We start from the raw sequence: 51,766 nt of genomic DNA, 5'->3' as shown, positions 1-51,766 counted from the left end.
GGTACGGTTTGCGGCTATTTTCTTGATTAATTTGGAAAAAACACGGTTTCAACGGATACCATACTTGGTTCCATTGGGTTCCTGGACGGACTCTACATAGACAATGGCACTGCCCTTCTCGCCTTCTTCAATATGCATGCCTTCCTGATCCTGCAATTGCTCCATGGCCCGCTCACTGCCTTTGCCGGGAAAAACCCGCCAGTACCAGGGGCCATGGAAAAAAGGCGATTCTTCCGGTGACAGCATGCGCTTGTTGGCCCGGCGAATGCTGGTGATCACCCAGCGCTCATCTTCGCGAACCAAATGAAAGCGCGCTTGGTAGGCGATCATCGTTTGATCTTTGCCGATCAGCGCATCGGCCGTCACATTTACCCCGTTGGAACTTGGTTGCTCATCAACAACGACGCCGCGCAGCAAACTTTCGCCTTCATATTTACTTTCCATCTGATCACGAAAGTCCTCATAGTTGCCGTACTTGTCGCGCGTCTTTTGGGCCACCACCAAATAAGCCAGTCCCCAATCTTCGACGGCCCAAGCTTGGTAATAAGTATGAACCACTTCCCGGGGACCGAGTTCCCGGTCAAAGAGGCGATACATTAAGGCGATGCGCGCCTTTTCATCGAGCGGCGCCGGTCGCTCCAGCGTTTTCCAGTAGGCTGTAACTTGCTCATACACTTCTTCGTCTTCAATAAAGCGCAGCTTCGACAGCAGGGGATCAAAAAGCGCAAAGGCCTCCTGATAGGTCAGATCAACCGTATAATCTTCCAACCCGCTGAGCAAGATCCGGCCTTGGCCAAAAGGTGCTTCACCGACCCAGTCCAACTGCGATTCTTCAGGATTGGCTTCGACATAATGACACAAAATGGCGCGGGTACCTGTGCGTCGCCCTTCCCAGACCAGGACCAGCGATAGGACGCCTTGCAGTCGAAAAGGTGCTGCTTTGGCGACAAAGCGATTCATCGGGATGATATTCACGCTGGGCCTCCCTTTCTTGCCTCGACGGCTTCATCGCCGAGGCGGTGGAGCAATTCCGCTTCGTCGACGACAGGAATGCCCAACTCGCGCGCTTTATCCAGTTTCGATCCGGCCGCTTCCCCGGCGACGACCCAACTGGTTTTTTTGCTGACCGACGAAGCGACCTTGGCGCCTTGTTGCTCCAGCAAGCGCTGCGCTTCCCGCCGCTCTAAGGTCGGCAAGGTACCGGTGATCACGACGGTTTGTCCGGCCAAGGGCATCGCAGCAGCGGCTTCCATCACAGCCGGCCCGGCCATCAGCACACCGGCGGCGCGCAAACGGTCAATCAACTGCCGGTTCGCTTCGTTGGCCATGTAGGCCGTCAAGGACGCGGCCATCGTCGGACCAATTTCCTCAATCGCACAAAGTTCCTCCGCACTGGCGGCCATTAACGCATCAATGGAAGCAAAGCGGCGCGCCAATGTCTTTGCCGCCGTTTGACCGATGTGGCGAATACCTAAGGCAAAAAGCAGCGGTGCCAGGCCGCGCTGTTTGCTTTGCTCGATGGCTTTGATCAGCTTCGCCGCCGAACGCTTACCCATGCGCTCCAGTGGTTCCAGTTGTGCCGCCGTCAGGTGATAAAGATCGGCAACGGTATGGGCCAGTCCGGCTTGCCATAACGATTGCACCACCGCCGGTCCCAGGCCTTCAATATCCATGGCGTCACGGGAAGCAAAATGTGCCAATCGTTCTTTGGCTTGGGCCGGGCAATCGGCTGCGGTGCAGCGCCAGGCTGCTTCCGTTTCCAGTCGCGCCAGGACACCACCGCATTCCGGACAGGCAGCGGCCATCACAAAAGGCTTCTCCGCACCGGTGCGCTGTTCGGTACAAACACGCACCACTTCGGGAATGATATCGCCGGCTTTTTGAATCACTACGGCATCGCCGATGCGAATATCTTTTTCGCGAATCATATCTTCATTGTGCAGCGTCGCCCGGCTCACCGTCGTACCGGCGACACGAACCGGTTCCAACTCCGCTGTCGGTGTGATGACGCCGGTACGACCAACACGCAAGCGAATATCTACAACTCGGGTAATCGCTTGCTCCGGCGGGAACTTAAAGGCCGTAGCGTAACGGGGAAACTTGGACGTCATACCCAGTTGCTCATAGGCGGTCAACTCATTGACTTTGATCACCATGCCGTCGATTTCAAAGGGCAGATCATGGCGGTGTTCCGTCCAGTATTGGCAAGCGGTGATGACCTCTTCGATATTGGCACAGTAACGCCGTTCCCGGTTCACCGGCAAGCCCCAAGCTTCCATCGTCTCCAGCGCCGCCGTTTGCGTCAAGATGGGCCGGTCTTCCCCTTCCATGGACAGAATGTTATATAAGTACACTTGCAACGGGCGCTGCGCCGCCACTTTCGGATCCAGTTGGCGTAGCGAACCGGCCGCCGCATTGCGGGGATTAGCAAAGGTAGCTTCGCCTTTTTCGTCCCGTTCTTCGTTCAGCCGCTGAAAGGCTTCCTTCGGTAAAAAGGCTTCACCGCGCACTTCCAGATAATGGGGCAAGGTTGCTTGATCTCCCCGCAAGCGTAAGGGCAGCATGCGAATCGTCTTGAGATTCTCGGTGATCTCTTCGCCGGTTACTCCGTCGCCACGGGTAGCGCCGCGCTGAAAAATTCCGTTCTCATAATGCAAAACTACGGTCAGGCCGTCTATCTTCGGTTCCACCACATAGCTCACGGCGTGGCCTAATTTTTCTTGAATTCGCCGGTCAAAATCCCGCAGATCGCCTTCGGAAAAGGCATTGGCCAACGACAGCAACGGTGTCCGGTGGGTCAGAGGCCGAAACTCACTGCGCGCCTGGCCACCGACGCGCTGGGTCGGTGAATCGGCCGTCAAGAGTGCAGGATAGCGTGCTTCCAACTCCATCAGCGTCTGAAGCAGCCGGTCATAGTCGGCGTCGCTGACCTTGGGCTGATCAAGTACATAATAGTCATATTCGTATTGTCGTAACTGCCGGCGCAAGGCCTCCACGTTAGCGGCCACACCGTCAGGCACCGGCAACGCTCCTGTCTCCTGCTCGGCCGGCGCTTCTTTGTCCTTGATCATGGCTTGATCTCACCTCATTGTCCGCCGCTGATTTTTTTCACCGGTGCAAATTTCACCAGTAACTTCTTGATTCCCTGCCCCGTAAAGGCCACATTAATCTCTTGGTCATCACCGTGACCGTTGACTTTGACGACGACACCGACGCCGAATTTACCGTGCTGCACTTTATCACCAACGCGATAGCCCTCAGAGCCATCGGACGGCTCCGCTGTTGCTGTGGCTTGGCGCGTCGTCAGCAACGGATCGCCGGTCGTTCTGGCGCCCGGAGTTGCTACGGCCGGCTTGGCTATTGCGACCGGCTTGGCCGTTGCCGCCGTTCCCAGTCCGATACCGGTTCCCGAACCGGACCGGCTACCCAACCCTACCCCGGTTGCCGGTTCCGCCGGCTTGAAGCTTCCGGTAGAACCGGCCACTGCCGCAACTGCTGCGGTGCCGGAATAAGCCGAACGCTGTCCCCAACTGCTGCCTCCCCAGCGCGATGGCCGTGCTGGCGATACATCTTCCAAGAGCTCCGCCGGAATCTCCTCAAAAAAACAAGACGCACGATAACTCACAGTATTACCGAAGATTTGCCGGCATAATGCACGGGTCAGATAAAGCTCTTCCCGAGCTCGCGTTATCGCCACATAGCAAAGACGGCGCTCTTCTTCCATCAACTTTTCTTCATGGATCGAACGGCTGCTGGGAAAGAGATTGTCCTCCATGCCGGTAAGAAAGACGACGGGAAACTCCAAGCCTTTGGATGAATGCATCGTCATCAAGACCACGGCATCATCTTCTTCGGCATAATTATCGGTATCGGCGATCAAGGAAACACCGGACAAAAATTCTTCCAGCGTTTTTTCCTCGGAGCGCTGGTCAAATTCTTGGGTCACCGAGAAAAATTCCTTGACGTTTTCGATCCGGCTTTTCGCTTCTTCGGTTTTTTCCAGTTCCAACTCCCGGAGATAGCCGGTCATGTCGAGCATACGCTGGACGATCTGCGTGACCAACAAGTTCGGTGCCTGCGCACGCAAATCGCTGATCAACCGGTCAAAAGCTTGAATCAGTTTGACGGCCCGGCTTAATCCCGGCACTTCTGCCACCCGGCGCAAGGCTTCACTGGCTGTCCAATCTTGAGATGCCGCATAATCAAAGAGTTTCTGGACACTTGTATCGCCGATCCCCCGCTTGGGTACATTGATGATGCGCCGCAAGCTGACACCGTCAGCGGGATTGGAAATCAACCGTAAGTAGGCGATGATATCTTTAATTTCTTTGCGTTCATAAAAGCCCCGGCCGCCAAAGATGCGGTAGGGAATGCCGGAACGCATCAACTGATCTTCCAGTGCCCGGGACTGGGCGTTGGTGCGGTAAAGCAGCGCCATGTCGTTATAGCGGCGCCCTTGGCCCACCAGTTCTTCGATGCGCTGGGCAATATAGTAGGCTTCATCTTTTTCCGACTCGCCTACATAAGTGCGGATCAACGTGCCCGAAGGATTTTCGGTCCAAAGCTGCTTTTCTTTACGGCCGCGATTATGGCGAACGACACTGTTGGCGGCCGTGAGAATATGCGACGTAGAGCGGTAATTTTGTTCCAATTTCAGTGTCGTTGCTTCCGGATAGTCCTTTTCGAAATCAAGAATATTTTGGATGTCCGCGCCGCGCCAGCCATACACACTTTGATCATCGTCACCGACCACGCAAAGATTGCGGAATTTCTCGGCCAGCAGCTTGACCCAGATATACTGGGCATGGTTCGTATCTTGGTATTCATCGATATGAATATATTGAAATTTATTTTGATAATACTGGAGAACATCCGCATGCTGACGGAATAAGGTGACCGTTTGCATCAACAGATCATCAAAGTCCATGGCCATGTTGGCCCGGAGCTTGCGCTGGTAAAGATGATAAACTTTGGCCGCTGTTTGCTCACCGAAGTCATAGGCTCGCCGCTCATAGGCCGGGGGATCAAGCAGTTGGTTTTTGGCGTTGCTGATCTGAGCACGCACGGCTTGGGGCGCAAAGCGCTTTTCATCGATCTGCAATTCCTTCATGCAGTCTTTGATCAAGCGCAGTTGATCGTCACTGTCATAGATGACAAATTCCCGTCCATAACCGATTTTATCGCCATCTCGACGCAAAATCCGCACACAGGCCGCATGAAAGGTCGATACCCAGATATGGCGCGCGGCCGGGCCGATGATGCCGTCAAGGCGCTCTTGCATCTCCTTGGCGGCTTTGTTCGTAAAGGTGATGGCCAGGATGTTATAGGGGGAGACATGGGCCTGCTCGATCAAGCGGGCGATGCGATGGGTCAAAACACGGGTCTTACCGGAACCGGCACCGGCAAGTATCAAAAGAGGGCCATCCTGATGAAGAACGGCCTCACGTTGAACGGGATTGAGAGAGTCCAAAAGTTGAGTGCCCAATAAGTTCGCTCCTTCCGGTGATGCTGCTAGGCATGGCTCTACCATTTTACCACATCCGGGGAAAAAGGGGCTACCGTCATGGCCGGAGCACGGTTGTTTTACGAAAAAACGGGTAACCTACATGCGAGGAGAGACAAGCAACAGGGAGGTGGACCAGATTGAAACATAATCCAGTGCTCTCTGCGTTCGAGCGCGTCCAAGCGATGAACAGCCTCAAAGGCTACCAGCGCCTTTTGCGGGAAGAGATGAGCAAACCCGATCCCAGCTTTGATGTCGTCAAGTACTATCGCCAGCGGCTTGATCGTTGCCAGCAGATCCTGCACGGCCGGTGATAAAGCGGCGAAAAGCTCCGCGTCACCAGGTGATGCGGAGCTTTTTCCTTGCGTTCAGTAAACGTATTGACTTATCGATTTAATCGCGCATCAGCTTTTCGACCATGTCTCGATCCAGCGTGGTATCCACCTTGTTCGGGTTAACCCGCGCTCCGCCGACTTGCGTGATTTCGCCATCTTCACGGGGTTTTGACATCACCTGATCCTTAGCCGGTTGATCCGCTTTGTTACCAGCCATGCTGTTAACCTCCTGTAACTTCATTTCGTTTGGTCGCTTGGTAACAGCAAAGTTCGTATTGATGATCACCGATTAGTCACTGGTAAGGAATCGATCTACCTTATCTTCATCAAGGATCGCGTCGACACGGTGGGGATTGACTTGATCTGCGCCTACTTGCGTCAGATCACCGCTATCGTCGGTGCTCATGTTACCGCCGCTGCTGAGATTGATCATATTGTTTGCCCCTTGATCCGGATTTTTGAAAGTCATGACCTTCACCTCCGGGGCTAGTATGGCAGAGATAGGTGCCGGCTATACGAAACGATCGTTGATAAGCCCTATTCACTGAGCAAACGCAGTTCTTCGATAATCCCATCAAATTTCATCGATCGCGATGCTTTGACGAGCACCACATCGTTTTTATTGATGACGGAGGGTAACACTTTTTTCATGGCTTCCAGTTCGGGGAAATACAGAACCGTACAAGGAGGATTTGCTTCCACCGCTCCTTGCGCGATCGATTTGGCCATCGGACCGGCGCAAATCAGTAAATCCACATGATGGTCAGCCACATGGCGTCCTACTTCCTCATGGAGCTTCAGCGATTCCTCGCCGAGTTCCTTCATATCGCCGAGGATGCACACCTTTCTTCCGACCAAATCATCCAGTGCATCGATGGCCGCTTTCATTGACGTCGGATTGGCATTATAACAATCATCGATGATGGTCATATACTCCGTTTCAATCACATTAAAACGGTTATTGGCCGGTGTAAATCCCTCAATGCCTTTTTTGATCCGCAACGGCGTTAATTCGAACCGGTAACCGACGGCGAAAGCCGACAGCGCATTGGTAATCATTTGTCGCCCAAAGGAGGGAATCGTTATATTGGCCTTACCGCCGGCAAAGCAAATGTCACAATTAATCCCTTTGACGCCCATATTGACAATGTTATCTGCGTAAAAGTCGTTGGTATGCTCAAAGCCGTAGTAATAGGGTGTGATGGCGTTCGCTGTTTGTATCGATCGCAACAGTGGATCATCGCCGTTGAGGAAGATGGCACCTTCTTCGGCCATGTGCTCAAAAATCTCCGATTTTGCCTGCAACACGCCTTCCGGGTTGCCTAACTTCTCCAAATGGGAAAAACCGATATTGGTGATCACGCACACATCGGGGCGTACGATTCGACTGAGGTTGCGCATTTCACCAAAGTCGCTGACGCCCATTTCGATGACCGCCACCTCATGGTGATCACGCAAGCGGAAGAGCGTGAGCGGCACACCGATTTCGTTATTATAATTTCCTTGCGTTTTTAAGACTTGATACTTTTCTGACAGAACGGAAGCGATCATCTCTTTGGTGGTTGTCTTGCCGACACTGCCGGTGATACCGACCACCTTGATATCAAACAAACCGCGATAATAGGACGCCAGATCTTTTAATGCCTGAAAGCAATCGTTGACGCGGATATAGGGATGGGACGCACCGGGAATCTCTTTTTCGGACAAGCAACAAAGCGCCTTTTTCTCAATGGCCGAAGCAATAAAATTATGGCCGTCAAAGATTTTCCCTTTGATGGGGATAAACAAAAAACCTGCTTCTACATTACGACTGTCAATCGTCACGCCGGTGATGGTGGCCTGGCGCAGTTGCTCATCACCATGGTAAGTACCGCCGCAAGCGGCAGCCACTTGGTCAAGGGTCATGGGTTTCATCGTATCAGGTTGACGATTTTTCATGTCTTTACGTTGATATTGAATCGTCCCGTCGTGGCGCTGACGGTGGTCTTCTTTATCTTGATAAAGCAAAAAAGCTTCCTCAATGATCTGTTCACATAAATCTTCATGAGAGATGCCAATGGCTGCCGCTTCTTGGGGCAATAAGCTCGTCGGTGTCATGCCGGGCAGCGTGTTGGCTTCTAAGCAGTAGATGGCGTTATGTTCATCCAACAGAAAATCAATGCGTGCATAAGTATCGAGGCGCAATACATGATAGACTCTCAAGGCCGCCTCTTGCATGCGCCCGGTAATCACCGGATCCAGATCGGCCGGGCAGAATTCATCGGCTTTGCCTTTTTGATATTTATTCGCATAATCATAGAAACCGTCTTTCGGTACAATCTCAATCACCGGCAAACACTTACCGCCCAAGATACCGACGGAGAATTCGCGGCCCTTAATATATTGTTCAACGAGCACTTCTTTTTCGCCGACAAAAGCCAATTCCATGGCTTTGAGATATTCTTCGCGGTTATGCACGATGGAAACACCGATACTGGATCCGCCGGAACAAGGTTTGACCACACAAGGATAGGCCATCTCATCGTTGATGTAGTCATTAACCGTATGGGTAGCGGTAAACAGTTTCCCTGCCGGTGTGGTGATTTGATTGGCATAAAAAAGTTGCTTCGCCAGGCCTTTGTTCATAGCCAAGGCGCTGCCAAGATAACGGCTGCCGGTGTATTTGATCCCAAAAAGATCGAAACAGGCTTGCAATTTGCCGTTTTCTCCGTTGTCACCATGCAACGCCATGAAAACGATATCGGCCATTTTGCATATTTCAATCACATTTTTACCGATAAAACCATCGTCGTGATCGTTGCGCATTGATTTGATTTTTTCAATATCCGGCGCAAACTCCTTAATGCTGCTGGCTTCGGCATCAAAATCGTAATCAACTTCAAAAATCCGCGAGATGTCACTGTTCTCATTTTCATAACCAAAGAATACATCTATTAAAAGCGCTTTGTGGCCTTTTTTCCGTAAGGATTTGCAGACCATAACGCCCGTAGCGATCGATACATCGCGTTCCGAGCTCAAACCGCCTGCCAACACAACAATATTCATTCCTTTTCCTCCCTAAGAGTTCCAAACACAGCCGCTTTTTGCCTATCGGGCTGGCCGTTGTGTGCGAAAAAAGTTTGTTTCATAAGTATGTAATGAGCCTAGGTTATATTATAGCGTCCCATCGGCGAAATGATACCCTTTCTTTCACCAACCTCCACGGCGCCGAGAAAACAAAAAAGCCGTCAGCTTCTTGCTAACGGCATCTCGGCAAGTCACTTGTAGCAACCTTGAAGTCAGCGGTCCATCGACACTTGATTTCTTCCGCTTTTTTTGGCGTGATAGAGCGCTTGATCGGCTCGGGTAATCAATGACTCGGGCCGCTCTTCTCCGCCCGGAATCGTACATGCTACACCCACACTGACCGTCACATGGTCCTCAATCAATGACCCCCGGTGCGGCAATTGCTGTTCCCGTACGGCTTGACAAATGCACCGGCCGATATGTTCTGCGCCCTCCGCATCGGTATTCGGTAAGATGACGGAAAATTCCTCACCACCGTAACGGCAAGCCAGATCAGTGCTTCGCTTGATCTCCCTACGTAAGGTAGCGGCGATCGCTTTTAGGCACTCATCACCGGCCAGGTGGCCATAGGCATCGTTATAGTTTTTAAAAAAATCAATATCAACCATAACCAGCGCCAGGGACGTTTGCTCCCGTTTGGCCCGCAACCATTCGGAGGTAAGATATTCGTCAAAGCGCCGGCGGTTGGCGATCTCTGTTAACCCGTCAAGCATGGAAAGATCGTTAAGCCGCTTAACCGCTTCCTCGAGCTGCTGCGTAATCAAAACCAACTCTCTCTCCCGTTTTTTACGAGCGTCCATCTCCTTTTTTAAGAGCAAGGAAGAACGGATGCGCGCCAGCAGTTCTCTCGTTTTGATCGGCTTCACAATGTAGTCAACAGCACCAGCCGAGAAAGCATCATCAAGCAGCGTTGTATCGGTCACCGAAGTGATCATGATCACTGGGATATCACAGGTAAACTCATTGTTCTTTAGCTCTTTTGTGGCATCAATGCCGTTTTGACCGGGCAAGACCAAATCCATTAAAATCAAATCGGTACTTTGGGCATGGTGAGGAGCAAAAAGAAAATCCAAGGCGGCCTCGGCTGTTTCCATACCGACCACGTCGTACCCTTCACTACATAAGGTGATATGAAGAAATGAACGAACCATTGACGAATCGTCAACGATCAGAATGGTCATCGGTGCTCCCCCTTATTCCGCCGGGCTTTTGACCAATTGCTCTATCGCATCGAGGAGTATCTTTTTCTTCAGCGGTTTTGTGATGTGGCGATTACAACCGGCATCTAAACTGCGCTGAACATCTTCCGAAAGGGCATTCGCCGTAATCGCAATAATCGGCACCGGTGAACGATCATGGTCACGTTCCCATTGGCGAATCGCTGCCGTAGCGCTGTAGCCATCCATAATCGGCATTTGCATGTCCATCAACACAAGATCATATCTATTTTGTTCATATTTTTCGACAGCTTCCAAACCGTCTTCGGCAAAGTCCACCTTGTAGTGATCACCGGCCAAATACGCTTTCAGCAAAATCCGGTTGTTTTCCGCATCCTCAACAGCTAAAACCGCCAGCGGTGCTGTTGATCCCGACGGCGGAAACTGCCTCTCCGGCACCGGCTCAACCACATCCGTCGGTACTTGCGGCACCCCAAGCGGCAAGAGCAGCATAAATGAAAACGTGCTGCCGACGTCAGGTTGACTGGCAACGGTGATATCGCCACCCATCATCCGCACCAGGTGGCGGGCAATCGGCAAACCTAAACCGGTACCGCCAAAGCGGCGCGTCGTCGAAGAGTCCGCTTGGGTAAAGCGTTCAAAGATCTTATCTTGACTGTTGATGTCAATGCCGATGCCTGTATCTTGCACAAGAAAGTTCAATTTCACTGCTTGATCTTCCTGCACAGTTTCATCGGAAACTTTGACAATTTTCAATGAAACCCAACCTCGCTGGGTAAATTTCACCGCATTGCCTACGAGATTGACCAGCACTTGGTGGAGTCGTTCGCCGTCACCGCTTAGATGAACCGGTACATCATCGGGGATATGGATACGCAGATCGATTTTTTTCTGCAAAGCACGTACCTTGACGATCGTTTCCACCCGGTCGACTAATTCCCTTAGATGGAAATAGCGATTTTCCAACTCCATAAAGCCGCTTTCGATCTTGGAAAGATCAAGAATATCATTGATCAAGACAAGCAATGTTTCACCGGCCGCGCGACCGATACGCAAGTATTCTCGCTGCTCCGGCGGCAAATCACTTTCCCAAAGCAAGTCATTCATGCCTAAAATCGCATTCATCGGTGTACGAATCTCATGGCTCATGCTGGTCAAGAACTCTGATTTCGCCTGCGACGCCGCCAACGCTTGATCGCGAGCCGCCCGCAATTCCGCTTCAAAACGCTTCAACGGGCTGATGTCAATGACCGTACCGATCAGCGCATCTTGGCCTTGATAAAAGGTCGTCGAACCATACACTTCGACATCAATACTTTTTCCCTGCTTGGTCGTCGCTTGAATCTGAAAATGGGTCATCACCGGTGTTCGCTCGAGCAATTCAAGCATCTGACCATAATGGGGGTGAGCCCGATCCACAAGATCGGTAAAATTCTTTTGACCGATCAAGTCCTGCGGCGTGTATCCAAAGATTCGCGCAAAGCTACTGTTAATGTAGGCAAATCGCTGATCTTGAATAATATAAACACCCACTTGCGATTCTTCCACAAGGCTGCGATATTTGGCCTGCGCTTCAAAGAGTTGATTGTTCCGGTCTTGCAACAGACGGAAATTATCAACAATCCGTTCACTCATGGAATTAAAAAGCGAGACTAGCTCTAAAATCTCCGCCGGTGAGGATCGAAACTGTTCCACATCAATAAATTGCGCATAATTACTTTTGCGAATTTCTTGGGCCATCTCAATTAAATGCATGATCGGTTGGCGGATTTTGCGGCTGATAGAAATCATCGTCAATGCGGACAGGCTGAGCAAAATCGTTGTGGCCGCCAGAATATCGGTCAGCGAGTTATAAAACGGAGCAAAGGCTTCGCTTTGATCAATGGACCCGACGAGCATCCAACGCCGCCGCGGGATCAGTTGATAGACACCAAGTACCGGACGACCGCGATAATCGTTGTACATGACCATCGCATTGCCGGTGCGCAGCGCTTGCTGAAAAGCCGACTCATTAATCGTGGGCTGTAAATCACTTTTGTTTGTTAACCGCGAATTGTTGATAATCTTGCCGTTAATATCGACCAGAAAGGCTTCTCCAGTGTCGCCCAAGTCAAAGTTGTCGATCATCCGGTAGATGTTTTCCAGATCGACACTGGCGGCAATCACCCCATGAAAGGCACCATCGTTCCCCGTGATCGGTGCCGCCACGGCGATGATCGGTTTTTGCTCACTGCGCGAAGTCAGCATTCCCGAGATGAAACTATGCCCTTGCCGCGCTGCTTGAAAATACTCGCGATCGCCCACATAGGCACGAATACTGCTGGGCGGGCTTAAACGTGCATCATATCGCACTTGACCGGAAGGGGCAACCACAAAGAACGTTGAAAAATAGGGATTAGCGGACATCACATCTTTAAGCGCCCGCGTTATTTCATCTTCATTGCCGGTACGCCAGACAGGCAACATGGCGATCATTTCCGTGGCTGTTTTTCGTTCTTGAAACCAGTTTTCAATATACATTTGTTGCAATTGAAGGGCTTTGCTTAATTGCTGATACTTCTCTTGCTTAACGTACGTGTAATTGACCGATAAAAAAATCGCCAGCAAGAGCAGTATCGTCCCCAAGGTCAGCGCAATTCCCCGCTGAACAAGTTGAGAGAATAAGCTTTTGCCCATACTATCACAACCTTACCGCAACAATTCCATGAATTGCATCATTCGGTCGCTTGAAACAACGCACTGCTTCCGGCTTCCTTGAGGCTCTGTAACTCCATCACCACTGCATAGTACAAGATTTCTAATTGATCAATCATGTCCGGCAAATCATCCGTTTGCCCTGCTTGGATCTGGCTTTCAATGTTTTTACATAGCTTCGCGGCTTGATACGCGCCAATCATACCATGATCATTTTTCATCTTGTGAACTAAAGTCGCAATACTGTCATAGTTTTCATCAGCCAAATATTGTTTCAAACGTGCGATATTTTCCGGTGTTTCCTTGGTATACAAGCTCACCACACTGTCTAAAACACCCCATGCCGTTTCTTCATCAATACCATCAAGGATTTCCAAGATCATCGAAACATTGAGCATCGCATATTTTTTCATACGTTACGTCCTTTCACATTCGTTCAAAAGGAAATATCGCTAATGTACTTCACCATAACTAATAGGTTCTATATTTCTTTTTACGTGCTTACTTTTCCTTCTTCACCTATATCAACCCTAGACGAAAATCGACAATTTTACCCGTTGTAGCGCAGTTTTATTTTGTCCATAACCACCAAATAAGCCAAAAACCTTTGACCCCATTCAAAGGCGGGGGCAAAGGTTTTGGCGAGACTTAGTTCGACAAGGATAAGGAACCACGCTTTTCCAAACGATTCAGATCATGAGCCTGCATCTGGCTGAGCGACAGTGTGTACAAGGTATCACCAATATAAAGGGCACGCTGCACATAGCTGTCCCCATTCATGCCCATTGAGGGGTTGCCCATCTTCAGCATTTCCTGGTCATCCAGATGGGTGATGCGCCCACGCAGGCGGAATCCGGCGTCGCGATCGAGTTGATACACATAAAGCCCCTGGTAAGCAAATTCTCCATAAGCGGGCCAAGGCGAAGGTTCCTCTTGCTTGGTCGCCGGCAGTTGGTACAACGCTACCGGCAAGGCCAATAAACGACGCTCCCGATCAAACAACAGCGCTTTGGGATTGCGCAAGAGTTCCGAATCCGTACCGCGATCGCCGATCTTTTCAACGAACTTTTCCACGGGATGGGTCACGTCCGTCACGTCGAACAGGGCAATCTTCAGCCCCTGGTAAAAAGCACGCGTTTGCTCCGCACGAAAGGGATCATTTTCCACAGCCATTTCGATCGTATCTTTGCCAAAACCAATGATGTGGTTTTCATCATAAGGATGGAGATAGTCGCTGTATCCGGGAATCTTTAAGGCACCAAGGATTTTGGGCTGAGTGGGTTCTTGCAAATCAATCACAAACAGGGGATCCACTTTCTTGAACGTCACCATATAGGCACGGTGTCCCATGAAGCGTACGGAGTAAATTTGTTCACCCGGCGCAATGCCTTCGATCTTACCTTGAACCTTCAAGTCCCGATCGAGAACGTAGAGATTGTTGCTGGATGACGGTTCACCTCTGCCCCAATGGTTCCCTTGCGTCGTGGCGATACGCAAATGATCGCCCTGTTCATCCATGGAATACTGGTTGAGAATACGACCGGGTACTTCCCCCGTCTGGCCGCCAAAGTTCGCCGCACCTTGGGCCAAGTTGAAGCGATAAAGTCGGGTTTTTTCCGGATAGGTCAGGCCTCCCCAGAAGGGCGGCATGGCGATGCGCGGCGCCAGATCATAGACCGGTTTGGTATAGCCCGTCACGGCTACATACAGATGCTGCGGCGAAGCGTAGATATTTTCACCGGAGCCCAGATAGGCTTGCACCTGCGCTTTTTCCTGCAGGGCATTCAGCTTCAGACCGGCCACGATCAAATAGTTCGGGGTGCGAAAATCAGGAAAATACCGAATGTCACCGGGCAGGATGGTCTGCACCGCATCGGCTGTTGCCGTATCGCGATATTGCGGATACAGCGCAGGATCTTCTTTTTCCGGAAGGCCAAAGCCCAGATAACGATTGGCCACCAGATAAAGATCATCACCAACACGACGGGATGACACATAATCACCGGTCAGGGAAAATTCACGGACAACCTGCGGGCGACTGCGGTCACCGATATCATAGACGATGGTTTTCACGGTGCGCTGCCATGCCGGCATGATCGGGTGAAGTTTTTCGGATGCACGATCTTCATAAGGTACGGGATCGTAATCGGGTTCAAGGTTCTCTTGTTGACCGATCACAACCAAGCAGTTGCCGTTGATATAAATCTCCTGCGGACGCATCGCTCGTTCGTCATAGGTAAGCTGAGCCGTCACCACCATGGCGTCAGACGGTGCAGCCTTGAGGATCAACAGCCGCTGGCGATTGACTTGATAAATGTACTGCCCGTCAGTCTTGACGATATCGGCTTCATCGACACCGGCCACTTGGATATTCGTCGTTGAATAAGCCGATGATGGAGCGACTTCGGCTGCCGGAGCCATGACCGGCATATCCGCTTTTTGAGCGATCGCCATCTTCGGCATGGACCCACGAATGAGCCCTGCGTCTTCCATCACCGCTTCCTGCTCCGCTTGGGCCCGTTCCAAAATGGCACGCAGGGCCGTGTAATTGCCCACCACCGGCAGCGAAGTGTTGGTTGTCGCCGCCAGGGCCGGTGCAATCGTCATCATGGCAGGAACGCCGGTCACAGCCAGAGCCATGGCACCGATGATGGCGATTCCGGCAAGCAGCAGTGATACGGCCAGGCTGTAGCGCCCTGGCTTGGCCAACCAACGGGGCACCGAGGACGAAGGCTGATCGGTCCGCTTCATCCAACTCACTCCTTTAGTCGAGTTCGTTGATCTTTACTTTTTTAATATAGATATCTTCCGCCGGCTTGCTGGCTTCACCGTTGCTACCGGTCAACACCGGCGTATCGGAGATGGTTTGAATCGCTTCCATGCCTTCCATCACTTGACCGAATACGGTGTAGTTGGGATTTTCATTAAGGTACGTCACTTGCTCACCGTTACCGATAAAAAACTGGCTGCCGTTGGTATTGGGGCCGCTGTTCGCCATGGCCACGACGCCGGGCGCATAAGGGATTTTCGCCGGTAACTCATCTTTAAACTTGTAGCCCGGGCCTCCCATACCGTTGCCCAGGGGATCACCGGTTTGAATCATAAAGTCTTTGATGATCCGATGAAAACGTACACCGTCATAAAATCCTTCCCGCGCTAAAAATACAAAGTTATTGACCGTTTGCGGTGCATCGGCGGCCAGCAATTGAATTTTAAACGTTCCGCGGTTGGTCTCCACTTCGGCTACATATTTCTTTTTCGCGTCAATCTTCATCACTGGCGCACTTTTATACTGGCCGTTTCGTGAAGCGATCTTGGCCGGATCGGGGCCTTTGGTGCTGATTCGGATCGTAAACGGTGTTTGGCGCCAGAGCACATCAGCACCCAGCGTTTGGCTGACAAAGGCCAGTGGCACCATCGTGCGATCGTTTTGAATCACCGGCGCCGTTGGCATGGTGACAGCCTGTCCGTTTAGATAGGCTGTTTTTTCATTGATCGTCAGGGTGATTCTTTGACCTTGATGCCGAATCGTTACTTTTTGCTCTTCTCCGTTCCATTCCACCTGAGCACCCAGATGCTGGCTGATAAAGAAAAGCGGAACCATGGTACGATTATCTTCATTAATGTAAGGTTTGGCTTGTTCGAATTGAACCGGTGCACCATCGACCAATAATTCAATCGAATCGGCCGGAGCAGCGGAGGCGACGGTGATCCCGCCGGTCAAGACCCCGAGGGCCAAACATAATGGGATAACTCGTTTCATCATTGCAGCTTCTCCTTTACTTCGTCGTTTGTTACCATAATCGCATAGGTTTGCTTTTCTTTCAAGACTCCATCTTGACGGTAATCGACTACATAGCCATTAATGTAACAAAAGAGCAACTCATCGTTTCAATCACTACATAAAAACAGCCGATGCCGGGCAGGAAGAGCGAAGGATATCGCCGAAAAAGAATAAAGAAGCAAACACGATTATGGATTTAGACAGACAAGGAGGTTTGTTTTGTGAAGCTTCAAGTAAAAATGTTGTCTCTTATTCTCGTACCTGTTATCTTGATCTTTTCGGTGATGACCGCTTATACAAGCATTACGTTCTACCGTTTTGATGTAGAGGATGCTACCCGCCTGGCAATCGCCGATGGTCAAGCGCTGTCCAGCCAAGCCCAGGCCTATCTGGAAATACGTCTCAACAACGCACGGACCTTAGCTGCTGTTATGGAAGGCATGCGTAAGGACGAAGCCACAGTGAATCGCAATACGGCCAATGAATTGCTCAAAGCCATGCTTGAAGATAACGAAGACATACTCGGCGTGTGGTGCGCCTTTGAACCCAATGCCCTTGATGGAAAAGATCGCAATTACATCAACCGCCCGGGCCATGACAGCAGCGGACGTTTTATTCCGCATTGGAACCGCGTAAACGGCACGATTCAAGTCGAACCGCTCCAAGGCTATACCACACCGGGTGAAGGCGATTACTACTTACTCCCCTTCAAAAATGAAAAAGCCACCATCGTAGAGCCCTACGAGGCCACGATCGGTGGACGCAAAATCCTGATAACGACGGTTGCTTTCCCGATTCATCATGAAGGAAAGGCCATCGGTGCCGTCGGTATCGACATCGCCGTCGATCAACTGCAAAAACTCGTTACAGCAACGGATACCCTGAAAAACGGCTATGGCCGTTTACTTACCAACCAAGGTATCGTCGTTGCCCATCCTCAGCCGGAACTGGTTGGCAAAAGGGCCGATGAATTTGCAAACAGCAACGGTCCCGATATCCTATCGGTCATCCGTAACGGCAACCCCTTTGCTTACACCACATACTCGGCAGAACTGGGTGAAGACATCTTCATGAGTTACGTGCCGGTACCGCTTGGCGATACGGGAACACCTTGGTCTGTGGCGATTACGGTTCCGCAAAAAGAAATCATTGCAGCAACCAACGCGATGGTGTTTAAGCTCGTTTTGATCGCTCTTCTCGGTGTGGTCATCATTGCCGTCTTGGTCTTTTTCTCGGTTCGCACAATCGCCCGGCCGATCATCGACGTTACTCATGTGCTTGACCAGCTCAGCCACTATGATTTTTCCGAAGGTACAACCAACTTAAACTCCCGTCGCAACGACGAACTCGGTACGATGGCCGAGTCACTGTCCCACATGCGAACCAATGTGGTTAACTTGTTTAAAGAACTGCGCAATGCAGCTCAAAAAGTGACCGATTCGGCGCAGAACATGGGCGAAACAAGTCAGCAATCGGCACAAGCCGCTGATGAAATTGCCCGCACCATCGAAGAGATTGCCACCGGTGCCAGTGAGCAAGCCCGCAACACCGAAGAAGGCGCGGGGAAAATCAATCGTATGGGCGAAATCATCGACCAAGATCAGCAACGGCGTCAACATTTGTACAGCGCCGTGGAAACGGTCGTGAAGCTCAAAGACGAAGGCAACCGCATCTTGCAAGACCTTGTGGAAAAAACCAATGCCAGTCAGAAATCAGCGCAAGCGATCTATGAGGTCGTCGTTCATGTCGATCAAAGCGCCGAAAAAATCGGCACGGCCAGTGAAATGATCAAAAGCATCGCCGGCCAAACGAATCTCCTCGCACTCAATGCAGCCATTGAAGCAGCACGGGCCGGTGAGGCCGGACGAGGCTTTACGATCGTCGCCACGGAAATCCGGAAACTGGCCGAAGCATCCAGTACCTTTACAGAAGAAATCGGCGAAATCGTACAGGACCTGATCACCAAAACGTCGAACGCCGTAGAAACGATGAATCATCTTTCACGCCTTGTCAGCGATCAAGCCCACAGTGTGGAGCTAACACGCTCAAAATTTGCAGGCATCTCCGGGGCCATCGAGCAAACTAACGCTGTCATTGAAGCGCTCAACCGCTCCGGTGAAGCGATGGAACAGAAAAAGCAAGAGATCATCCATGTCATCGAAAATCTATCGGCCATCGCCGAACAAAATGCCGCATGTACGGAAGAAGCTTCCGCCTCCGTGGAAGAACAAACGGCCGGGCTCAACGAAATCGCTAACGCCAGCATGGCGCTGGCCAACCTTGCCGCCGAAATGCAGCGAGAAATCGCCAAATTTAAATTCTAAAAGCAACAAAAAAAGCCCCTCATTGGCTCGTCCAATAGGGGCTTTTACTTGTCAGGAATATGTTTTTTTACGATTTGCAAACGTCCCGTTTGGTTTCTACCCTGGAGTGTCTGCTTTGGGCCAAAAACTAGCACCATACATACTGATTGCCGCGGCATGAACAACCCCCACCATTTGATTCCAAATTGGCTAACCAACGAACTGTTGACAACAATTCATCGAACCGCCGAAAATTCGCCTGCGATTCGTCCATCAAGGCAATGACGGCATCAATAAACATGTCATCAATCTTTTCTTCCTTGAAGCATACTACACACTTTTCCAACCAATCTTTGCATTCTTCACTTTGGAAGAAACTAACCCCTCCACGGGCGGCCATAGCAGATCTGCGCAACATATCCCCTTCTGCCGAAAGTTCACGAAACATATTGTATTCCACCTCCTTATGGCTACACTTTTCCTGCTTAAATTATAGCACGGCAATAGAGGAAATCAACTATGTATTAACAGTAAATGTTTTTATTTTTTACTCCCGCCACCGGTCAGACCGCTAGCACCGGCATTGAAGGGGCATCATGAAAACGCTACAATAGGACCAACGCCAGCGCGCGAAACAGAGGTAACAGGAGGCATCACATGGCTTTCCGGGAAAAATATCAAAGATTACAACGGCTGCTGCAGACGATGGGCACTGTGTTGATCGCCTATTCCGGCGGCGTGGACAGCACCTTTTTATTGAAAGTTGCGCGAGACACACTGGGTGATCAAGCGATCGGTGTATTGGGGATATCCGGTACAGTGACGCCTGCGCAAGTTGACGAAGCCCGTCGGCTGGCTGCTAGCATGGATGCAACCTTTCTCACCGTTACTACCGATGAGTTCAGCCGCGAAGAATTTGTTAGCAATCCCAGCGACCGTTGCTATCACTGCAAAACAGCCCTCTTCGAACGGCTCTGGGAAATCGCTCGCGAAAAAAACATTCCCTATATTCTCGATGGTAACAACGCCGATGATCAAGGAGATTATCGACCCGGCATGGAAGCAGCGCGGCACATGCACGTGCGTAGTCCCCTGTTGGAAGCCGGTCTCACCAAACAAGAAATTCGTATCCTCTCCCAAGAACTTGAATTACCCACTTGGAACCGCCCTTCCTCCCCCTGTCTCTCCTCCCGCCTCCCTTACGGGATTCGTATCACCTCCGAGCGCCTCAACCAAATCGCTCAAGCTGAAGCCTATTTGAAAGAATTAGGTTTTGCGCAGGTGCGTGCCCGTTACCACAACGATATTGTGCGGATTGAAGTCGATCCTCAGCAGATGACCGCACTTGTGGCCCTAGCGACCGAGGTCGTTCAATTCATGAAAAGCATCGGCTTTATCTATGTTACCCTGGACCTGGCCGGATTTCGCTCGGGCAGCCTGAACGAATCGCTGAGTCTTCAAAGCGCACACAAATAAGCTGTATGAGAGGTGCTTTCATTGCATACGCAAAAAGAATCGTTACAACACAAATTCAATGCTTGTGCTCAGGAATACGACGGGCAACGGCAACAGTTAATCCCGTGCTTTGATGATTTCTATTCCATTGCTGTGGCTTTGGCCAATACGAAAAAACCAGCACCGAAAATTCTCGATATCGGTGCCGGCACCGGATTGCTCTCCGCCTTTTTACTGGAAGTCTACCCGGACGCCGAGTTGACGCTGATTGATATCGCCGAAAACATGCTCGATATCGCCAAAAAACGCTTTCAAGGCCGGCCCAATATCACTTATATCGCTGCTGACTATACACAATACTCCTTTCCGGAAAAGTACGATGTGGCCATTTCCTCCTTGTCGATCCATCACTTAACCGGTCCGGAGAAACAAAAGCTTTATCAACAAATTTACGATACAATTAGTGACAACGGTCTTTTTATCAATGCGGACCAAGTGCAGGGCGCTACACCTTGGTTAGAAACAACCTATATGAGCGATTGGCGCGCGAAAGTTGAAGCCAGCGGTTTGTCGGCAGCAGAGATCCACGCTGCCTACGAACGGCAAAAGCTGGATAAAATGTCTCCCTTAGACGATCAACTAACCTGGCTGCGTCAAGCCGGTTTTCGAGATGTCGACTGCATGTACAAATACTATAATTTCGTCGTCTTATTCGGACGTAAACAGTAACTACGAAATCGGAGTGAAATCATTGTTATTCACAACCGTTGACAGTCCTGAGTTCCTCACATCCCTTTGCAGTGTCAACAATGAGCCCATCGGCAGCCTCACTCCGCTGGACCTCTTGCAACGGCTTCGAACGATTCAACAGACACCGGGTCAAGCTGTTCATCACCTGGATCCATGGTTTATGGGACTCTACGAGGAAATTTTTATTAAACCCAATCGGCTCGTTCACACCGACCTGTACCGCCGGGCCAACCGCTTTCCCTTGCCGGAGCCCTGCAGCACCGAACACATCAGTGTATGGCGTACGAACATGGATCAACTCGGTTTAGGCTACCGTATTCCCTCTGGCTTTTACGCCCTCATTCGTCCGGCCACCGTCACCGCTATCGTTGCGGCATGGCCCCAAAGCCAGGGAACTTTGTATGACTTTCTCCATTTACACCTTACGACCTTCCTCCCGTGGCAATGCAGCGACGGCGATGTGGCCACACCGATTGCCGCCACCTTCCTGCACCTGGCCCGGGCAGGGTATCTCGAACTGACATGCTGTCCTGATCTACCTTCACCGGCTTATTTTCAACATCAATTTAATTGGATCGTAAAGAAGCAATGATGATAACGGATTCACCACCCAACAATTGTGCAGCCTCTTCTGCAGACCTTGGTTATGAAGCCATTCACCAATGGTTATCCCAGGGCGCACCCAGAAGTGAAGACCTGGCGGGATTACGGCAAGGCATTGCCTACTTCATTATGAGTCTTGTCCCGATGAATATGTTTTGTGCACCTTCACATGCACGGACCCACAGCGTCTTACAACGAAAAGCAAATTTTGATGGCTTGCCGATCCCGATTCAGCTTGAAGGCATCGATACTGATCCAGGCATCTGCGTCCCGCGAAGCATCGGTTCCTCAGCCTTTGATTTCTACCAATACACCCAAGCAACGGGCAAAGCCAAAGCCTCCCTCTACCATCGCTTGCTTCGCCATCCTGCCGGTGTAGCCTTGATCTTGCAAGGGGAACTACTTCACCAAACATGGCAGGATCAGTTGGCAAGACACCTGAACTGCACACTGCCTGAATTGGCCTGGCATTGGCGAACAGCCACCATGTTCGAATCCCCGGAGCAAGCAGTCCTTCGCCCTCATTGGTCTAGGGAGCAACAGGGCGCGATCAATGACTTTTTTGATGATTGGTTCCCCAACAGCGAAAAGGGTATCCTGCGTGGAGCAATACCTGACCTGCAGCCGGATCAGGTTGCACCGCAAGGCTGCTTTAGCCCGGCGAATCACTACCACGGGCTGAATTCCCTGGATTCCCTGGACTTCATGTTGCAGTTGGATAGCCAAAGGATACCACAAGAGTTTATCTGGAATGGCGAACCCCTTACTCAGGCCATCGAAAATTGGCAGCAGGCGCTGGCTCCGGTATGGTCGGCGATTCAACAAAAGCATGTGGACCTCCGTTGTACGATGGAATCGATCCGCTGCACCCTAACCGAGAATGCACAACAAGGTAATTATTCCGAAGCTTTTCCCTGGCATCGCTGGTTACAAGAATACGAATCATTAATGCCCCCGATTCCGCCTTGCTGTACCTCCTTGGCCGATACGACTGATCAACTTACCTTGTACAGTACAAGATTCCATCAACTCCATGCTAATTACAGCATCCTCGCCCATGTGCAGGATTGGCTGACCTCGCCCGCATTTGCCGAGGAGCATCGATTGGTAATCCTATCGGCATTGCTCGCCCGGGCCATCATCAGTGATTACCGGGAAGATCCGTTGCAGCGGTTGCGTCAAAACCTATGTAAAGCCCAAAGCCTGACCTTAAAATCAACATTTGCTTCTTGGCAACAGTGGGCACGGCATCTACAACAGGACTGGCAAAAAACCTATACAACTGCCAAAGAGCATCTTGGTGAAATACTGCCTTGGTGGATTCGCTACTGCCGGCAAGCGATACTGCTCAAACGACTTTCGCTCCCCTTAACGCCACCTTTGCCCGACCTTGATTATGAGGCATTGGAAAAAGACTTGTCTCAATTCCCGCAGCACTTATCCCGTTTTGCCAGCACCTGGGGTGCACAACTGAGGCACATCGATGCCAAGGGGACCCTCCCCTTGGCTCGCTTGTCGCCCGCGTCGGGGTTATCAGCAGAAATCATTTCCTTTATTACAGCCGTGCTCAATCAACAGGCAACCTTGCTTGATGTAAGCCCGGAACTACTAGTCGAAATTAAAGAAAAAGTTCCGGAGCTCAGCCAATTCCTTTTTATCCGGGCCGTGCCGTCTAAATAATTCAACGTTCCGGGCATGGCACAGTCATGGCACTGGAAACGGTCATCTGGAAAACAAGTTGCCTTAGGAGGTGGTCGCCGCATCGCAGCATATTGGGAATATCAGTTGTAGGAGAATCGTTCGATTTTATCGGAGGTGTTAACTGTGGAACATGGTCTTGAACGTATGGAAAAAACGCTCAGCGACCTGATCCGCGTCATGGAAGACACCACTTCGATCATGGAGGATTTGGAGAAGGATCTGATCACCGCCCAAGAAGTAATGGCCAACCGCTTTGCCGATTGGCAGCAAGAAACAGCCCGCTTGGAACGAGAAGGTCGGACTCGGCGTCCCCGCTTTATGCTCTGGAGCAAACGTTTATCTGCTAAGAGCTTTTCTGCATAACATCATCAATTCCTAGAAGACTTAGTTGCCTTTCGTGCAACAGGTAGTGAACCGCATCTATAGGCTTGATCGACAAAGCCCCTGAAATCCCACGCTGGGACTTCAGGGGCTTACGTTTTCCTTGATCAATTACCATTTCCTTGATCAATCATTCATATGTCGGAATCAATCATTCATCTGTCGGAGTTTTTCCGGAGATACTTGTCCATCGTTGAAGATCTGGTGCAGCGTCTTCTCCACAAAACGCAGTTGCTCACGGGCGTCCTTCCGCAACGCTGCGACTTCAGCCTCGGCTGTCGCTTTGATCAACCGCGCTTTTTCCTTGGCAGCTTTTTCAATATCAGCGGCCGTTAATTCAGCACGAATCAAGGCTGCTTTGATATACTCCTCTTTCCACTGATACGTGCCCAACTCGCGTTGCAAAAGGGCTCGCTGATGATATAACTCACGGTAAAGTTGGGCTACCAGCGTAAGTACTTCTTGGACTTGCCCCGGTTCATAGCCATGAAAGGTTCGCTTTAATCGCTTTACATCAAGAATAGCATCTAATTCTTCCGGCTTCAAAAAATGCTCTACCTCCTTGTCGAAAACTGGCACGGACCGTCTTTGATCGTGCAAAGCGGCAGGAGCAAGCATGACGCATCGGTGGTACGGAAAACCAAACATTAATGTGGGAACAACGTAACATCGTAATCTACTCGTAGAGCATAGTTTATTTCTTTTTTAAGACTTTTTTTCCTGCTGTATAATTGTTAATTCGAGTATTGGAAGTAAAAACAGGTTTCCAGTCACGGTTACTTGATTATGTATAGAACCTCGCTATGCACCTTAGATCAACCGCGGGAGCTGAGCGGGGTTTGTTTATTTTGATCGCTCTATTTTATCTACCTTACCAACGATTTTTATGATACAATCCTTACAAATTTAATTATCATGGCTAACCCAATTTTTTTCCATCAATTTCAAATCATCAATTCACGCCCCATCTTATAATTTATATTAATATCAACGATTCACCTGAAATACTTATTTTTCCACGCACCTTATTTCTAGCTTATCACTTGACATCTCCCTCATTTTTCCTATATGCTCTATCTGAAACTTTTTATTCTTCGCCTTTTTCGCCTATCTTCCATCCCATTTGTTCTTTTCTTTTCTTTTTTCCTCCGCTTCTCTCCCTGGCGAATCGGAAACACCGGCCTATCGCTTCCTTATATGTCAATAATCCTTATAACGAGGTGTTTCGACCATGAGTCTCTCGGAAACCCCGACCGAATTTAATCAAGCGATACAACCGACACCTACCGTTGAACCTTCACTAGCTGAAAAACTTGACCGCCTTAAGTCCTTCCGGCCCAATCAAATTCCCTATGCCGGATTATGGGCGGCGCTGATCGTGATCACTATCGTCGCTACTCTCAGTGCTTACTTCTATCAACAAAGCACTTTTGGTGATCGATTGCTCACGGCCGAACAAGTGAATTATCTCGCCGAGCATAACAGGTATGATAAAGAACTGAATTTAATTTTCCAGCGCAAAGATGAGATCGGCAGTGCCATCGATCAATTGGCTCCCATCGCCCAAGAATGCTTGCAAGCGTGTGACAAGTACCTGGCCCTGATGGACAGCGAATATGTTCCCCCTGAGTTTGCCGAGTATCATCGAGTCCAACGGGAAAGCATTAACTACCAGCGACGTTCCATGGAAAGTTTATTGCGCTACTTTGAGACCGGCTATCCATCGTCCGTAGAAATCTCCAATCAATATACCGAGTATGCCAACTCATCGGGCTTCTCAGCGTACCTTAAGTTAGAAGAAGCCTTTCGACAAAACGGTTTTAAGTATGAAAAGCAAGCAGACGGTCAATTGTTTTACTGGCATAATAACAAACGCTTGAATAAATTGTTTTACTGGAATAATAATAAACCGATTCCCATCTAAAAAAGAGGCCATCCCCGTGGTTAACGCCATGGGGATGGCCTCTTTTATGATCTCCTCATCGATGGGAGACCTTCGATTTGCATCAGAATCGCCTGCGCCTGCTTATAATCGAAGTTGTCGATACTTTGCTTTAATTCATGTAAAGAGTCTTCCGCCGCCTTTTCATGGGCCAGTATTTTTATGATCTGTGCCAGGAAATCATCTTCGATAAAGAGATCCTTTTGCAGAAGACAATAAAATCTTGCCAATAACTCTTGCCGGTATGGCTCATTTTGAATTTGATGACCATCAACATGGCCCCCATTGACAACAGGCTCTTGGTTTCGGTCATCAATGACCAAGGCTTCAATCGCTTGCCCAAGTCTTGATTTTTCCTCTAAAAGCGCTTGAATCAGTTGTCGCGGTGTATCGCCCCAAACAATAGCCCCTTGAATATTCTTACATATCTCCATGACAGCCAAGGCACCTACATTGCCCGACGAACCTTTAATCGTATGCGCTAGTTCATTTACTTGATCCCAGTCCCCTTTTTCCGCTTGTTGAACCATCGCCTGTGTTTTTGCTGATAAATCATCTAAAAATGTATGCAAAAGCATCCTGTAAAGCTTCCGATTGCCGCCCAAGCGACGCAATCCCTCGGCGGGGTTAAGGCTTGGACAATCGCTAATGGTTATGGACGGTTTTATCGCTTCTGGTATGGATGGCTTTGTGGCTTCTTTTTTCTTCGAAGAATCGCGTTTTTTATGTAACCACAAAGCGACTTTATGGATTAACGCTTCCGGCTCAACAGGCTTCGAGAGATAGTCATCCATACCGGCTTGAAAACACTGTTCCCTATCGCCGGCCATCGCATGGGCTGTCATGGCAATGATCGGAGTTTGATTTTTTTGGCTGTCAGGCATCGATCGGATCATTCTTGTTGCTTGATATCCGTCCATTTCAGGCATCTGAATATCCATTAGGATGAGTTCAAAATCATTTTCTCCAAGCAATGCTACTGCTTCCGCACCATTTTTAGCTGCTGTTACATGCAATCCTTGATTACTTAAAATCTCTTGTGCTATCTCCCGGTTAACCTGATTATCTTCCACAATCAAAACCGAATGACCGGCTAACCCTTGATCGAATGGCTTCTTAACTCGCTCAAATTTATCAACCATATTTTCGATTTTACTAAATAGTTCGATGATCGCTTGAAGAACAGTCGTTGGTTGGAGCGGTTTATGCAATAACTCAACGACAGTATGTACATTTCCAATGGATTTAGCGTCCTCGACTTCGTCTTCGTCTTTGTTCTCGTTAATCGTCAGGATAGTTGGTGTTGTTCCGAAATTAATAGCATATTTTTTTTCTAATGTTCCTTTTGCATGATTGTTGGCTACCATCTGATAAGGCAAAAATACCAAATCAGCAGGCTTTTCAAATACTCCTCCCTCGGGTTCTGTTTTCTTGTTGAGCGCTTCTTGAGAATCATGCAGTCTGTATTCGAGATTCAGAGCGCTCATGCTCTCGCCAAAGATCTGCTGATCGCGAGGTTCATCTTCGATGATGAGTACATTAAAGTCCTTACTATCAACCAGTGATTGGATTATGGATACATCCGTTTTTTGAGCAAAAGGTACCGTGAAATAAAACGTCGAACCTTGTTCAGGCACGCTTTCCAGCCAGATGCTTCCTCCCATTAATTCAACCAATCGTTTCGTAATGGAAAGTCCCAGGCCGGTACCATGGTGATTTTCAGACATCAGCGTACTTGCTTGGTAAAATGGCTGAAACAACAATTTATGTTTTTCCTTTGGTATTCCAATACCGGTATCTTTCACTGCAAAAAGGATTTGTATCTTTTCTTCATCCCGCCCTTGTAGATGGGCTGCAATTGTGATTTCACCTTCGTAGGTAAACTTCACGGCATTCCCGATTAAATTAGTTAAAATCTGATTGATTCTTAATGGGTCTCCCCATAGACAAGACGGTATTCGGGAATCAATCACGGTTCTTAGATGTAATCTACTATTTTGTTTTTGCAATGAAAAAATGTCAAGAATATTTTTTACGATTTTTCGAATAAAAAAAGCACGATTTACAAGGTTACCGGTTTCCATCTTGGAATAGTCCAAGATGTCGTTAAGAATACCAAGTAAGTTTTGCGAAGACAGTTGTATTTTTTGAAGATACGTTAATACTTCCTTATCTATACTTTTCATCTTCGCCAGATGAATCATGCCAAGTATCCCATTCATCGGAGTTCTGATTTCATGGCTCATATTCGCCAGGAACTGGCCCTTTAATACCGTTTCCGCTTCTGCTCTTCCTATTGCTTGTTTAAATGCGCTAATATCCCTGCCGATCCGTTGTATTTCTAATATTTCACCCTTTTCGTTTTTGATTTCATAATCTTTCCATTCGACAACTCTCATGCCTTGGGGAGTATGAAAGTGTTGCTCTTTATCTACTTTTTTGCCTGCCAGGCATAACGTCGGTAGAATTTCATTTTGTTCAGTTGCTTGAGTGAGCAAACCATCAAGATGGCAACCAATAAGCTCTTCTTTATCTCTACCGATAAACTCACTTAATGCATTGTTAACATAGGTTAATTGATTATTTTTATCGATCCGAACAACCAGTTCTTCCTGTTGCTCTTCATTCCCGCGGGAATATACATCTTTCGCCGCTCCATAAATATTATCTTGAAATTTGGTGAAATTCCAAGATAGAACATTGTAGGTTCCATTTTTATTTTTAATTCGATTTAATAGCACGATTGTTTCTGATTCATCAATTTTCGTAAAAACTTCTCTGTATCGGTGCAAATCATCGCAATGTATAATTTTCTCAAATTCAATGTTATTTAAATCAGTTTTGCTATAACCAAGATGATGTTCCCATGCGTTATTTAGTTTAATTATTCTACCTTTTGAATCTAAAACACATAAAAGATCGTGAGAAATGCTAAAAAAAGGGTTGTTTTGATCATTGTGATTTAATTCTGATTTTCGATTCTCCCTCTCTACTTCACTCAATTCTTATTAACCCCTTTGTTCGCATTATTAATTAAATAGATGAGGTAACCGTGCCATCGTCAGCATGCAACCACACAGTACTATATCTTGATTTTATTGAATTCTTTTACAAAAGAAAAAACGGAGCCAATCCCTTCATGACTCTCTACACAAATATGGGAATCCATCTTGTCTAAAATCGACTTGCAAATGGCGAGTCCTACACCGGCCCCATTATATTTTCTCTTGTATGAAGCATCGCCTTGGGTAAAGGGTTCAAAAATATGATCCAAAATTTCTCCTGACATTCCTATTCCAGTATCTTTGACTCTAAATAAAATTTTAATCGTATCATCATTAGATTCCATTAGTTCCGCTTCAACGGACACCTGCCCCTTTTCGGTAAACTTAATCGCGTTATCAACCATTCTGGTTAAAACATCTTTTAATTTCATCGAATCACCAATTACCATCAACGGCAATTTATCATCGATAGCAACACTAAAATCCAAACCTTTTTTTCTCGCCATTGCATCTAACGAAATAGTTGCATCTAAAATCGCAGAGTGTATGCTAAAAGGAAATTCTTCAGTTTCGAAATTTCCCGATTCAATTTTTGATAAGAACAAAATGTCACTTATCATATCAAGCAACATTTTAGTGGATTTTTTTATATAATCAATTATTTCTTTTTGTTCTTCTGTGATAGCCGAAACTTCAAGCACCTCAATAAATCCAACAATACCATTAATCGGTGTTCGTATTTCATGATTAATATTTGATAAAAATTGACTCTTGAGAATATTCGCTTCTTCCGCTTTTTCCTTGGCTATTCTTAATTCATTTTTACTTTTTTCGATTTCCTTGATGTATCTAACTATTTTTAATTGATTGCTGACTCTCGATTTTACAATCACTGGATTAAAGGGCTTAGTAATGTAATCGATCGCACCTAATTTTAAACCGTTTTCTTCGTCATCAGGACTATCGAGGGCCGTAATAAAAATAACCGGTATATCTTTCGTTTTGGAGGACTCTTTTAATCTCTTACAAACTTCATATCCATCCATTTCCGGCATCATAACATCCAGAAGAATAAGATCCGGAGGATCGTCACCTAAAGCAATTCTTAACGCAGTATGACCGTTATTCGCAACCTTGATCTCAAACAGATTTTTTAATAATTCAGCTAAAGCAATAATATTTGTTCGCGAATCATCAACGATCAATATTTTTTGTCTGTATATTGCATCTAGCATTCAGAGCACCTCTAGCCATTTTTTATATCATTGATTTTTTCCAGAATCGCTCTCGACTTATCATAATCAAAATACTCCAGACTGTTTTTTAATTCTAATATTTTACCTCGTAAGATAATTTCATCAGGCATGTTGTTTTCTATTTCTTCAATTAGATCATTGCCAATGAAGCAATCGCTTTCTAACAACATGCTTATTTTATCCAAAATAATGTTGAGTTTTTGTTTCATTTCTTCCGCTGAAACATGGTTTTCTTCTTTTTTTTCTTCACGGTTAGCGCTCAGCTTCCCGGCACTATGCTCGATCTTGTCCAGCGAATCTGCTGGGTTATCATCGATGTTTTTATGTAACGTTACTTTGAAATAGAATGTGCTTCCTTGGCCTTCTTGGCTTTCAAAGTATATCTCTCCGCCCATCATATCTGCTAATTGTTTGCAGATGGCCAACCCTAACCCTGTTCCGTCATATTTTCTTGTGGTCGATTCATCACCTTGCGTAAACAGCTCAAAGACAGTTGTTTTTTTTATTTCCGGGATACCTACTCCCGTATCCTTGACAGTAAACAAAACTTTAATCTGATCGGCAGTTATGTTAGTTGCCGATGCAAACACTTCAATTTGTCCTTTTTCTGTAAATTTAACTGCGTTACCAATTAAATTAATTAGTATTTGCCTGATTCTTATTGTGTCACCAAGAAGAGTCTCAGGAACATTTTCATCTACTCGATATATGGATCGGATATTATTTTTGTTTATTTCATGTTCAAACATATCCAAAACCAGTTTTATCTCTCTTTCAATAAAAAAAACTTGATTATTTTTTTGATACTTCCCTAAATTAAATTGATAGTAATCGATAATGTCACTGAAAATCTTCAGCAATATTCTTCCAGAAGCTTGGATTTTATCTAAGTAATATTTTGTTTTTTGACTTTGTCCTTCCTCTAATGCTAAGTGACTTAAGGCGATAATTGCATTCATCGGTGTCTTGATTTCATGACCCATATTAGCTAAGAATCGATCTTTTACAAGGTTAGCTTCCTCTAGTTGATATAAATAGTTATTGCTTTTATCTAAAATTTTATTAATTGATTTTCGAATAATTTCAAATGGGTCTTTTTCGTTGATCGGCATGCGGTAGGAAATATTGTCTTCAAGCGAGATCTGGTTTACATCCTTATCCAAATCGAGAATCGGTTCTAGAATATCCTTTTTCTGTTGCCATTGTAGCATCAAAAATACCATCAATGATGAAACTAATGTAATGATAAAAATTCTGAAATATTGGATTAAATTCTTTGCGTAATCATCTAAGGGAATAAAACTAGCAATCGTCCAATCTGTATTTTCAATCGGCTGATAAGCTAAAAACCCTTCTTCCCCTTCTAATTTTATTTTGGCAATTCCCGATATATTTTTTAATATATTTTCTTGAATATCCGCGGAAATATCTTTGACACTCTTTAATCCTGATGAAAAGTTATATTCATAACCAGGATGAGCAAGTATTTGTCCTTTGCCGTCAATCAAAAAGGAGTAACCCTTTTCACTTATTTTCTCATTATGAATGATGGAAACGATGTCCCTGACGTCGACATCACCCGATACAACACCAAGCAATTTATTTTCGGCGTTATAAACCGGTTTAGCGATCGTAATGATCAATCGGTCTTTGGATGCATTGACAAAAGCTTCCGTTAACACCAGCTTTCCTTCATTTACGGCTTTTACATACCAAGGGCGCGTACGTAAATCAAATGTTTCAGGCTTTACCCAACCACTGCCGTTGATCATTTCATTATCAACTGAACCAAAGTAAATTGAATTAAAAGCAGGATCTTGTTTCATTAAAGCCTTGAAGTATTCTAAAAGTTCTTCATCGGTGCATATCCCCAAAGCGATCAGTTCCGTTGTATTGCTGATAATTTGAGCCTTTTGTCTTACTTTAGATTTGATCTCACTTCCGACAATATCTCTGGACTGCATTGTCAGAACAGTTCTTTCATCCATTAATATTTCATAAAAATAATTATATTGAAAAAATAACCCGGTTGCTACGACTACCGAGAGTATAAGGCCTAAAACATAAAATTTTCTGATTAAGTTGTTCACATGATTCACTTCCCAATCATAATAAACAATATGATTTCTTTTTTTAATTCGATTTTCAAGCTATTTGTTTCTTTTGTCAAGCATAAAATATTCCCCAGCCCCTTTTTCTTTGAAAACCATTCCGTCGATTCCATATTATAGGAACAACGTCGACGCATGAAACTTTCTTGATTCTCACAAACTTCTAGAGGAAAACGTTGCAAGGGAGGTAAGAACTATGACTGTCGGCACTCAAGTTAAGCAAACGCTTGCAGGGCTGAAATCAGCCCAAGGCAGTTTCGAGACTTTTGCTCTGCAAACCAACAACCAGCAGGCCAAAGATTTATACACTCAAGCTGCCCAGCAAACGCAAAGCATCATTGATTCCATCGAGCCGCGCATTGCTCAGATTGAGCAAGAAGAACCCCAATATAAAGGCTTCTAAAACGCCTTCGCAGGCTTTCTCGTTTCTTGCCGATTTCCTAGCTCCATCCCGGGCATGGGCTCGGGATACATAGAATCTCACCGGCCGGATTTTACGTTATTCGGCTTTTATTTTAATAAGGAGGTTATTCCCGTGACTGTCAGTAGCCAAGTTAAGCAGACCCTTGCCAGTGTCAAAGGTGCCCGTTCTACCTTGCAAAGCTTTGCCATCATCGAAGAGAATCAGGAAGCTCATGCGATCTTTAGCCGTAATATCGACCGCTTGGATCAAGTGATTGCTGATTTTGAGCGGCGTGTTCAAGAACTTGAATTCGCAGAGCCGCAGTACAAAGGTTTTTAGCTGCTTCCATCTCAATGACTCACTCCGGGGTCGCCGCTTCATTAAATGCTGACGAGGAGAGATCATTCATGCCGGATGTGCTCATGTTTTTACTGCGGACTGCGCTTCTCTTTGTTCTGGTGCTGGTTATCACACGCCTCATCGGCCCTCGTCAACTTACGCTTTTTGATCTCGTAACGGTGATGGTGCTTGGTGTGACGGCAGCGATGATGACCTTCAATCCGGCACTGACCCTACCTGGAGGAGTACTCCTGATCACCTGGGCAGCTTTGTTTATGGCCATGCAATTCTTGGCCATAAAATTCAAGGGCGTTCGCGACTGGATACAAGGCCGTGAAACCATCTTGATCAATCACGGCCAAGTACTGGAGGACAAACTGCTGGAAGCGCGCCTGACGCCGGAAGATTTACTCAGCCGATTACGCCGCAAAGATGTCTTTAATGTCGCTGATGTGGAATTTGCCATCATGGAGCCCACCGGTGAGATGAGCGTGTTGCTGGCCAAAGAAAATCAACCGGTTACGGCCAAGGGCCTAGGCATGCCCGTCGGACACGCCAGTGTGCCCCAAACGGTGATCCTCGACGGTGAAATCATGGACGAACCGCTGGCTGCCCTGGGGTTAAATCGAGGGTGGCTGCACACGGAACTGAAAAAAGCCGGTGTGGCCGAGGAGAATGTTTTTATCGCCCAGGTGGACTCGGTTGGACAATTGTATCTGGATTTATTTGATGATGCGATTGCATTGCCCCACCCCAAAACCAAAGAGTTGCTTTTTGCAACCTTGAAAAAAAACCAAGCCGACTGCGAACTCTTTGCCTTAAGTACCCGGCACGAAGCTACGAAAAGGATGTACACCAGTGCGGCCCAGACCATAAGCGATGTGGTACGCGATCTGGAGCCGCTGCTGAAGCGCTGAGGAGGGCTTTTTTATGTCGGACATGCTGAAAAAAAAATTATCGCCGGTGCAACAAGAGTATCAGGATTTTGCCAAGCAGCGTGAACCGCAACGTCCGGTGCTGCGCAACGTAATCTGGGCTTTTTTTGTGGGCGGTACCATTTGTCTCTTCGGCCAGCTGATTCAGGACTTTTTTCTTTGGAATTTTGATTTTACCGAGAAAACGGCCGGCAATCCAGCCGTGGCCATCTTGATCTTACTTTCGGTACTGGCAACCGCCTTCGGTGTTTACGATCACCTGGCCCAACATGCCGGTGCAGGCACGGCCGTGCCGGTGACGGGCTTTGCCAACTCCATCGCTTCGGCGGCACTGGAACATCGCAGTGAAGGCTTTGTGCTGGGCGTTGGCGGTAATATGTTTAAGCTGGCCGGTTCGGTCATTGTCTTTGGTGTTGTCGCTGCTTTTGTTGTCGCGTTGATTAAGATTTTGCTGGGAGGGACGTAAGCATGCTCACCGGTCATCAGACCTGGATTTTTCCCAACCGTCCCGTCATTCGCTCCAGTGCAGCTGTCGGTGGCCCTTATGAGGCGAAGGGTCCCCTGGCTGATGATTTTTCGCTGCTCCATGGTGACTTATGGGTCGGCCAAGACAGTTACGAGAAAGCCGAACGCAAGATGATGGAAGAAGCTTGCGAATTGGCGATTCGTGAGGCCGGGATGGAAAAAGCTGATATTCAGTTTTTTCTGGCCGGTGATTTGCTGAACCAGATCACGCCAAGTTGCTTTGCTGCCCGCACGGTCGGCGTTCCCTTTTTAGGGCTCTACGGTGCTTGCTCCACGGCGATGGAAAGCCTGGCCCTGGCAGCTCAACTCGTTGACAGCGGCGCGGCGCAACGAGTGCTTTGCGGTACGGCCAGTCACAATGCGGCCATTGAAAAACAATTTCGCTATCCCACGGAATACGGTTCTCAGAAGCCACCAACGGCGCAGTGGACCGTTACCGGCGCCGGCGTCGCTGTACTCACCCATGACGGCGAGGGGCCACGCGTTACATCTGCGACGATTGGGCGCATTGTCGACATGGGGCTCTCCGATCCCTTTAACATGGGGGCAGCCATGGCCCCGGCAGCCGTCGACACGATTACGGCACACATGCGTGATCGCGCCATCTCGCTCCATGACTACGATCTGATCGCTACCGGCGATCTGGGCCGCGTTGGTCACCCCATTGCGGTGGATCTCTTAAAGAAGCACAATATCGACATGCCTTATGAGCGCTTTACCGATTGCGGTATCTTAATCTATCATCCCGATCAACCGCAGGTATTAGCCGGTGGCAGCGGTTGCGGTTGTTCGGCCACCGTCACTTACGGGCACATTCTTCGTCGCATGCGCCAGGGGGAACTGCGTAAGGTGTTGATCATCGCTACGGGAGCACTGCTTTCGCCGCTTTCGTTTCAGCAAAAGGAAAGTATCCCCTGCATTGCCCATGCTGTTTCCATTGAATTCGCTTAGGTGAAAGGGAGGATTGCCGGTGGAAATCTATTTCTGGGCTTTTGTTGTTGGCGGTCTTATCTGTGTAATCGGTCAATTGCTTATGGACGTGGGCAAATTAACGCCGGCCCATACGATGAGCGCCCTAGTTGTGGCCGGCGCTGTGCTGGGTGGACTTGGTTGGTATCAGCCGTTGAGTGATTTTGCCGGAGCCGGCGCAACGGTGCCGATCACCAGCTTTGGCAACGCCCTGGTACGCGGCGCCATGCAGGAAGCGCAGCAGACCGGTGTTGTCGGTATTCTTACCGGTATTTTTGAAGTAACCAGTGCCGGTATCTCAGCAGCGATTATCTTTGGTTTTCTCAGTTCCTTGGTTTTTCGGCCACGGGGATAGTTTCCATGGGTAGCGCTAAACGTTCAATGACGCTAAATGTTCAAGGAGAGTACAACCATCATGCCTATCTTTCGCCTTGCTGTCCTGATGCTTCTGGCCCTCGTTCTAACCGGTTGCGGCAACATGACTAAATACACATCGGTGGAGTCAATGGGCGACCTCAATGCCACGCCGCCGCTCGACGCCGTTGCCGCTACCGCGCAATATCTGGCTATGCGAGTTCCCGGTGTAATCGCCAGCACCGCCGTCGTTACCGATCATGAAATTACCACTGCCGTTCAGGTCCGTGGTTTTGATCGATTACGCCTTAAGAAAATCCGCGAGGAAGTGAAGGCGCAAATTCAAAGCGCCTATCCAAATCATCAAGCCTTTGTAACGACCGATAAAAAGCATTTTCAACAGATTAAAGATCTTGGTCCGCTGGCCGTTACGGATCCCCGCGCACCCGATGTGATCAGTAAAATAAGCAAAATTAACCGAGAGATCGTTGCACCGTAGTATCCCTTGGGCTCGCGCCGAACTGTCAGATGCTCTTGCCAACCACAGATAACCCATCCCCTTGTTCAAGCAAAGGGATGGGTTTTTTGATTGCTTTTGATCAGGTCGGTCCTTGATGCCAGCAGTAATCATAATGTCCCCAAGGCTGGCAGTGGCACCTCGGATAGCAACATACATACCAGCAAGTACTCCAGGACTGCCCCCAATGACAAGACGATAGGGTGCAGCAATCATGTTTGGGATGTGGTTTGCAGGATGGCTTACGGCGCGGACAACGATGCGATTTTGTTTGCATCCTTGGTTCCCCCTTTCTTTCCTCTTTCACCTCATCTTATACCATTTATTTCCTTTTCGTTCATGGTCTTCTGACACTTTTCTTGATCCTTGTTTTTTTGATCCTTGTGTAGATAAGCCGGATATTGTCCTGTGGAACATAAGGAAAAATGATCCATATATTGTGGTGATATCTTTACAGGAGGTGCCATTATGTCTTTATGCTATTCGACTTGTGCACCCAATCCTTGTTCACCAAGTATGTGCATCATCAGTAAAAAATTTCATCCACCCGATTGTCCACTGGCTTGTGCATTTAAACAAAAAGAGATTCACCACGAGATTACCCTGCCTTGTGCAAAACCTGATGTAATCCGGTTGCTCGAGATTCCTTACGTTGATGCCAAGATTACCAATTTACGTATTATCGAAACGCCCTGCGGTCACTCCTTGGGTAACGAACTTCTTACCGGCAAAAAAGCCGTGGTCCGCGGTGAAGCTTGTGTTCACCTGGTTTATCAAAGTGAATGCAGCAATTTAATCGCCCTGGATAAAACGATCTCTTTTTTTGCAACGATTATCGTTCCCGAATGCTGGCACGAAAAAATGCCCCTCTATCCTTCGGTGCACCTAGAAGACGCGATCGCTTGCTTGATCAATCCGCGTCAGATTGAACTTCATCTTGTCGTTTTGATTCAAATTGACGATCCTCACTCACCTAAACCTTGTCCGCCTCCGCCCTGTCCGCCTCCGCCCTGTCCGCCTCCGCCCTGTCCGCCTCCGCCCTGTCCGCCTCCGCCACCCTGTCCGCCCCCGCCACCCTGTCCGCCTCCGCCACCCTGTCCGCCTCCGCCACCCTGTCCGCCTCCGCCGCCCTGTCCGCCTCCGCCACCCTGTCCGCCTCCTCACCCACCTCACCCGCCTCATCCACCTCGCCCACCTCGCCCACCTCGTCCACCGCATCCACCGCATCCGCCGCATCCGCCGCATCCGCCGCATCCACCACATCCGCCGCATCCGCCGCATCCGCCGCATCCACCGCATCCACCGCATCCGTCTTACCCACCGACCTCACCTTATCCACCGTCACCCTACTCATCCTATTCGCCGCAGTCTACCTATCCATCCCCATCAACCTATCCGCCGTACCCATCTCAATCACCTTATCAACCTCCCTATTCGCCACAACGCTTAAAGCACGCTAACCGCTCCAATCGCTCTTCTTCACCACCAAATGATGTAACTCCGATCAACGCTTCCGCTTCCGTCACTTGCCCCGACTGTTACCCCATCCTTATCGGTTATCATTCCGTTGCCGTTGTTGCATCGCCCAAGAAAAGTTTCAAGAAAAAGAGAAAACAGTAATAAAAAAGATTGCTCTTTATTCGTATCCTCAACGGATTGATAAAGAGCAATCTTTTTTCGTGAACTGAAACGTCTTAATCGCGTAATCATTAGCTGGAACCAATTACCAATTTTACCCATACCATGTGGTAGGTACAGCGCAGTGCCGTACCAAATTCGAAAGGAGTCTGATTTTCATGTCTCAAAACGGTTTCGCCTATCACGCCCAAAACAACTGTTGCTCCACCTCCGAGCCCTTTCCCTGCCCAAGAAGCACCGTTCTCTATCCTGCACCGGGTCAACCGGTAACCTTCCCCGACATTGCCAGCCCCAGCAATACGGCACAGTTTACGGTGATGGAGAACTTGGTTCTCCCCGGTGGTTTTCCGGATATCCACAACCTCGAACCGATTATTACCCCACCGGAAGTCAGAATTAATCAGCAACTCGTAATCCGTACACCGCAAACTACTTCCGTTGATGGTACCGTTTTTACCGGTCGTAAACTCGCTGTGGAAGGTCATCTCTGCCAAATGGTCCAATACACCACATGCCATACCGGCGCAAAACATGGCGTTCCCTTTGTCTTCCCCTTCAGCGCTTATATTCCCTTGCCTACCAATACGAACCTCAATCAAACTTTCCAAGTCAATGCTTTTGTTGAATTCGTTGCGATCACAGCCACATCTCCCCGCACTTTGTTTAAGAACGTAATCATCTTCCTCTGGGCTGTTCCGTTGTAATCAGGAAATCCGCTCCTCCCCTTTTACCCGGAAATAATCAAAGCACCTCCTACGATAGATTTTCTATCGTAAGAGGTGCCTTTTTTACATAGTTAGCAAACTACCCTTCGATCACCTTAAGAATTTCCGCCGTTTTCTCGGCCAGCAGCGCCGCATCGCCACGGCTTTCCACGTTGAGACGCATGACCGGCTCCGTGTTGGACGAGCGCAAGTTAAAGCGCCACTCGGCAAAGTCGACACTCAGCCCGTCCGTGCGATCCACAACGGCCGGCGGCTGCGCATAGCGCTCTTCGATCCGCGCCAGCACGGCCTTGGCATCATCCACTTTGCGGTTAATTTCGCCGCTGCAGGGGAACCGGTTGATCCGTTCTTCTACCAGCGCCGAAAGGGGTTTGCCGGTAATGCTCAACGACTCAATGACCAAGAGCCAGGGAATCATGCCGCTGTCGCAGTAGGCAAAATCGCGGAAGTAATGGTGCGCCGACATCTCACCGCCATAAACGGCATCTTCTTGACGCATGCGCTCTTTGATAAAAGCGTGACCGCTTTTGCACTGTACTGTGATGCCACCGGCCGCTTCTACCATCTCTTGGGTGTTCCAGGTAAGGCGTGGATCATGAATGATCTTGGCGCCGGGGTGCTTACGCAGAAATGCTTCCGCCAGCAAACCAACCAGATAATAGCCTTCAATGAATTCGCCTTTTTCATCAAAGAAGAAGCAACGGTCAAAGTCGCCATCCCAGGCAATACCCAGATCGGCACCGGTTTCGCGTACAACCCGAGCTGTAGCTTCACGGTTTTCGATCAGAATCGGGTTCGGGATGCCATTCGGGAAAGTGCCATCGGGCTCGTGATTGACACGAATCCATTCCAAGGGCAGATGCGGTGCAATCGCGTCGATAACCGGCCCGGCGCAGCCGTTGCCGGCGTTAACGACCACTTTCAGCGGACGCAGCGTTGCAAGATCGACATAGGTCAGCAAATGCTCAATGTACGGCGCCATAATATCTTTTTCCTGGCGATGACCGCGGGGGCAGCCATTCCGTTCGATGCGATAATCTTGGATCACCAGTTCCTCCAGATCTTTTAAGCCGGTATCGGCACTGATCGGCTGGGAACCTTCTTTGACCAGTTTTAAACCGTTGTAGTCTTGCGGGTTATGGCTGGCGGTGATCATGATGCCACCGTCTGTTCCCAAGTGCGCTGTGGCAAAGTAGACTTGTTCAGTGCCGCACAGCCCGATATCGATGACATCGCAGCCGGCATCCATCAAGCCTTCACTGAGCGCTGCTGCTAAGCTGGCACTGGAAAGGCGAATATCACGTCCGACCACAACCCGACTGGCACCAAAATGATGCACATAGGCGTGACCAAGACGGTAGGCTACCGCTTCATTCAGTTCTTCCGGGACACGGCCTCGAATGTCATAGGCCTTGAAAGCGCGGCGAACGGCCGCCGGTTCAATCGCTCCGTAATTGTTCCCCATCGGAAAGTTCCCTCCATTTTGCTCTTGAACTCTGCTTTTGCTCCGTATAACTAGTTGTCTCCTTCCCTATTCGCCATGACCTGGCGCCTTCCTGCTCTTTCCACTATTTTTAACAGAGTAATTCTGGTCATCCCTTACTCTGGCCAGAACGCCGCAGCAAGGTGGACACCAATACCAAGCCGGTAGCGGCTACAATCATCTGCAACACAAAGATATGGGCAAAGCCATCGCGCATCGCGCCCCAGTCAGCGGCGGCGGTCAACATCGCCCCCATCGCCACCGGCCCTAAGGTATTGCCAAAGGAACGAATTACCGTCATTACCGCCAGACCACTGGACACCGCTTGGGCTCCCACTTCTTCAATCACCAGCAAGTTCAACGGTGAACCCATGACCAGCCCCATCCCGCTGCCGAGAAAAAGCAACCCGATCACCAAGGTGGCCAAGCCAATCATGCCCACATCGCCCGGTCCCGCCGTATGCTCAACGAGCAATGTCAAAAGAGTTGACCCAAAAAAGGAAGCCGTCAAACCAAGTAAGATGACCCGAACAGCGCCAAAGCGATCTGCCATCGCACCGCCCAGGGGCGAAGTGATCACACTGGCTAAGGCCAGCAGCGCCACCATATAGGATGCCTTACCCGGCGGATAGCCCAGAACATATTCCACGTAAGCCGGTAAAAAAAGTACGGCCATCATGATCATGCCTGTTAAGGCCGCCGTGATGAAAACGGTCACGAGCCGGCGATTGCGAAAATAACTGAGATCAATGACCGGATCTTCCGCTTTTCGCTCCACCCGCAGGAACAACGGAAGTAAGGTTACGGCAATAAACAGGAAGCCGAGCACATCGGCACTGAAGAAAGCATCCACGCCCAGATGGCCCCGCGCTTGGGTAAGGGCCAGCATTAAGCTCAAAATGATGGAGCCTACCAGCAAGGAGCCGCGCCAGTCCATCTTTTTTTCTTCCCGTTCTTGTTCCATCGGCAAGCCAACGGCCAGGGCGATGACAACCAGGGCCGGGATCACATTGATCAAAAAAAGCCAGTTCCACGTGGCATATTGGACAATGATCCCGCCCAGGATCGGGCCCACAATCGAAGAGATCCCCCAAGTGGCGCCATAAAGCCCTAAGGCTTTACCACGCTGTTCTTTAGGAAAAGCCAAGCCGATTTCGGCAACAGCAATCGGTAAGATGCCACCGCCGCCCAAGGCTTGAACGGCGCGCCCCAGCAAAAGCACATAGAAGTTGCCTGCCAACGCACAGATCAAAGAACCAGCGGCAAATAAAGCCATCCCCATTTGGAATACCCGTCGCCGCCCATACTTGTCAGCGATTTTTGCCGTGATCGGCATGGCTACAGCGTATACCAACGTGTACACCGTAACGGCCCAAACGCCCCATTTCGGTGCGATATTAAAGTCACGAACGATCGTCGTCAAAGCCGGCCCCAGGATATTCTGATCCAGCGCGCCCAGAAAAGCACCTGTCAAATAGGTGATCACGATCCGCCATTGCCAACCGGACAACGTTTCTACCCTCTTTCTTTCATGATCCTGCCGCAGGCCCTTTTCGGCGCCGCCACAGGTGTACTGCCCTTGCAGGGGTAGTTCAGCATTATGGTTGCACGGCCGCTCGTTCTGCCTTTAGTTTGTGCACAAAACCGTCAAAACCATCGGACATAAAGACACCGGTCCGTTTTAAAGCCAGCCGATCGGCCCTGGCTCCATTGGCACCTTCGGTCATGGTCACAGCTAAGAGATAGCCGGCTTGCGTGGCCGCTTGTTTCGTCGCATCGCTGTGTTTTCCCCAGGGATAAGCCAGGGCGTAACCGGGAATGCCGGTGCGCCGTTCCAGCAGTTCTTTGGACTGGGCAAGATCACGGTAAATGCGCGCCGTCAATGCTTCGGTGCTTTCTTTTTCCCCGGTGGCCGGGTTGGTCTGAGCGTGAGCTAAGGCATATCCGCCGTCGTTAAAGCGATAGTGGCTGTCAAAGCTATGGGATTGGATATCGCCGAGACCGGACTGCACCATTTCCAGAATCTGCGGCCAACTCAATAACTCTTGGCGTTCCGGGCGAAAGGGCCCTGCTGACTCTTCAGCAATCCAATTGGCCACCACAAAAACAGTGAAGGGATAGCCGTATTCTTTGAGGATCGGATAGGCCAAGGCATAGTTCGATTCGTAGCCGTCATCAAAAGTGATCGCCACCGCTTTGCTTGGCAACGACGTCGACGCCCCTTGGGCATAGTAATCGGCCACCAGGCGCAAAGGGACCACGTGGTAATTGTTTTCCTTCAAGTAGGCCATCTGCTTGGCAAAATCATCAACAGTGACCACGGCATCGTTATTGGCGAAAAATCCTCGCTTCGTCACATGATGATACATCAAGATCGTTACCGGCCCACGGTCAACCGCTTCCTCAGCGCCCGCGGTATCCCGGGATGTTCCGTCCGCTTTGGCTGGCATCCCAGCGTTGGCCCCGCGCTGGGCTTGCTCCGACGCTCCGTCAACCCCGCTGCCTGGCATCGTCGCCGCCGAGGAGCCTTGACCGGCCCGCTTCGCCAAGCTCTCACCTTGGTTCGCTGTGCTATTCGTACTGTTGTTTCCCGGCGTACAACCGGTCAAAGTCAGGCTGAGCAACAAGCTCAGAACGATCGCCACGCGTTGAAAGGTTATTTTCATTGGTGAACTGCCTTTCCTGTGAGTTATCCCTACGATTATACCATTAATCGCCCGATCCTTTGACCTGCTTTAGCCCGATTCAACAGGATTTTATCGATTTCTCACGAATAGTTGACCATAGCGAAGGAGGTCTTTTCATGGCGAAACGCAATACTCCATCAGAACCGTTGGCACGTACCCATCCCTTGATGCGCAATTCCAACGCGCCCATGAACCGCACACTTTTTTTGGAACCGGAAGATTGGGAGCGTTATGCCCAGTTGCCCACCGTCGACACGTTACGTGCCCACGGACCGGTCGATAACACGATTTACGTCGGCGATGCCTTAGAGGGTTTGCGCCTCTTGCCCGATGCTTCCGTTGATTTGGTCTTTGCCGATCCGCCTTATTTTGGTCTGAAAAAAGATTTTGGCTATGGCACACGCAAAAACCCTTGGAAGACCCTTGAGGACTACATGACTTGGGCCGATGCTTGGATTCGCGAAGCCCGGCGCGTGCTCCTGCCGCACGGTGCCATTTACCTTTGCTGTGGTTGGGAATCGTCAGGGGCGATGCAAACGTTGTTATCCCATCATTTTATCGTTAAAAACCGTCTTACCTGGCGGCGGGAAAAAGGCCGCGGCGCAGCGCGTAACTGGAAAAATAATATGGAAGACATTTGGTATGCCGTGGTCGATGAAGAAGCTTATCTTTTTCATCTTAACGATGTTAAGATCAAAAAAGAGATCATTGCACCTTATACCAATGCGGAAGGCCAGCCCAAAGATTGGGTAGAAACCGATGAAGGTGAACGATTCCGCATGACCTGTCCGCCGAATATCTGGATAGACCTGACGGTGCCCTTTTGGTCCATGCCGGAAAATACGCCTCACCCTACGCAAAAGCCGGAAAAACTCGTCGAGCGCTGCCTCTTAGCCAGTTCCAATCCCGGCGGCGTCGTTGTTGATCCCTTTATGGGTTCGGGCACCACAGCCGCTGTGGCGGCGCGGCTTGGCCGCCGTTTTCTGGGCTTCGAAGTGTATGATGATTATGTGCGCCTGACCCTCAAGCGTCTGGAACGTTGATTTACATTCACTAGAATTGATTGGATTCATAACTTCCTCTGCTTCAGGGAATCAATAATCTTGATTCTACGATGTTGAGAGGAGAGTTCGGTTTTGCGCAAACTCACAGAAAGCGAAGTCCTGTCCATGCGGGAGCTTCTGCAAATGGAAACCAACACACTCATCCAAGCACGGGCGATGCAGTCACTGATTAACGACGACGAGTTGAGACGGCTGAACGAAGCGGCGATCTTACAAACCGAAGGAACGATCAAGTCCATGCAGCAATTTATCAACGAAAATAATATCATTGATGTTGGGCAGGTGAACTAAGATGCCAAGCTTATTAAGTGAGTTAATGGGTACAGCTACCGGTGTAAGTCAGATGAATGATCGAACCATCGCCAATCAAATGCTGGCCGGCTCCAAAGCGGTCGCCCAAGCTTATCTCACCGCCACCGTCGAATCGGCCACACCGGAAGTGCGGGCATTGTATACGAGCAATCTCAACAAAGCCTTAGCCGGTCATGCCATGCTCACCGAATTGGCCGTCAAACGCGAATGGTACCAACCTTATGAAATGCCGGAACAACAGCTTGTGCATACGTACCAACAAGCCGAATCGGTTGTCGAAAACCGAATGCAGTCCTAGCGGGTGCCTACCGGGCAGCCGCTGTTTTCACAGCAAAAAGGAGCAATGCCTACCTATTTTAGGAAGCATTGCTCCTTTTTATGTCTTGTGCAGCAACTGAACCATTCGCTTGTTTCAGGCCTTTGCTTAATTGTTAAGCCTTTGCTTAACTCCAGCCCTGCCATACGTCCGGGCAGTAACCGATGGTCGCTTTATTGCCGTTACGGACAATCGGCGTTTTGAACAGCAGCGGATGTAAGAGGAGCATCTCTTCCACATCGTGAACGAGATATTTTAAGTTTCGCTTGGCATATTCTTTGCCCTCTTTGTCGATCAGATTTTCCAGGCCCACGACGATCTTCACTTTATCCAGTTCACCTTTGCTCAGGCCGCGAATGTTCAAGTCGATCATCTGAAAAGCGATGCGCCGCTCCTTAAAGTAGCGCTCTGCTTTGCGTGTGTCTTGGCATTTTTTTGTACCAAAGATTTGAATGTTCATCGGATACCTCTTTTATTTCGCTTCTTTGCCTTGCCAGGTATCGAGCGCCGCCAAGCGCTGATCAATCCCTTGCAATACCCCCCACTTTCTGGTGATCCACTCCGGTGCCACGAGTAAATCACGGGGGGCATCGCCGGTAAGTCGCTGAATGACGATGTCCGGCGGCAAGATCGCCAGAATGCGAACCACCAGATCAACATAAGCATCGCACGTCAATAGTGGCCACGGCTGCGCCCTGTACATGGCCGCCAGCCTTGTGTCGCGCATAATATGGAGCGCATGCAATTTGATCCCTTGAATACCGGCCTGGGCAAGATATTGTCCTGTTGCCATCATCTCCGTTGCACTTTCGCCGGGCAAGCCCAAAATCATATGGGCGCAGGTGCGAATTCCCCGGGCTTGTAAGTTTGCCAGCGCCTGTTCAAAACAAGCGCGATCGTGGCCGCGGTTGATGACGGCCAAGGTCCGGTCATGGGCACTTTGCAGCCCTAATTCCACCCAAAGGTAGGTACGCTCGTTCAACGCTGCCAACAAATCAAGCACATCCGGCGGCAAGCAATCGGGGCGTGTGGCGATGGCCAAGCCGACGACACCGGGCTGTGCCAGCGCTTCTTCATAAAGGCCCTTGAGGTAGTCCACATCGCCATAGGTATTCGAAAAAGCTTGAAAATAAGCAATATGCAGGTTCGTCGACCACTTGCTCTTGAGTTTGGCCCCGATCTGGGCAAATTGCCGGCGAATCGACTCGGCCGGATCACCGGCGCAAGCGCCCGACCCTTGGGGACAACAAAAGATGCAACCGCCGGTACCTACCGTACCGTCACGGTTGGGACAAGTAAGGCCGGCATTTAAGGAAACTTTGACAACTTTTTGCCCAAAGTGCTTTCGAAGATGGTCGTTCCAACTGTGATAGCGTTTATCGCCCCACTGGTTCATGGGTGAAGCTCCTTTCGTGACACGGGGCCACTTGATTCCGTTGCGGCTGCCCATTGACGTTCGCTCTGCTCACGCTTGATTGGCGGCAAGTACCATGCCGCAAACGCTAAGGTCAAGACAATGGCCACGCCAAAACGCACGGCTTGAATCAGTAGATAATTAGCACCCAGGATGGTAAATAACAAGGGGTCCTCAATGGCCGCATGATTGATCGCCAGAAAAAACCCCACCACTGTCAACTGACGTTTGTTCAGTTTACCTTCCCGCGCTTCTTGTACAAGCACACCGGCGCCGTAAAGAATACCAAAAACCAAGCCAACAAGCAGCGGGATCGCCGCTTCTCCGGGCAAGCGAAAATAGCGCATCGCCGGTCCAAAAAAGCGTGCCCCGCGATCGACGATCTGCAGATCCCGGAGGATTTCCAGAAAGATGATGATCGGGATGAGGATCAAGGCCATTTTGCCAACTTGTTTGGCTGCTTCCATGAGGCTGATACCCAAGACAGCCGTAATATCGAAGGTCATCGCTGTTCTCCTTTGCTCTGTAGCCATTTTTTTTAGCATCACTTCATCGTCTGACTACAGGCCGGGCCAAAGCAGGTTCACCAGCAAGGCCAAGGCCATCCCCAAAAGGAGCCGCATCACCGTCAAGGTTACGCCAGGTGCGCCGGAACGGCTTAGTACTACGCCTTCCAACGGTAGTCCATGGGCGACGACAAGCATGATGCCAAAGATAGTCGCTTGTTTTACGGTCAAGTTCAGCGGTGTTGCTGCGCCGATAGCCCCATAGAGATTGGCCGTAAATCCCAGAAAAAGTCCCACTGACGCTTCACCAGGCAGGCCCATCCAGGCCAACAGGGGAGCACAAGCATGACCGATGGTGACCAGCCAACCGCTTTGATCGAGGATGCTAGTGAGCATGACGAGCGGCACCAGTACTTTGGATAAAGACCAGAGCGTTTGTAAGCTGCGCTGCCAACCGCGCCGCCATGTATCGAAGGTAACGCCGGCCGCTTTTTTTTCTTCCGGTGGCGTTGATGTTGCAGGCGATGATGTTGCTAGCGATGGTGCTGCCGGTATCGTTGACGATGCTGATTTTTTCGGCATCATGAAGTCAACCTTCTTTCGGCTTATACTAAGAGGCTATCGTTATTGTACGCCTGCCAAGGCCGACGTGGCAAGAAAACAACGAAGCCAGGGGCACCTGCGATGCAGGTGGACCCTGGCTTCATTCAAAAAGGTTATCGGTCAGCAAGATTACCCGTTAGCAAGGTTACCTACCGTCCAGCAAAATTAGCGGCGCTTCTCCAGTTCGGCGGCGATGGCATCAAGCTCAATGCCGTGATAACGGAGCAGCACGAGCAGGTGATAGATCAGATCGGATGCTTCATAGACGATCTCTTGGGCGTTATTGTTTTTCGATCCGATGATCGTCTCTGCCGCTTCTTCACCGACTTTTTTGAGAATCTTATCTTGTCCTTTAGTGAAAAGGTAGGTCGTATAGGAGCCTTCGGGCATTTCCTGTTGACGCGAAGCGATGACATCGGACAGATGACCCAGGATGGCACCGATGGCCCTGCCGGTGTTACCGGCTTGCGCCGGTGCAGGCGTTGCTTCTACGGCAAAGGGTTCCGCCGTCGCTCCCGGTGCTCGGAAACAAGAACGGGAGCCTTCATGGCAAGCGGCACCGATTTGTTCCACTTGAAACAGCAAGGTGTCTTGGTCACAGTCGACTTCTACCGCTTTGACGTGCTGGTAATGGCCTGATGTTTCCCCTTTGTGCCAGAGAGCCTTGCGACTGCGGCTGTAATAGTGCATCTGGCCGGTAGCGACGGTTTTTTCCAGGGACTCACGGTTCATGTAGGCGACCATCAAAACACGGCCCGTTTGATGATCTTGAACCACTGCAGGAATCAGGCCATGGGCGCCAAATTGTAAGCTGTCGATCGCCAGGTTCGCCAGCGTTGCTTGATTTATTTTTTCTGCCATCGCCGTACGGGCACCCCACATTTCTCTAGGTATTCTTTGGTTTCCCGGATCGTGTACTCTTTGTAATGAAAGATGGAAGCAGCCAGCGCGGCGTCGGCTTTGCCTTCGGTCAAGCCGGCGCGGATATGTTCGAGGTTGCCTACACCACCGGAAGCGATCACTGGGATGGTCACGGCTTCACTGACGGCGCGGGTCAAGGCGATGTCGTAACCGTCCTTGGTGCCGTCGCAGTCCATGCTGGTCAAGAGGATCTCACCGGCACCGAGCTTTTCGACTTCGCGTGCCCACGTAAGCACATCCATGCCGGTCGCTGTACGGCCGCCGTGGATGTAGACTTCCCAGGCGTCCTGCGTCGGATCGACCGTCCCGTCGGCATGGCGGCGCCGCCGGGCATCAATGGCGACGACGATGCACTGCGAGCCGAATTTCCAGGCACCGTCACTGATTAAACGCGGTGTCTGCACAGCCGATGTGTTCAGGGAGATCTTATCGGCGCCGGCTTTGAGCATGTCACGAATATCTTCGATGGTGCGCAGGCCGCCGCCAACAGTAAAGGGAATAAAGACTTCTTCTGCGGTATGGCGAACTACATCCAGCATAATCGCTCGGCCATCAGAAGAAGCCGTAATATCGAGAAATACCAGTTCGTCGGCACCTTCCTGATCATAGGTGGCCGCCAGTTCGACGGGATCGCCGGCGTCACGGAGATTGACAAAGTTCGTGCCTTTGACAACGCGTCCGCCATGGACGTCGAGGCAAGGAATGATGCGTTTTTTCAGCACCGCGGTCCCGCTCCTTTCGATGGTTAGGCTTATCCTTGGGCGACGCGAATCGCCTCGGCCAGGTTGATATCGCCGGTATAGATCGCCCGGCCCAGTACCGCCCCTTCGATGCCTTCACTGCTCAAAGCGGCACAAGCGCGAACGTCATCGATGGTGGCAAAACCGCCGGAAGCGATCACATGGAGTCCCGATTTGCGGGCCAGATCGGCCGTCGCCTTGAGGTTCGGTCCGGCCAAAGTGCCGTCTTTGGAAATGTCCGTATAGATGATGCGGCGGACGCCCCGTTTTTTCATGGCTACGGCCAATTCGACGGCCGTCACTTCCGAAACACCTTCCCAACCGTCTGTAGCCACCCAGCCGTCTTTGGCATCAATGCCGACAACGATGCGCTGGCCATATTCTTTACACGCGGCCGAAAGCAAATCGGGGTTTTTGATCGCTGCTGTGCCCAAGATCACCCGGGCAACACCCATGCGCAAGTATTGCTCGATCGTGCCCATGTCCCGGATGCCGCCACCAAGCTCACAAGCGACAGTAACGGCCGAAAGGATCGCTTGAATGGCTTCGCGGTTCTTGGGATGACCGTCAAAAGCGCCGTCCAGATCGACCAGATGGATCATCTGGGCACCCTGGGCTTGCCAGTAAAGGGCCTGCGCTACCGGGTCGTCGTTATAGACGGTCGCTTCGCTCATACGTCCTTGATAGAGGCGGACGCAGTTGCCTTCTTTGAGATCAATCGCCGGGAAAATTAGCATGCATGTACCTGCTTTCCAAAGTTTTCGAGGATCTTCAAGCCAAGGTCGCTGGATTTTTCGGGGTGGAACTGCGCACCGAAAACGTGCTCCCGCCCGGCGATGGCACAAAAATGTAAGCCATAATCGGCGGTGGCGATGATTAAGCCGGGGTCAGCGGGATCGACGTAGTAGGAGTGCACAAAGTAAAACTCAGCACCGTCAGAAATGCCGTCCATAAAGGGATTGGCCTGACGGATGGTCAAGGCGTTCCAGCCCATGTGCGGTACTTTCAGGCCTGGTGGCAGACGGCGCACTTGGCCGGGAAAGATACCAAGTCCTTGAAAGTTTCCCCCCTCTTCGCTGGCTTCAAACATGAGTTGGAAACCTAGGCAAATACCGAGAAAAGGTTTGCCGGCAGCGACTACTTCCTGGATGGGTTCGATCATCCCGGAAGTGCGCAGGTTATTCATGGCATCGGCAAACGCGCCGACACCTGGCAAGATCACGCCCGGTGCTTGCCGTACCTGTTCCGGATCAGCGGTGATCACGCTGGCGTAACCGGCTTTTTCCAAACCCTTTTGCACACTGCGTAGGTTCCCCATGCCGTAATCGATGATGGCGATCATCTTATAACACTCCCTTGGTCGATGGAATCCGCTCGCCTTCACGGGGATCAATGGTGATGGCCTCCCGTAAAGCGCGGGCAAAGGCTTTGAAGGTAGCTTCTACGATGTGATGACCATTGCCGCTTTCGATCAGGTGGGCGTGCATGTTGATGCCCGCTTGGTTCGTCAGGGCCCGGAAAAATTCTTGTACTAGTTCCGTTTCGAGTTGGCCGATGCGCTCCACCGGGATGGGCACATGCCAGACGAGATAAGGACGTCCGCTTAGATCCAGACAAACACGGACGAGCGTTTCATCCATCGGTAAGTAAGCATGGCCGTAACGATGGATGCCTTTTTTATCACCCCAAGCCTTGGCCAGCGCGTGACCGAGGCAGATGCCCAGATCTTCGATCGTGTGGTGACCGTCAATTTCCAAGTCGCCCTGGCAGGTGAGATCTAAATCGATGCGGCTGTGCCGGCAAAAGAGGGTCAGCATGTGGTCGAAAAAGCCGATCCCACAAGTGCCTTGATAGCGTCCTTCGCCATCGAGGTTCACCGTCAGCGCAATCTGTGTCTCCGCCGTCCGTCGCTCATAGGTGCTCTGGCGCGCTGTTGTTGCTGCGACCGCTGGAGGTAGGTGGACGGTCATAGGCTCCACCCTCCTGTTGGATCTTGCATCGCCTGTAAGGCCGCGATCAACCGGGCATTTTCCGCAGGTTGTCCGACGGTAATGCGCAGGGTGCCATCCAAGCTGGGGCTGCCGCCAAACTTACGCACCAGCACGGCCGCATTCAGCAAGCCTTCATAAATCTTGGCGCTTCGTTGGGCTGCTTCTACCGGTGTGCCGGGCAGGCGTACAAAGACATAGTTGGCATCGGTCCGGAAGACTCGCCAGTCAAAGCGCTCTAGTGCCGCGAGCAGATGGGCGCGCTCCGCCAGCACTGCTTGAACCTGCTCTTGGAACAAGTTCGCCTTTTGGAGCGCCACGATGGCTGCCGTTTGGGAAAAGGTGTTGACGTTAAAGGGCTGGCGCACTTTATGAATTTCCTGAATCAAACTGCGTGAAGCAACGGTGTAGCCCACGCGCAGTCCCGCTAAGCCAAAGGCTTTGGAAAAGGTGCGCATCACGACCAAGTTGGGGAACTCATCAAGCCGGGGCAAAAGCGTTTCCTGGGCAAATTCATAGTATGCTTCATCAAGGATAACGATTTTATCGGTACCACGCAAAACGGCTTCGATATCTTCTACGGGGAAAAGATTGCCCGTGGGGTTATTGGGGTTGCAGATGATCACCAAGCGCGTCTCAGGACGCCCGGCCGCTTCCAGCAAACCTGGTACATCGAGGGCAAAGGTGTCGCCGATTTCTTTAAGCGGCACGTCGATGACTTTGCCGCCCATGTAGCGCGTGGCCATGCCGTACATCACAAAAGTCGGATTGGCGATGACTGTCGCTAATCCGGGGCCGCCAAAGGTTAAGAGCATTAACTGGATCGCTTCATCGGAGCCATTGCTGACCAGAATCTCATCAACATGGCGCCCTGTATAAGCGGCAATGGCGCTGCGCAGTTCTCGGGCTTCGCCGTCGGGATAACGGGTTAAGGGGCTCTCCGCCAAGGTGGCTTGCAGTTGGGCCGTAAACGGTGCCGGCCAGGGGTAAGGGTTTTCATTGGCATCCAGTTTGGCGCCGTCAGGATATACTTTGGCTTGGTAGGGTACGATGTCGCGGATGTCGGCGCGTACCCACTGTAAGGGGCCTTGGCTCATGGTTGACTTCCTTTCTCGGTCGGGCTGAGGCGCAGAGCGATTGCATGGGCATGGGCGTCGAGCCCTTCGGTTTGGGCCAACGCCAAAATGTCCGGCGCCGCTTGGACAAAGCGCGCACGGGAATAAGCGATGACGCTGGTTTTTTTCATGAAGGTGTCAATGT

At 49.9% G+C, this 51,766-nt stretch carries 50 protein-coding genes and 1 pseudogene (1 of these 51 running past the window's edge); 19 read left to right on the top strand and 32 right to left on the bottom strand.

The window, feature by feature from the left end:
• Positions 1–48: 48 nt before the first annotated feature.
• From EDD73_RS07355 to pcrA, 3 genes are read right to left on the bottom strand one after another with little or no spacing between them, the layout of a single operon-like run.
• Positions 49–975, bottom strand: a complete 927-nt coding sequence (locus EDD73_RS07355; protein WP_131919141.1) for a hypothetical protein — start codon at positions 973–975, stop codon at positions 49–51.
• The gene (ligA, locus tag EDD73_RS07350; protein WP_131919140.1) at positions 972–3,071 is read right to left on the bottom strand and encodes an NAD-dependent DNA ligase LigA; all 2,100 of its coding nucleotides are present in this window, start codon (positions 3,069–3,071) and stop codon (positions 972–974) included. The genes EDD73_RS07355 and ligA overlap by 4 nt, the downstream gene beginning before the upstream one ends.
• A 14-nt stretch (positions 3,072–3,085) precedes the next feature.
• Positions 3,086–5,485: a DNA helicase PcrA gene (gene pcrA, locus EDD73_RS07345; RefSeq protein WP_243116829.1), complete on the bottom strand. Its 2,400-nt coding sequence runs from the start codon at positions 5,483–5,485 to the stop codon at positions 3,086–3,088.
• A 158-nt stretch (positions 5,486–5,643) separates the two neighbouring features.
• Here pcrA and EDD73_RS14870 point away from each other — a divergent pair, with 158 nt between their 5' ends.
• Positions 5,644–5,817, top strand: coding sequence for a hypothetical protein (locus tag EDD73_RS14870; RefSeq protein WP_165876376.1), 174 nt, complete (start codon positions 5,644–5,646; stop codon positions 5,815–5,817).
• Between the two features lie 79 nt (positions 5,818–5,896).
• On the opposite strand, the gene EDD73_RS14865 is transcribed toward EDD73_RS14870, so the two are convergent.
• The 9 genes and pseudogenes from EDD73_RS14865 to EDD73_RS07305 form a co-directional block, all read right to left on the bottom strand.
• Positions 5,897–6,055, bottom strand: a complete 159-nt coding sequence (locus EDD73_RS14865) for a hypothetical protein (protein ID WP_165876375.1) — start codon at positions 6,053–6,055, stop codon at positions 5,897–5,899.
• Positions 6,056–6,127: 72 nt separating this feature from the next.
• Positions 6,128–6,307, bottom strand: a complete 180-nt coding sequence (locus EDD73_RS07340; protein WP_131919138.1) for a hypothetical protein — start codon at positions 6,305–6,307, stop codon at positions 6,128–6,130.
• A 68-nt stretch (positions 6,308–6,375) separates the two neighbouring features.
• Positions 6,376–8,883 (bottom strand): UDP-N-acetylmuramoyl-tripeptide--D-alanyl-D-alanine ligase, encoded by a 2,508-nt coding sequence (gene murF, locus EDD73_RS15535; RefSeq protein ID WP_320055180.1) that lies wholly within the window; start codon positions 8,881–8,883, stop codon positions 6,376–6,378.
• Positions 8,884–9,116: 233 nt separating this feature from the next.
• Positions 9,117–10,085 carry a diguanylate cyclase domain-containing protein gene (locus EDD73_RS07325; protein WP_131919137.1) on the bottom strand — a complete coding sequence of 323 codons (969 nt, stop codon included), beginning with the start codon at positions 10,083–10,085 and terminating at the stop codon, positions 9,117–9,119.
• 12 nt (positions 10,086–10,097) lie between these two features.
• Positions 10,098–11,717 (bottom strand): PAS domain-containing hybrid sensor histidine kinase/response regulator, encoded by a 1,620-nt coding sequence (locus tag EDD73_RS15595; protein WP_423244900.1) that lies wholly within the window; start codon positions 11,715–11,717, stop codon positions 10,098–10,100.
• A 264-nt stretch (positions 11,718–11,981) separates the two neighbouring features.
• Positions 11,982–12,758 (bottom strand): annotated as a pseudogene (locus EDD73_RS15590) (cache domain-containing protein); the annotation flags it as partial.
• A gap of 38 nt (positions 12,759–12,796) precedes the next feature.
• Positions 12,797–13,189 carry an Hpt domain-containing protein gene (locus EDD73_RS07315; protein WP_131919135.1) on the bottom strand — a complete coding sequence of 131 codons (393 nt, stop codon included), beginning with the start codon at positions 13,187–13,189 and terminating at the stop codon, positions 12,797–12,799.
• Positions 13,190–13,424: 235 nt separating this feature from the next.
• The gene (locus EDD73_RS07310) at positions 13,425–15,527 is read right to left on the bottom strand and encodes a beta-propeller domain-containing protein (RefSeq protein ID WP_131919134.1); all 2,103 of its coding nucleotides are present in this window, start codon (positions 15,525–15,527) and stop codon (positions 13,425–13,427) included.
• A gap of 13 nt (positions 15,528–15,540) precedes the next feature.
• Positions 15,541–16,542, bottom strand: a complete 1,002-nt coding sequence (locus tag EDD73_RS07305; RefSeq protein ID WP_131919133.1) for a peptidylprolyl isomerase — start codon at positions 16,540–16,542, stop codon at positions 15,541–15,543.
• 239 nt (positions 16,543–16,781) lie between these two features.
• On the opposite strand from EDD73_RS07305, the gene EDD73_RS07300 reads away from it, so the two are divergent.
• Positions 16,782–18,884: a methyl-accepting chemotaxis protein gene (locus tag EDD73_RS07300; RefSeq protein WP_131919132.1), complete on the top strand. Its 2,103-nt coding sequence runs from the start codon at positions 16,782–16,784 to the stop codon at positions 18,882–18,884.
• Positions 18,885–19,011: 127 nt separating this feature from the next.
• Here the strand turns inward: EDD73_RS07300 and EDD73_RS07295 are convergent, their stop codons facing one another.
• A complete protein-coding gene (locus EDD73_RS07295) occupies positions 19,012–19,311 on the bottom strand; it encodes a hypothetical protein (RefSeq protein ID WP_131919131.1) in 300 nt (99 codons plus the stop codon).
• Between the two features lie 209 nt (positions 19,312–19,520).
• Here EDD73_RS07295 and larE point away from each other — a divergent pair, with 209 nt between their 5' ends.
• The 5 genes from larE to EDD73_RS07270 all read left to right on the top strand — a co-directional run bounded on the left by larE (position 19,521) and on the right by EDD73_RS07270 (position 23,735).
• Positions 19,521–20,339 carry an ATP-dependent sacrificial sulfur transferase LarE gene (gene larE, locus EDD73_RS07290; RefSeq protein WP_131919130.1) on the top strand — a complete coding sequence of 273 codons (819 nt, stop codon included), beginning with the start codon at positions 19,521–19,523 and terminating at the stop codon, positions 20,337–20,339.
• Positions 20,340–20,360: 21 nt separating this feature from the next.
• On the top strand, positions 20,361–21,047 hold the full coding sequence (locus EDD73_RS07285) for a class I SAM-dependent methyltransferase (protein ID WP_131919129.1): 687 nt from the start codon (positions 20,361–20,363) through the stop codon (positions 21,045–21,047).
• Between the two features lie 22 nt (positions 21,048–21,069).
• Positions 21,070–21,660, top strand: a complete 591-nt coding sequence (locus tag EDD73_RS07280; RefSeq protein WP_131919128.1) for a hypothetical protein — start codon at positions 21,070–21,072, stop codon at positions 21,658–21,660.
• Complete coding sequence (locus tag EDD73_RS07275) at positions 21,657–23,351, top strand: hypothetical protein (protein WP_131919127.1); 1,695 nt, start codon at positions 21,657–21,659, stop codon at positions 23,349–23,351. Before EDD73_RS07280 ends, EDD73_RS07275 begins: the two co-directional genes overlap by 4 nt.
• A gap of 144 nt (positions 23,352–23,495) precedes the next feature.
• Positions 23,496–23,735, top strand: coding sequence for a hypothetical protein (locus tag EDD73_RS07270; protein WP_131919126.1), 240 nt, complete (start codon positions 23,496–23,498; stop codon positions 23,733–23,735).
• A gap of 165 nt (positions 23,736–23,900) precedes the next feature.
• Here the strand turns inward: EDD73_RS07270 and EDD73_RS07265 are convergent, their stop codons facing one another.
• Positions 23,901–24,299, bottom strand: a complete 399-nt coding sequence (locus tag EDD73_RS07265; RefSeq protein WP_165876373.1) for a DivIVA domain-containing protein — start codon at positions 24,297–24,299, stop codon at positions 23,901–23,903.
• 685 nt (positions 24,300–24,984) lie between these two features.
• Between EDD73_RS07265 and EDD73_RS07260 the strand changes: the two genes are divergently transcribed.
• Positions 24,985–25,677, top strand: a complete 693-nt coding sequence (locus EDD73_RS07260) for a hypothetical protein (RefSeq protein ID WP_131919124.1) — start codon at positions 24,985–24,987, stop codon at positions 25,675–25,677.
• A gap of 44 nt (positions 25,678–25,721) precedes the next feature.
• Here the strand turns inward: EDD73_RS07260 and EDD73_RS07255 are convergent, their stop codons facing one another.
• The 3 genes from EDD73_RS07255 to EDD73_RS07245 form a co-directional block, all read right to left on the bottom strand.
• Positions 25,722–28,697, bottom strand: a complete 2,976-nt coding sequence (locus tag EDD73_RS07255; RefSeq protein ID WP_131919123.1) for a response regulator — start codon at positions 28,695–28,697, stop codon at positions 25,722–25,724.
• Between the two features lie 80 nt (positions 28,698–28,777).
• On the bottom strand, positions 28,778–29,935 hold the full coding sequence (locus tag EDD73_RS07250) for an ATP-binding response regulator (RefSeq protein WP_131919122.1): 1,158 nt from the start codon (positions 29,933–29,935) through the stop codon (positions 28,778–28,780).
• 11 nt (positions 29,936–29,946) lie between these two features.
• Positions 29,947–32,046 carry a sensor histidine kinase gene (locus EDD73_RS07245; RefSeq protein WP_131919121.1) on the bottom strand — a complete coding sequence of 700 codons (2,100 nt, stop codon included), beginning with the start codon at positions 32,044–32,046 and terminating at the stop codon, positions 29,947–29,949.
• Between the two features lie 217 nt (positions 32,047–32,263).
• Between EDD73_RS07245 and EDD73_RS07240 the strand changes: the two genes are divergently transcribed.
• The 7 genes from EDD73_RS07240 to EDD73_RS07210 all read left to right on the top strand — a co-directional run bounded on the left by EDD73_RS07240 (position 32,264) and on the right by EDD73_RS07210 (position 36,091).
• Positions 32,264–32,470, top strand: coding sequence for a DUF1657 domain-containing protein (locus EDD73_RS07240; RefSeq protein ID WP_131919120.1), 207 nt, complete (start codon positions 32,264–32,266; stop codon positions 32,468–32,470).
• A gap of 132 nt (positions 32,471–32,602) precedes the next feature.
• On the top strand, positions 32,603–32,809 hold the full coding sequence (locus tag EDD73_RS07235) for a DUF1657 domain-containing protein (RefSeq protein ID WP_131919119.1): 207 nt from the start codon (positions 32,603–32,605) through the stop codon (positions 32,807–32,809).
• 68 nt (positions 32,810–32,877) lie between these two features.
• Positions 32,878–33,726: a DUF421 domain-containing protein gene (locus tag EDD73_RS07230; protein WP_131919118.1), complete on the top strand. Its 849-nt coding sequence runs from the start codon at positions 32,878–32,880 to the stop codon at positions 33,724–33,726.
• A 13-nt stretch (positions 33,727–33,739) separates the two neighbouring features.
• Positions 33,740–34,210, top strand: coding sequence for a stage V sporulation protein AC (gene spoVAC, locus EDD73_RS07225; RefSeq protein ID WP_131919117.1), 471 nt, complete (start codon positions 33,740–33,742; stop codon positions 34,208–34,210).
• A 2-nt stretch (positions 34,211–34,212) separates the two neighbouring features.
• Positions 34,213–35,220, top strand: a complete 1,008-nt coding sequence (gene spoVAD / locus EDD73_RS07220; RefSeq protein ID WP_131919116.1) for a stage V sporulation protein AD — start codon at positions 34,213–34,215, stop codon at positions 35,218–35,220.
• Between the two features lie 19 nt (positions 35,221–35,239).
• A complete protein-coding gene (gene spoVAE / locus EDD73_RS07215) occupies positions 35,240–35,593 on the top strand; it encodes a stage V sporulation protein AE (RefSeq protein ID WP_131919115.1) in 354 nt (117 codons plus the stop codon).
• Between the two features lie 60 nt (positions 35,594–35,653).
• The gene (locus EDD73_RS07210) at positions 35,654–36,091 is read left to right on the top strand and encodes a YhcN/YlaJ family sporulation lipoprotein (RefSeq protein ID WP_165876372.1); all 438 of its coding nucleotides are present in this window, start codon (positions 35,654–35,656) and stop codon (positions 36,089–36,091) included.
• 991 nt (positions 36,092–37,082) lie between these two features.
• Here the strand turns inward: EDD73_RS07210 and EDD73_RS15080 are convergent.
• A complete protein-coding gene (locus EDD73_RS15080; protein WP_207668832.1) occupies positions 37,083–37,454 on the bottom strand; it encodes a hypothetical protein in 372 nt (123 codons plus the stop codon).
• A 451-nt stretch (positions 37,455–37,905) separates the two neighbouring features.
• Between EDD73_RS15080 and EDD73_RS07200 the strand changes: the two genes are divergently transcribed.
• Positions 37,906–38,451 carry a hypothetical protein gene (locus EDD73_RS07200; RefSeq protein ID WP_131919113.1) on the top strand — a complete coding sequence of 182 codons (546 nt, stop codon included), beginning with the start codon at positions 37,906–37,908 and terminating at the stop codon, positions 38,449–38,451.
• A gap of 100 nt (positions 38,452–38,551) precedes the next feature.
• Here EDD73_RS07200 and EDD73_RS07195 read toward each other — a convergent pair whose 3' ends face one another.
• From EDD73_RS07195 to EDD73_RS07185, 3 genes are all read right to left on the bottom strand, one after another.
• The gene (locus EDD73_RS07195; RefSeq protein WP_131919112.1) at positions 38,552–39,937 is read right to left on the bottom strand and encodes a phosphohexomutase domain-containing protein; all 1,386 of its coding nucleotides are present in this window, start codon (positions 39,935–39,937) and stop codon (positions 38,552–38,554) included.
• Between the two features lie 127 nt (positions 39,938–40,064).
• A complete protein-coding gene (locus tag EDD73_RS07190) occupies positions 40,065–41,465 on the bottom strand; it encodes an MFS transporter (RefSeq protein ID WP_165876371.1) in 1,401 nt (466 codons plus the stop codon).
• Between the two features lie 88 nt (positions 41,466–41,553).
• Positions 41,554–42,621 (bottom strand): polysaccharide deacetylase family protein, encoded by a 1,068-nt coding sequence (locus tag EDD73_RS07185; protein ID WP_131919110.1) that lies wholly within the window; start codon positions 42,619–42,621, stop codon positions 41,554–41,556.
• 137 nt (positions 42,622–42,758) lie between these two features.
• On the opposite strand from EDD73_RS07185, the gene EDD73_RS07180 reads away from it, so the two are divergent.
• The 3 genes from EDD73_RS07180 to EDD73_RS07170 all read left to right on the top strand — a co-directional run bounded on the left by EDD73_RS07180 (position 42,759) and on the right by EDD73_RS07170 (position 44,316).
• Positions 42,759–43,685, top strand: coding sequence for a DNA-methyltransferase (locus EDD73_RS07180; RefSeq protein ID WP_131919109.1), 927 nt, complete (start codon positions 42,759–42,761; stop codon positions 43,683–43,685).
• A 93-nt stretch (positions 43,686–43,778) separates the two neighbouring features.
• Entirely contained in the window at positions 43,779–43,997 is a 219-nt protein-coding gene (locus tag EDD73_RS07175) for a hypothetical protein (RefSeq protein WP_131919108.1), read from the top strand.
• Position 43,998: 1 nt separating this feature from the next.
• Entirely contained in the window at positions 43,999–44,316 is a 318-nt protein-coding gene (locus EDD73_RS07170) for a spore coat protein (RefSeq protein WP_131919107.1), read from the top strand.
• Between the two features lie 145 nt (positions 44,317–44,461).
• On the opposite strand, the gene EDD73_RS07165 is transcribed toward EDD73_RS07170, so the two are convergent.
• The 11 genes from EDD73_RS07165 to hisD all read right to left on the bottom strand — a co-directional run.
• Complete coding sequence (locus EDD73_RS07165) at positions 44,462–44,794, bottom strand: arsenate reductase family protein (RefSeq protein WP_131919106.1); 333 nt, start codon at positions 44,792–44,794, stop codon at positions 44,462–44,464.
• Positions 44,795–44,806: 12 nt separating this feature from the next.
• Positions 44,807–45,730 (bottom strand): tRNA modification radical SAM protein MnmL/YtqA, encoded by a 924-nt coding sequence (gene mnmL, locus EDD73_RS07160; protein WP_131919105.1) that lies wholly within the window; start codon positions 45,728–45,730, stop codon positions 44,807–44,809.
• Positions 45,727–46,254 carry a nucleoside recognition domain-containing protein gene (locus tag EDD73_RS07155; protein ID WP_165876370.1) on the bottom strand — a complete coding sequence of 176 codons (528 nt, stop codon included), beginning with the start codon at positions 46,252–46,254 and terminating at the stop codon, positions 45,727–45,729. Before EDD73_RS07155 ends, mnmL begins: the two co-directional genes overlap by 4 nt.
• Positions 46,255–46,308: 54 nt before the next feature.
• The gene (locus tag EDD73_RS07150; RefSeq protein WP_131919103.1) at positions 46,309–46,839 is read right to left on the bottom strand and encodes a nucleoside recognition domain-containing protein; all 531 of its coding nucleotides are present in this window, start codon (positions 46,837–46,839) and stop codon (positions 46,309–46,311) included.
• A 183-nt stretch (positions 46,840–47,022) separates the two neighbouring features.
• A complete protein-coding gene (gene hisIE / locus EDD73_RS07145) occupies positions 47,023–47,718 on the bottom strand; it encodes a bifunctional phosphoribosyl-AMP cyclohydrolase/phosphoribosyl-ATP diphosphatase HisIE (protein WP_131919102.1) in 696 nt (231 codons plus the stop codon).
• Positions 47,703–48,500 (bottom strand): imidazole glycerol phosphate synthase subunit HisF, encoded by a 798-nt coding sequence (gene hisF / locus EDD73_RS07140; protein ID WP_131919101.1) that lies wholly within the window; start codon positions 48,498–48,500, stop codon positions 47,703–47,705. Before hisF ends, hisIE begins: the two co-directional genes overlap by 16 nt.
• 29 nt (positions 48,501–48,529) lie before the next feature.
• Positions 48,530–49,255, bottom strand: a complete 726-nt coding sequence (gene hisA, locus EDD73_RS07135) for a 1-(5-phosphoribosyl)-5-[(5-phosphoribosylamino)methylideneamino]imidazole-4-carboxamide isomerase (RefSeq protein ID WP_131919100.1) — start codon at positions 49,253–49,255, stop codon at positions 48,530–48,532.
• Positions 49,249–49,860, bottom strand: a complete 612-nt coding sequence (gene hisH, locus EDD73_RS07130; RefSeq protein WP_131919099.1) for an imidazole glycerol phosphate synthase subunit HisH — start codon at positions 49,858–49,860, stop codon at positions 49,249–49,251. The genes hisA and hisH overlap by 7 nt, the downstream gene beginning before the upstream one ends.
• Before the next feature lies 1 nt (position 49,861).
• On the bottom strand, positions 49,862–50,488 hold the full coding sequence (hisB, locus tag EDD73_RS07125) for an imidazoleglycerol-phosphate dehydratase HisB (RefSeq protein WP_131919098.1): 627 nt from the start codon (positions 50,486–50,488) through the stop codon (positions 49,862–49,864).
• Complete coding sequence (gene hisC / locus EDD73_RS07120; protein WP_131919097.1) at positions 50,485–51,603, bottom strand: histidinol-phosphate transaminase; 1,119 nt, start codon at positions 51,601–51,603, stop codon at positions 50,485–50,487. The genes hisB and hisC overlap by 4 nt, the downstream gene beginning before the upstream one ends.
• On the bottom strand, positions 51,600–51,766 hold the final stretch of the coding sequence (hisD, locus tag EDD73_RS07115; RefSeq protein ID WP_131919096.1) for a histidinol dehydrogenase. The gene runs 1,165 nt beyond the window's last position; 167 of the gene's 1,332 nt are visible here — the last part of the coding sequence; the start codon falls outside the window, past its right edge; the stop codon is at positions 51,600–51,602. The genes hisC and hisD overlap by 4 nt, the downstream gene beginning before the upstream one ends.

The organism is Heliophilum fasciatum, from assembly GCF_004341395.1.
Taxonomy (GTDB): Bacteria; Bacillota; Desulfitobacteriia; order Heliobacteriales; family Heliobacteriaceae; genus Heliophilum; species Heliophilum fasciatum.
Note: the sequence above shows the minus strand (reverse complement) of the source record. Positions and strands in the feature narration are given on the sequence as shown.

Coding starts and splice junctions, on each gene's coding strand:
- ligA (WP_131919140.1), bottom strand. CDS start 3,071: ATGATCAAGGACAAAGAAGCGCCGGCCGAGCAGGAGACAGGAGCGTTG.
- EDD73_RS14865 (WP_165876375.1), bottom strand. CDS start 6,055: ATGGCTGGTAACAAAGCGGATCAACCGGCTAAGGATCAGGTGATGTCA.
- EDD73_RS07340 (WP_131919138.1), bottom strand. CDS start 6,307: ATGACTTTCAAAAATCCGGATCAAGGGGCAAACAATATGATCAATCTC.
- murF (WP_320055180.1), bottom strand. CDS start 8,883: ATGAATATTGTTGTGTTGGCAGGCGGTTTGAGCTCGGAACGCGATGTA.
- EDD73_RS07325 (WP_131919137.1), bottom strand. CDS start 10,085: ATGACCATTCTGATCGTTGACGATTCGTCAATGGTTCGTTCATTTCTT.
- EDD73_RS15595 (WP_423244900.1), bottom strand. CDS start 11,717: ATGAGTGAACGGATTGTTGATAATTTCCGTCTGTTGCAAGACCGGAAC.
- EDD73_RS07315 (WP_131919135.1), bottom strand. CDS start 13,189: ATGAAAAAATATGCGATGCTCAATGTTTCGATGATCTTGGAAATCCTT.
- EDD73_RS07310 (WP_131919134.1), bottom strand. CDS start 15,527: ATGAAGCGGACCGATCAGCCTTCGTCCTCGGTGCCCCGTTGGTTGGCC.
- EDD73_RS07305 (WP_131919133.1), bottom strand. CDS start 16,542: ATGATGAAACGAGTTATCCCATTATGTTTGGCCCTCGGGGTCTTGACC.
- EDD73_RS07295 (WP_131919131.1), bottom strand. CDS start 19,311: ATGTTTCGTGAACTTTCGGCAGAAGGGGATATGTTGCGCAGATCTGCT.
- larE (WP_131919130.1), top strand. CDS start 19,521: ATGGCTTTCCGGGAAAAATATCAAAGATTACAACGGCTGCTGCAGACG.
- EDD73_RS07275 (WP_131919127.1), top strand. CDS start 21,657: ATGATGATAACGGATTCACCACCCAACAATTGTGCAGCCTCTTCTGCA.
- EDD73_RS07260 (WP_131919124.1), top strand. CDS start 24,985: ATGAGTCTCTCGGAAACCCCGACCGAATTTAATCAAGCGATACAACCG.
- EDD73_RS07250 (WP_131919122.1), bottom strand. CDS start 29,935: ATGCTAGATGCAATATACAGACAAAAAATATTGATCGTTGATGATTCG.
- EDD73_RS07240 (WP_131919120.1), top strand. CDS start 32,264: ATGACTGTCGGCACTCAAGTTAAGCAAACGCTTGCAGGGCTGAAATCA.
- EDD73_RS07230 (WP_131919118.1), top strand. CDS start 32,878: ATGCCGGATGTGCTCATGTTTTTACTGCGGACTGCGCTTCTCTTTGTT.
- spoVAC (WP_131919117.1), top strand. CDS start 33,740: ATGTCGGACATGCTGAAAAAAAAATTATCGCCGGTGCAACAAGAGTAT.
- spoVAD (WP_131919116.1), top strand. CDS start 34,213: ATGCTCACCGGTCATCAGACCTGGATTTTTCCCAACCGTCCCGTCATT.
- EDD73_RS07210 (WP_165876372.1), top strand. CDS start 35,654: ATGCCTATCTTTCGCCTTGCTGTCCTGATGCTTCTGGCCCTCGTTCTA.
- EDD73_RS07200 (WP_131919113.1), top strand. CDS start 37,906: ATGTCTCAAAACGGTTTCGCCTATCACGCCCAAAACAACTGTTGCTCC.
- EDD73_RS07195 (WP_131919112.1), bottom strand. CDS start 39,937: ATGGGGAACAATTACGGAGCGATTGAACCGGCGGCCGTTCGCCGCGCT.
- EDD73_RS07185 (WP_131919110.1), bottom strand. CDS start 42,621: ATGAAAATAACCTTTCAACGCGTGGCGATCGTTCTGAGCTTGTTGCTC.
- EDD73_RS07180 (WP_131919109.1), top strand. CDS start 42,759: ATGGCGAAACGCAATACTCCATCAGAACCGTTGGCACGTACCCATCCC.
- EDD73_RS07170 (WP_131919107.1), top strand. CDS start 43,999: ATGCCAAGCTTATTAAGTGAGTTAATGGGTACAGCTACCGGTGTAAGT.
- EDD73_RS07165 (WP_131919106.1), bottom strand. CDS start 44,794: ATGAACATTCAAATCTTTGGTACAAAAAAATGCCAAGACACACGCAAA.
- mnmL (WP_131919105.1), bottom strand. CDS start 45,730: ATGAACCAGTGGGGCGATAAACGCTATCACAGTTGGAACGACCATCTT.
- EDD73_RS07155 (WP_165876370.1), bottom strand. CDS start 46,254: ATGACCTTCGATATTACGGCTGTCTTGGGTATCAGCCTCATGGAAGCA.
- EDD73_RS07150 (WP_131919103.1), bottom strand. CDS start 46,839: ATGATGCCGAAAAAATCAGCATCGTCAACGATACCGGCAGCACCATCG.
- hisIE (WP_131919102.1), bottom strand. CDS start 47,718: ATGGCAGAAAAAATAAATCAAGCAACGCTGGCGAACCTGGCGATCGAC.
- hisA (WP_131919100.1), bottom strand. CDS start 49,255: ATGCTAATTTTCCCGGCGATTGATCTCAAAGAAGGCAACTGCGTCCGC.
- hisH (WP_131919099.1), bottom strand. CDS start 49,860: ATGATCGCCATCATCGATTACGGCATGGGGAACCTACGCAGTGTGCAA.
- hisB (WP_131919098.1), bottom strand. CDS start 50,488: ATGACCGTCCACCTACCTCCAGCGGTCGCAGCAACAACAGCGCGCCAG.
- hisC (WP_131919097.1), bottom strand. CDS start 51,603: ATGAGCCAAGGCCCCTTACAGTGGGTACGCGCCGACATCCGCGACATC.